Genomic DNA, 42,416 nt, shown 5'->3' with positions numbered 1-42,416 from the left:
GGCCCGGCTCGCCGGTGCGCCGGCGCATCCGGTGCCGGCGTGGGTGGCGCGGGAGGCGGCCTGGCTGGACGGCCAGCCGGACCGGGCGGTCCGCGTCCCGGACCGCTCGACCGGTTCCGGCCTGATCTCCGGCCTGCATGCGATCACCGCGTGGTGGGCGGCGCACGACCTGGGGGTGGCCGGTTCGGCGGCGATCCCGGTGGGGCTGCCGGGTGCGGCCCGGCGCACGTTGACCGCGTTCGCCGTGGGGTCGGGCTTCGCGGCGGCGGCCGACAGCTGGCGGCCGGTCGCGGTGCGTGAGCAGGTGCGCTGTCTGATCGCGGCCGGGTTGTCCGAGCCGGACCGGGACCGGGCGGTGGCCGCGTTGTTGCAGGCCGAGCAGCTGGCTGACCGGGCCGGGCTGGCGGTGCTGGCCGGGCGGGCCCGGCGGGGGCTGCGGCGGCACCAGATTCAGCGCGATACTCGCAGCCGTCGTTCCGGTGGGCGGCTGACCCAGCGCGAGACCGATGTGCTGCGGCTGGTCGCGGCCGGGGAGCCGACGCGCCGGATCGCCGGGCAGTTGGGCATTTCCGCGGAGACCGTGGATACGCACATCCGGTCGAGCATGCGCAAGCTCGGTGCCCGTACCCGTACCGAGGCGGCAGCCTTGGCCTTCGCCCCCGATCCGTTCGACAGCAGCGAGGAAGGTCGCCGGTGAACAGACAGCCCGACGCTCCACGCCACGTGGTCGCCACCTCGGCCGAGGCGGAGACGGTTCTGCGCCGGCTGGCGCGGGAGGGATGGACGGCGCGGTCCGGGTTCGCCCTGCCCGATCCGTCGTGGGACGTCGGCGCGGCCCGGCTGGTGCTGCACGGGCGGATCGCGGACGACGACACCGAGACGGTGCAGCTGGCGGTGCTGGCCGCGGCCCGCGGGGCCGGGGTGGTGGCGATCTGTGACAGCGAGTCGCCGGCCGGGCGGGCGCTGGTCGACGATCTGGGCCGGGTGGGTCCGGTGCACCGCGGCATCGACGGTTCGGACGTGATCGCGAACCTGATCCCGGAGCAGCGGGCCCTGCTGGACCGGCTGGCCGCCGGCGACACGATCGCCGCGGCGGCGGCCGCCGAGTTCCTGTCGTTGCGCACGGCGAACCGGCGCATCGCGGAGGCGCGGGCCATGTTCGGGGTGCGCACCACCCGCGAGGCGGTGCTCGCCTATCTGCGGCAACGGCAGCGGCAGCCGGAGTGAGCGAGTTCCTGATCGGGGGTGTGCGCCCGGTCACCCGGCTCGGTTTCGGGGCGATGCATCTGCCCGGCACGCCGGCCGCGGCCCGGCACGACGCGATCGCGGTGGCGCGCCGGGCGGTCGAGCTGGGGATCACTCTCATCGACACCGCCCATCTGTACGGGTGGGGCGCGAACGAGGAGCTGATCGCCGAGGCGCTGTACCCGTACCCGCCGCAGTTGCTGGTCGCCACGAAGGTCGGGGTGGCCCCTCCGGGCGAGCTGTGCGGGCGTCCCGACTTTCTGCGCGAGCAGGTCGACGAGGGCCTGCGCCGGCTGCGCCTCGACCGGATCGAGCTGCTGCAGCTGCACCGGGTGGATCCGCAGGTGCCGCTCGCCGACCAGGTCGGCACGCTGCGGGAGCTGCGCGACGCCGGGAAGATCGCCCACATCGGCCTGTCCGAGGTGAGTGTGGAGCAGCTCGCCGAGGCGCGCACGATCGTCGAGATCGCCAGTGTGCAGAACCGCTACAACCTGGCGTTCCGCGACTACGAGCCGGTGCTCGACGCGTGCGCCGCCGCCGGGATCGCGTTCCTGCCGTGGCGCCCGGTGCTGCCCGCCGTCACCGCGGACGGCCCGGTCGCCCGGGTGGCCGCCGAGACCGGCGCCACCGCCGCGCAGGTCGCCCTGGCCTGGCTGCTGGCCCGTTCCCCGGTGATGTTGCCGATCCCCGGCACCGCGTCGCTGCGGCATCTGGCCGAGAACGTCGCGGCGGCCGGCCTGGAGCTCACCGCCGAGCAAGCGCGAACTGCTCGACGAGCAGCACCCGGCGTAAGCGTCGTGGCCGGCCGCCGCGCGGCTCAGCCGGCGGCTCAGTCGGCGGCGAGGAAGCTGTCGATCGCCTCGACGACCAGGGCGTGGTCGTCGGCCTGGGGGAGTCCGGAGACGGTGACCACGCCGATCACGCCGGCGCCCGGCACGCGGACCGGGAACGCGCCGCCGTGTGCGGCGAACTGGGCGGGGTCGACGCCCATCTCCGGGCCGAGGCTCTGGCCCTTGGCCGCCAGGCGCCGCCCGACCAGGTAGGAGGAGGCGGCGTAGCGGTAGACCACGCGCACCTTGCGGGCGATCCAGGCGTCGTTGTCGGCGCTGGCGCCGGGCAGCGCGGCGTGGAACAGCTGCTGTTCGCCGCGGCGGATGTCGACGGCGACCGGCAGCGCCCGGTCGGTGGCGAGGTCGACGAGCAGGCAGCCCAGCGCCCACGCGTCGGTCTCGTCGAAGCGCGGGAACACCAGCCGGCGTTCCTGCTCCTCGATGGTGGCGATCAGCTTGTCCAGGTCGTCGCTCATGGCGTCATTGTGGCCGGTCACGATTCCTGCCAGTGCAGGTACCCGAGGCGCACGATCAGGGCGAGCACCACGACCAGCAGCACGATGCGGACGAATCCGGCGCCGCGGCGCAGTGCCATCCGGGCGCCGAGCACCGAGCCGGCGATGTTGGCGACGGCCATGCCGGCGCCGAGCAGCCAGGCCACGTTGCCGGTGGCGGCGAACACGATCAGCGCGCCCAGGTTGGTGGCGGTGTTGACGATCTTCGCCATCGCCGAGCCGTGCACGAAGTCGGCGCCGACGAGCGTGGTGAAGGCCAGCACCAGGAAGGTGCCGGTGCCGGGGCCGATCAGCCCGTCGTAGGCGGCGATCAGCCCGCCGGCCACGGCCACCGCGATGCCGCGCCGCCACGGGGTGCGTTTCTCCATGTGCTCGCGCAGGCCCATCTGCGGGCGCACGGTGACGAACACCGCCACGGCCACCAGCACGCCGATGATCACCGGCCGGTAGGCGCCGGCCGGGATCGCCCCGGCCAGCGCTGCTCCGCAGCCCGAGCACACCAGCGCCAGCGCGGCCGAGGGCCCGGCCACGCCCCAGTCGATTTTGGTACGGCGTGCGTACGTCACGGCTGCCGTGCTGGTGCCGCAGATGGCCGCGAGTTTGTTGGTGCCCAGCGCGGTGGCCAGGGGCATCTGTGGCGCGGCCAGCAGCAGCGCGGGCAGCAGCAGCAGTCCGCCGCCGCCGACCACCGCGTCCACCCAGCCGGCCGCGGCCGCCGCGATCAGCAGCGTGGCGATCACCGGCGGCCCCGTGCCTTCTGCAGCCAGGCACCGATCAACGCGCCGATGATCACGAGTGTCAGGACGCAACACAGCGCCTTGAAAAGCATGCCCACTCCCCGTTGGCTAAGGTCGGCCGTGTGCGCCTGGCCACCTTCAACCTGTTGCACGGCAGATCGTTGTCCGACGGCACCGTACACGCCGACCGGATCGCCGCCGCGATCGCCGACCTCGACGCCGACGTGCTGGGACTGCAGGAGGTGGACCGGGCGCAGCCGCGCAGCGGTCTGCTGGACCTGACCGCCCTGGCCGCCGAGGCGCTGGGGGCCGAGCATCACCGGTTCGCCGCGGCGGTGGTCGGCACCCCCGGCCACGCCTGGGAGCCGTGGCACTCCGGCGCCGACATCGCCCACCCGCAGTACGGGATCGCCCTGGTCAGCCGCTATCCGGTGCAGCGCTGGCAGATCACCGCGCTGCCGGCCGCCCCGGTGCGCTCACCGGTCTATGTGCCCGACGGCGGCCTGATGCTGCTGCGTGACGAGCCGCGGGTGCTGCTGGCGGCGGTGCTGGACACGCCGTCGGGGCCGGTGACGGTCGCCACCACCCACCTGTCGTTCGTGCCGGGCTGGAACGTACGTCAGCTGCGGCATGCGGTGCGCGCGCTGCGCGCCCTGCCGGCGCCGCGCGTGCTGCTGGGTGATCTGAACATGCCGGCCGGGCCGGTGCGGGCCTTCACCGGCTGGAAGCCCCTGGCCCGGGCGGCGACGTTCCCGAGCCCGTCGCCGAAGACTCAGCTGGATCATGTGCTGGCCGATCCGCGCGGGGCCGCCGCGCTGGGCCGGGTCGTGCAGGTGCGCACCCCGCACGCCCCGGTCTCCGATCACCGTCCGCTGGTCGTCGGTTTCGACCGCAGGTAGACGTCTTCCAGGCCGTCCTCCGGGTCCCACTGCTCGCCGATCTTCTTGAACCCGAACCCGGCGATGGTCGCCTTCGACCCGTGGTTGTCCGGGCGGATGCTGGCGCGCACCGCGGTGACCCGCGGGTCGGTGTCGGCGCGGTGCAGCAGGGCGGCGAGCATCGCCTTGGCGTAGCCGCGGCGGCGGTGGGCCGGGTCGACCGAGTAGGCGACCTCGACCACCCCGTCGGCGTCGGGCGGGCCGTGAAAGCCGCCGTGGCCCACGACGATCCCGTCGGGTTCGGCGACCGCGGCGGCCGCGATCCAGTCGGCGGCGGCCGGGTCGCGGCGGATGTCGTCCAGGCGGATCTGCCACAGCCACTGCTCGTCGAGCAGGTACTGGCTCAGCGGGTGCCCGGCGGTGGCGCCGGCCTTGGCGAGGTCACCGGCGATGAGCGCCTCCAGGGTGGCGGGGGAGAGCTTCACGAAGCGGATGGACGGCATGTCGGCATGGTCACACACCGCGCTGGATCACCGCACAGACCAGTTGTGCACAACTGAATTGGGCACTACTGTTTCGGTCATGCGCGAGAGCACCGCCCTGGACGACATGATCTGCTTCCAGCTCTACGCGGCCAGCCGCGGCATGACCGCCCTCTACCGGCCCCTGCTCGACCCGCACCACCTCACCTACCCGCAATACCTCGTGCTGCGGGTGCTCTGGCACGACGGCCCCACCACCGTGCGCGACCTCGGCCACACCCTGCGCCTCGACAGCGGCACCCTCTCACCCCTGCTCAAACGCCTCGAAACCCAGGGCCTGCTGCGCCGCGAACGCGGCGCCCACGACGAACGCGTCGTCTGGATCCACCTCACCGACAGCGGCACCGCCCTGCGCGAGCAGATCGGTGACCTCACCCAGCACCTCGTCTGCGCCACCGGGCTCACCCTCGACGAGCTCACCCAACTGCACCAGCTGCTCCACCGTGCCCGACGTTCTGTGAAAGGAACCGCATGACCGCCCTCTACACCGCGTCCGCCACCGCCACCGGCGACGGCCGCAACGGCCACGTCCGCTCCAGCGACGGCGTGCTCGACTTCGACCTCGCCATCCCCAAGGAGATGGGCGGCCCCGGCGGCGCCCTCACCAACCCCGAGCAGCTGTTCGCCGCCGGCTACGCCGCCTGCTTCCACAGCGCCCTCAAGCGCGTCGCCAGCACCCAGAAGATCACCCTCGTCGACACCGCCATCACCGTCGACGTCGGCATCGGCGCCCTGCCCAGCGGCGGCTTCGGCCTCTCGGTCACCATCGAAGCCGAACTGCCCGGCCTCGACGAGGCCACCGCCAAGGCCGTCCTCGACGCCGCCCACCAGATCTGCCCCTACTCCAACGCCACCCGCGGCAACGTCGAGGTCCAGCTCAACCTCGCCTGACCGGGTAAACCCGCGGGCCGGCACTGCCGGCCCGCGGCCCGCCCCGCTAGGCTCGAACGCGCGATGAGTCGAGGCAACCTGCCGGCAGAGCTCTCGAGTTTCGTCGACCGCGGCACCGAGCGGGCGGAACTCAAACGCCTGCTGAGCGCCGCCCGCCTGGTCACCGTCACCGGCATCGGCGGCGTCGGCAAAACCCGCACCGCCCTGCGCGCCGCCGCCGAGATGCGCCGCGCCTTCCCCGACGGCGCCTGGCTCGTCGACCTCGCCACCCTCTCCGGCCCCGGCCTGCTCACCGAAACCGTCGCGCAAACCCTCGGCGTCCAGGACCAGACCACCCGGCCACCGGCCGACAGCCTCGCCGACTACCTCGCCGGGCGCCGCCTGTTGCTCGTGCTGGACACCTGCGAACACCTCGCCGCCGCCTGCGCCACCCTGGTCCGCACCCTGCTGCGCACCGCCCCCGGCCTGCGCGTGCTCGCCACCAGCCGGCAACCCCTGGGCACCGACGGCGAACACCTGCTCGCCCTGCTCCCACTACCCGCCGACGCCGCCGTCACCCTGTTCACCGAACGCGCTGCCGCCGCCGGCACCACCCTCACCCCCACCGACCACCCCACCGTCGCCCAACTCTGCGAACGCCTCGACGGCATCCCCCTCGGCATCGAACTGGCCGCCGTACGCACCCGCGCCCTGCCCCTGCACCAGATCGCCGACCGGGCCCGCCGCCACGACGCCCTGCGCGCCGCCATCGACGGCAGCCACGACCTGTGCACCCCCGCCGAACAACTCCTGTGGGCCCGCGCCAGCGTCTTCGCCGGCACCTTCGACCTCGACGCCGCCCGCCACGTCTGCACCGACGACCAGCTACCCGCCGACGACCTCATCGACGTCATCACCGGCCTGGTCGACAAATCCGTCCTGCACCGCGACGCCGACCGCTACCGGCTGCTCGACACCCTGCGCGACTACGGCCTCGACCAGCTGCGCGCCGCCGGCGCCGAAACCACCCTGCGCTGCCGCCACCGCGACCACTACCTCACCCTGGCCCGCCACTTCGACGCCACCTGGTGCGGCCCCGACCAGGCCCGCTGGTGCACCCGGCTCACCCGCGAACACCCCAACCTGCGCGCCGCCCTCGACTTCAGCCTCACCGAACCCGGCCAACAGCAGGCCGGCCTCGAACTCGCCGCCGCCCTGCTCTACTTCTGGATGGCCTGCGGACACCCCCGCGAAGGACGCCACTACCTCGACCACGCCCTCACCCTCGACGACACCCCCACCCCGACCCGCACCCGCGCCCTCTGGATCTGCGCCTGGATCTGCGCCCTGCAGGGCGACATGGCCGCCGCCGAGCACCGCCTCGCCCAGGCCCGCCCGCACGCCGACACCACCGCCACCGGCTGGATCACCTACATCAGCAGCGCCATCGCCGCCTTCAGCGGCGACCCGCACCGCGCCCTGGCCCTCGCCGAGGAATCCGCCGCCCTGCACCGCAACGGCGGCGACCCCGGCACCGGACTGCTCGTCGCCTACGCCGCCCAATCCATCGCCCTGGCCTTCCTCGGCGAGCACGACCGGGCCGTCACCGTCACCGACCACTACCGCGCCCTGTGCCACCAGCACCACGAACACTGGGCCCGCAGCTACGCCCACTGGGCCCGCGCCATCGCCGACCTCGGCCGCGGCGACCCGGCCACCGCCGTCCAGCACGCCCGCGACGCCCTGCGCTTCAAACGCCAACTCGGCGACCACGGCGGCTGCGCCATGGCCGTCGACGTCCTCGCCACCGCCGCCGCCACCCTCGGCGACGCCACCCGCGCCGCCCGCCTCATCGGCGTCGCCCACCGCCTCTGGGAAACCGTCGGCCTGCCCCAACTCGGCTCACCCGACCTCAGCGCCACCCGCGTCTGGACCGAACAACAAGCCCGCGACACCCTCGGCCCCCGCCGCTTCGACACCGCACTCACCGCCGGGCTCACCGACGACCTCACCACCGGCATCGCCTACGCCCTGGACGAACCCGCCCCGCACCACCCGGCCGGCGACCACGACTGGGCACCCCTGACCACCCGCGAACGCGAAGTCGCCGCCCTCGTCGCCGACGGCCTCACCAACCAGCAGATCGCCGACCGCCTCCTGATCAGCAGACGAACCGCCAACACCCACCTCGAACACATCCTCACCAAACTCGACTTCAGCGCCCGCACCCAGATCGCCGCCTGGGTCGCCGCCCGCCGCCCCTCGGTCACGTGACCGATTCGCCGCCGCCGCTCACCCGTCACCATGACCAGATGACGGTCGACACCACACCGCTCCGGATGGCCATCACCACCCACCAGCCACCCGTCATCGGCGTCACCATCACCGGCGAACTCGACGCCTCCACCGCGGATGGCCTCTACACCTGGATCGCCGACACCATCAACCAGCACCGGCCCGCCCGCCTCACCCTCGACCTGAGCCGCCTGCACTTCATCGACGTCGCCGGCGTCCGCACCCTCTACCACCTGCACACCGCCGCCGCGGCCGGCGGCTGCACCCTCACCGTCACCGCCGCCCACACCACCTTCTGGTGGACCCTGTCCCGGCTCGGCCTCGAACCCACATTTGCCCCACGCCACTAACGTCAGCCGGGTGGATCACCAACACGCCTCGTCGTTCGGCACAGCCGCCACCGCGTACGCCCGGCACCGCCCCGACTATGCCCAGGCCGCAGCGCGCTGGGCGCTCGAGCCCGCACCCGGCCCGCGCGTGCTCGACCTCGGCGCCGGCACCGGCAAACTCACCGCCACCCTGCTCGCCGCCGGCGCCGACGTCACCGCCGTCGAACCCGACCCGGCCATGCTCACCGAACTGCGCCGCACCCACCCCGGCATCCCCGCCCACCCCGGCAGCGCCGAAACCATCCCCCTGCCCGACGCCAGCGTCGACGCCGTCCTCGCCGGCAACGCCCTGCACTGGTTCGACATGACCACCGCCGGACCCGAGATCACCCGCGTCCTTGCCCCCGGCGGCGTCCTCGCCGGCCTCTGGAACACCCTCGACGACAGCGTCGACTGGGTCGCCGCCCTCACCGAGATCAGCGGACCCGCCGTCATCGGCCCCCGCGACACCCCCGCCGCCTGGCGCACCGCCACCGCCCACCTGCTCGACACCATCGGCCCCGCCGAGCACGCCGCCTTCCCGCACAGCCAGCGCCGCACCGCCGACTCCCTCGTCGCCACCCTCGCCACCCGCGCCGGACTCCTGGTCATGCCACCGGGGGAGCGCGACACCACCCTGCACCGCATCCGCGCCTTCCTGGCCGGCCACCCGGAAACCGCCGACGGCGAATTCACCCTCCCCATGCTGACCTGCGTCCTGCGCGCCCGCCGCCACTAACCCAACTCGCGCAACACCCGATTCGTCCGGTTCGCCTGCACCGCCGCCCGCTGCTGCTCCGCCGTCACCTCGATATACGACTGCGACGTCGCCAACGACGCATGCCCCAACAACCGCATGATCTCCGACGCGTTCGCCCCGTCCTCCGCCAACCGCGTCGCAAACGTGTGCCGCAACGCATGCAACTGCGCACCCCGCGGCACCCGATCCCCGATACCCGCCCGCCGGTAACACGAGCGCACCAGATACTGCAGCCCACCCCGCTGCAACGGCTCACCCCGCCGATCCACCAGCAGGGGAGCAGCCGCCGGCACCCGCCCGAACCGCAACCGCCGCGAATCCAGATAACGCCCCACCGCCGCGTCCAAACCCCCCTCGATCGGCACCGTGCGCGGCCGCCCACCCTTACCGGCCACCTCCACCCGCCGCTCACCGGCCCGCCCCGACACCGAACCCACCCGCAACGCCAACATCTCCGACAACCGCAGACCCGCACACAACGCCAGCGCCAGCACGACCACATCCCGCTCCGGCCACGGATCCCGCTGCCGCTCATCCGCAATGCTCACTATGCGTAACAAATGCTCGGGTGTGTCCTCACCACGTAGCGGCTTGGGGGAGAGGGCCACCTGCCGGGGCTTGTCCACCGCCGGCATCGGGTTGCCCGCCACCACACCCTCGGTCACCAGGAAAGCGAAGAAGGCATTCCACGAAGACCAGGCCCGCGAGACCGACGCGGGGGCGCGGTCGGCTGCGAACCGCGCGAACGCGGCCCGCAGCACGCGAGGGGAGAGGTCACTCACGGTGAGCGGGGCGGGGTCCGCTGACTGCAACACCAGGTGCAGATCGCGACGGTACGCCGAGAGCGTGTGCGCGGAAGGTTTGCGCACCGCCCGGGCCGCCAGGAACTCGTCGATCAGCTCGGCCATCGAAACATGCTGCATAAGGAATATTATGCAGCAATTATCTGCATTCGTGCTGGTTAGCCGAGATCTAGAAACCGTAGAGATGAATCCCGCGCGTCGCATGTCACCGTGCTGGAAGCCGCCCAGCCGCCCAAGATCACAAACGGGAGCGCGTCAGGACGCTCGTGGGGACGCCGCGCTCGTGGGGACGCCGCGCTCGTGGGGCAGGGGCCGCCGCTTCCGCCGCTCAGGGGCCGGTGGAGAGGCCACCGCGGGAGGGCGCGCAAGCCTCGGCTCCCGCAACGCGCCGGACGCTCGCGTGGGAATTTTCAGGACAGCTCTCACCCACAGATGCGCCAGCAGCGTCCGATGCCGCTCGTCGCCGGCACCGGCCAGCGCTCGCCAGCGCTCGCCAGCCAGCATTCGCTTGTTGCTTTGCTCGGTGGCATTCGCACGCCTACATGGCTCGGCCAGGCGGCTTCCGCGGGCCTCGACGGACTATCACCGCCCGAACCTCTGTTCGACAGCCGGTTCAGCGTCCTTCCGCCAAGATTGCTCCGATGCCGATGCCGATGCCGATGCCAGACCTAGCGTCGCCCATTCCAGCGCGAGTCGGCTGCGAAGCCGTCGTTTCGTCCGTGCGTCGGCAGCTGGGCAGGCGAAATGCCGAGACAACGGCGCAGGCGCAAATTCGGGGGACAACGGACCCCTCTCGGGGAGCCCCTCTCAGAGCCAAGTTGACATAATGCTCATTATCGACCCGGGAAATTTATCGCGGATGGCGCTTCTGGCGCGCTTCAGATCGCCAGCGCAGATAGCAGCGCCGAAACGGCGCAGCACACGCCTTGGGGCGGACCTCCCGCGTTCCCTCGCATCTCTGAAGGCTCCACGCCCGCCTCGCCAACAGGTGGAGGGCGCGTCGAGCAAGTTACTCAGTGCACGCGTCGGATCCGCCCTCCCCGATCGCACCGCACGGGAGATCCGGACAGAACGGGCGGGCGCCGGATTCAGATGCAGCGACGGCAGGAAGGCACGTGCTGCGCTACGAGCGCACCTACATGCGGCCGGGATCCGGACAGAATGGGCGGCGCCACCACCGGCGGATCGGGGCACGGCGTCCTCCACCGCCGCGATGCCGCCGATCCTGGCCGCCGTGAGTTCGGCCGGGTTGCTGCCCGATCCCGGTAACTGGGGCACGCTCGGCGCATGGCGGCGCGGGAGGGTGCGCACCGCGGCCAGTCGGGGTTGTCGGCGAGGAGGCGGTCAGCTCGATCGCGTGTGAGGGAGGGTTCTCCCCCGGCGCGGAGGCACCGTCATCTACGAGGCGACCGCCGACGTGGCCCTTCGCCCTTCGGCCGCGTTCGCTCGCGCAGGCGCCGGCTGTCTTGCAGCTCGGACGGTCCCGAGAAGGACGCTCCCTTGCGGTTTCTGCCGCTCGCGCCGGATCCGACTGTGCCTTCATTCAGGATCCGACTGTACTTTCAGCAGTCCAGTCGGGCCCGCAGGAAGGACTCTCCCCTCGGTTTCGGGTGCTCCGGCTCGCGCGGGATGTCTCCGAGGCGGCTGCCACCAGCGCTCCTGCGCATGGCTCCCCCCTGTCTGCTTGGAGTCGACCGAACCAGGGCTGTCTGATGATCGCGACTGGCGCCGGTCAGCCATGCCTGTCAGCACGGACTTGCGCCCGCGCCGGCCGACCGGGCGGTCCTGCTCGGCCCGGCACGACGGGCCGCGTGTGGCTTGTTGGTCGGCCGGGCGTGCCCGGCTTGTGGCCGGTGTGAGGCGGGTGGGCTGGGAGTCGGTGCTTACTCCCCTGCCGCCCACCAGGCGCCCTCTCTGCGCAGGCGGACGGGGTCGTCGAGGTCGAGCCGTCCTTGGTGGGCGAGTTGCAGGACGAGGGCGGCGGTCCAGGTCTTGGTGACCGAGCTGATCGGGAACAGGCTGTCGGGGGTGGCCGCCACCCCGGTGTTCAGGTTGATCACTCCGGTGGCTGCTTCTGCCAGCTGGTCCCCCGTGCCGACGGCGACCGCTGCTCCCGGCACCCCGTGGCGGCGGGCGGCCTGATCGATCAGTCCTTGCAGGTCCGGGAGAAGCGCCATGTCGAGGAACGTATCGACGGCGCTGGCTATCGTCGGGCGCACGCGCGGAGGCCGGCCGTGGAGGGTGTTGTGGCGAGGGTTGTGATCGTCGGGGATGTGGGTGGGTGCGCTGGGGAGCTGGCGCGGGTGGTGGGGCCGTTGGCGGCGGAGCCGGGCACGGTGGTGGTGCAGGTCGGGGATCTGGTGGATCGGGGGCCGGATTCGCCGGGGGTGCTGGCTTTTGTGCGGGAGCGGCTGGAGCAGGATCCGCGGCGATGGATCCAGTTGGTGGGCAATCACGAGTTGCCCTATGTGGGTGGGGAGCCGTTCTGGCCGGTGCCGCTGGCGGAGGCGGACGGGTCGTTGCTGCGCGGGTGGTGGTTGAAGGAGTGGCTGCGGGTGGCGGTGGCGGTGCGTACCGCTGAGGGTGAGGAGTTGCTGGTCACGCATGCCGGGTTGGCGGTGCCGGCGTGGCAGGTGCTGGGTGCTCCGGTGACGGCGGGTACGGCGGCGGACCTGTTGAACACCCGGCCGGAGGAGTTGCTGTTCAGCTATGACGGGCCGGTGTGGGCGGAGGCCGGTCAGGTGTATTCGTCGTGGTTGCATGCCGGGCAGCCGATGCCGTTCTCGCAGGTGCACGGGCATTCGACGATCGTGAGTTTCCGGCATCGCAGTTGGCTGTGTGAGGAGCGGATCCGGTCGCGGGCGGTGGTGGACTGGCAGGCGCGGCAGACGGTGACGCGGGTCGGTGGGGGGCGGTTCGTGGGGGTGGATCCGAAGCACGGCACGGCGGGGGCGCCGCGGTGGGCGCCGTTGGTGCTGCCGGGCGCGGAGATCATCTGATGGTCAGGCGGGCAGGGTGCGTACGGCGACGGTTTGGCCGTCGCTGACCTCGCCGGTGGGGTGGAAGCCGAGTTTGGTGTAGAACGGGCCGGGTCCGCCGGGGCGTGGCTCGTAGGTGACGTAGATCTGGCGGGTGCCGCGGTCGCGGATCTCGGCGCAGACGGCTTCGACGGCGTAGGTGCCGTAGCCGCGGCCCTGTTCGGTGGCGGCGATGGTGAGGCGCCACAGGCCGCTGCGCAGGTCGCTGGTGGTGTTGTCGGGGCCCCAGGGGATGTCGAGGAAGGCCATGACGAAGCCGACGAGCCGGTCGTCGTCGTAGACGAGGCGGGGCCAGGCGTAGTTGGGGTAGACGTAGGCCTCGGCGAGGGATTTGACGACGGGGGCGACGAGGTCCTGCTGGTCCGGGTGGACGCTGAGGGCCAGGGCCGCTTCGTAGTTGTCGGGGGTGATCTCGGCCAGGCGCATGCGGGGCACGGTAGTCGTGGTGGGTGGGCCGGGGCGAGGCGTTTATGCGTACGCAAGGATGGCCGGATGCGAATCGCGGTGATCTCCGATGTGCATGGCAATCTGCCGGCGTTGGCGGCGGTGTTGGCGGCGATCGGGGCCGAAGGCGCCGATCTGACGGTGAATCTGGGTGATCTGCTGTCGGGGTATGTGCAGCCGGCGCAGACGGCGGACCGGTTGATCGCGGCGGGGTTGGTGACGGTGCGCGGCAATCATGAGCGGCAGGTGCTGACGTTCGCGCCGGAGCGGATGGGGATGGCGGACCGGCTCACCAGTGAGGTGATCACTGCGGAGCATCGGGAGTGGATGGCGTCGCTGCCGATGCTGGTGGAGCCGGCGCCGGGGGTGCTGGCGTTTCACGGTACGCCGACGGACGATCTGCAGTATCTGCTGCACACGGTGACCGCTGCGGGGGCGCGGGGGGGGGGGCGAGTGTGGACGAGGTGGTGCAGCGTCTGGGTGACGTGTCGGGCTATCGGCTGGTGTTGTGCGGGCACACCCATCTGGCCGGGTCGGTGCGGTTGCCGGACGGGACCCTGGTGGTGAATCCGGGCAGTGTGGGCTGGCCGGCGTATGCCGATGAGGTGCCGTTCGCGCATCGGATGGAGGCGGGGTCGCCGCACGCGCGGTATGCGGTGGTGGATGACGTGTCGGGGCGGTGGGAGGTGTCGATGCGGTCGGTGGCGTACCCGTGGGAGCGGGCGGCGCGGTTCGCGGAGGGTTTCGGGCGTGCGGATGTGGCGTTCGCGTTGCGGACCGGGCGGGTGGCGGCGTGATCCGGTGGGTGACCGGGTTCCTGGACACGCCGTCGCGGGTGGCCGAGCCGTTCTGGCTGGCGGTGACCGGGTCGTCGGTGTCGCCGCGGCGGGGTCCGGGTGGGGCGTTCGCGACGCTGGTGCCCGAGCGTGGGGATGCGTATCTGCGGTTTCAGGTGGTGGGTGACGGGCCGGCGCGGGCGCATCTGGATCTGCACGTCGATGACGTCGGTGCGGCGGCGCGGGAGGTGACCGGGCGGGGTGCGGTCGTCACCCATGCCGAGGACGGTCTGGTGGTGCTGCGCTCCCCCGCCGGGGTGGCGTTCTGCCTGGTGCGGTGGGACGGGGAGCGGGAGTTGCCGGCGCGGCGGGCGAGTCTGGTGGATCAGTTGTGCGTGGACATCCCGCAGGCCGGTTATGCGGCGGAGGCGAATTTCTGGGCGGCGGTGACGGGCTGGCAGCGGCGGGCGTCGGATCTGCCGCAGTTCGAGGTGCTGCAGTCGCCGCCGGCGTTGCCGTTGCGGTTGCTGTTGCAGCGTACGGGTGGTGAGCGCGCCGGTGTGCACGTCGACTTCGCCTGTCAGGACGTGGCTGTCGAGGTGGCCCGGCATGTGGAGCTGGGTGCGGTGGTGGTGCGCCGGGTGCCCGGGCAGTGGACGACGCTGCGGGATCCGGCGGGCCGCGAATATTGCGTCACGGCGCGTCCGGTGCCGGGTTTTGTCGGTGGGGGCTGATAGAAATGGGCTCTCATACAAACGTACGAAGGCGTGGTGGGGATGACGGTGGCAGTGGATGCTCGGGGGTTGAGCGCGGCGGAGCTGGAGCAGATCCGGGAGCAGGTGGCGGCGGGGCGTAAGCCGCGGGTGCAGTTCACCGAGGCGGCGGGGCAGATCGCCGGGCAGATCGGGCAGGTGGTGGCGCTGACCGATCCGGCCGAGTCCGATGAGTGGGTGGTGGTCAAGTTCGGTCGTGACGAGTTGCCGTTCTCCCCCAGTGATCTGCGGATCGCGCCGAAGGGGGCGGCCGCGCGCAAGCCGGTCGCGCCGCCGGCGCCGCCGGAGCCGGATCCGGTGTTGTCGGGGCCGGAGTTCTTGATCGACAAGCCGGTGCCGGCGCGGCCCGCTGCCGCTCCCCCGCAGCGCACCGGCGAGGATGGGCCGGCGAAACCGGCGGCTAAGGAAGGAAACGACGTGACGGCTGCGCGCAAGGCGGCGCGACCCGCGAAAAGCAAGCCAGGTCCGACGCTGACGGTCACCCTGGCCTATGGGGAGGGTGAGTGGACGGTCGCCGCCCAGCAGGGCGCCAAGGCGCTGGCCCGGCCCTATGTGATTCGCCCGGCCGAGGCGTTGCGGATGGTGCAGCTGGTCGACGTGCCGGGTGTGCAGGAGGCCGTGCAGCAGATCCTGGCCGCGGAGCGGGCCGAGGCGGAGCAGCAGGCGCAGCGGTTGCGGGCCGAGCTGGCGGAGATCGAGGCGCGGCTGGCCGAGCTGGGTGAGGCCAAGCCCTGAGCGGTGGTTGACCCTCGACCTCGTCGAGGGTCCAGGCTGGGGCGATGAGTGAGATCGACGACGTGTTGGCGCAGGCCGGCCGGGCGGTGGAGCAGGGCCGTGCCGGTGACCGGGCGGGGGCGCGGGCGGCGCTGAGCGCCCTGTGGGAGCGGGTCGGTGACGGCGGGGACGCGTTGCACCGGTGCAGCATCGCCCACTATCTGGCTGACCTGCAGGATGCGGTGGCCGACGAGCTGGTGTGGGATCGGCGGGCGCTGGCGGCGGTCAGTGATCTCAGCGACGAGCGGGCGCAGCGGTTCCACGCGTCGTTGCAGGTGCGTGGGTTCCTGCCGTCGCTGCATCTGAATCTGGCCGACGCCTACCGGCGCGCCGGGCAGCCCGGGCCAGCCCGGGAGCATCTGGCGCAGGCGGTGCGGCATGTGGACGCGCTGCCCGCTGATGAGTACGGGGTGCAGCTGCGCGCGGCGCTCGACCGGGTGCGGGCGGCGCTGGACGCCGGGTCGGTGGGGGCGCTGCAGCCGTCCTGAGCGGGAAGCTTGAGGCCCCGGTGCTGGGCTGGCTGACGGTGAACGGCTCGGACGCCGCCCAGCAGGCACGGGCCCACTGGGCGGACGGCTCCGAGCGGGTGGTGCTCGTTGGCACGGGCGCGTCAGCCCTGGGCAGCGTGGGAGACGTGCTCCCAGTCGGCCCAGGTCTGCAGGCGCTGGGCGTAGAGGTGCTTGACGATCTGGGTGGGCTGGGAGCCGAAGAGGACACGCAGCGGCGGGTTCGGGGCGTCGACGATCTGCAGCAGCGCGGGTCCGGCGGCGGTCGGGTCGCCGTACGAGGCGCCGCCCGCGCGGGCCGCCATGGCGTCGCGCAGGGGCTGATAGGCCGGCTGGGGTTCGGCGTGGACCGCCGAGGATCCGGCCCAGTCGGTGGCGAAGCCGCCCGGCTCGACCAGGGTGACCTTGATGCCGAATCCAGCGACCTCCTGGGCCAGGGACTCGGTGAGCCCTTCGAGGGCCCACTTGGAGGCGTGGTAGCCGCCGAGGCTGGGGAACGCGCCGACGCCGCCGATGGTGGAGATCTGGATGAGGTGGCCGCTGCCCTGCTCCCGCAGGATCGGCAGGACCGCTTGGGTGACGAAGAAAGCGCCGAACAGGTTGGTCTCGATCTGGTCGCGCAGTTGCTGCTCGCTGATCTCCTCAACCGCGCCGAACAGGCCGTAGCCGGCGTTGTTGACCACGACGTCGAGGCGTCCGAATCTCTCGTGGGCGGCGGTGACCGCGGCGGTGACAGCTGTCTTGTCGGTGACGTCGAGGGCCAGCGGCAGCACCTGGTCGCCGTACCTGCCGACCAGGTCGTCGAGGGAACCGGTGTCACGGGCGATCGCAGCGACGCGGTCACCGCGTTCGAGGGCGGATTCGGCGAAGTTGCGGCCGAAACCGCGTGAGGTGCCGGTGATGAACCAGACCTTGCTCATGGATCTTCCTTCCAGCGGCATGGCGGCGCGGTAGGGAATCCCCTGCTCCGGCTGAGGATCGGGGTCGCGCTGCCGGTCCACCATACACGCATCTTGGACGCCGTCTAATATTCGATGGAATCCAGAATCTGCTATGATCGCCCGCAGGAGGACGGGGTGAATCTGCGCGAACGCAAGAAGCTGGAGGCCTGGCGGGCCATCCGGGCGGCCGCATTGCGGCTGTTCGACGAACGCGGCTTCGAGTCCGTCAGCGTGGAGCAGATCGCCGCCGCCGCGAACGTGTCCCGGGCGACGTTCTTCAACTACTTCGCGAGCAAAGAAGCCGTCGTCTTCGACCAGGACCCGCAGGAACGGGAGAACTGGCAGGCCATGATGAACGCCCGGCCCGCGGACGAGCCGCTCTGGGACTCGCTGACAGCGATCATGATGGCGTTCAACGAGCGCCTCGCCGACCGGATGCCACTGCAACGGCGCCTCAAGGCCCGATCCCCTGCCCTTGCGCAGTCGACGCAGGACTTCGGCGAGCAGTTCAGCAGCGACCTGCGCGACTGGGTGATGACCCGCACCCGCGGCCAGGACGAGATGACGGCGCTGCTGCAGATGAACCTCGCCCGTACCGCCGCCGCCACCGCCTACCAGGCATGGCAGGCCGACGAACCCTTCGACGCCTACCTACGCCGGCTCCAGCGCTGCCTGCAGCAGGTCGGCGCCGGCGTCGCTACGATCTGACGTCAGATCAGGGCAGCAAGCGTGGTTACGGCCGGGCCGACATGCACCCGCCAGCCGCGGCTAGTGGAAGTACTTCAGGCCGACGATCCCGCAGATCACCAGCAGCAGGCACAGGATCCGCGGCAGGCTCGCCGACTCGCCGAGCGCCACCATCCCCACCACCGCGGTGCCGACCGCGCCGATCCCCACCCACACCGCGTATCCGGTGCCGACCGGCACGGTGCGCAGCGCATAGCCGAGACCGGCCATGCTCAGCACCAGCGCCACCGCGAACACCGCGGTCGGCAGCGGCCGGGAGAAGCCGGCGCTGCGGTCGAGGGCGATCGCCCACACGGTCTCGAGCATCCCGGAGACGATCAGAGCGAACCAGGCCACGACAACTCACCTCACGGCGGTCGTCTTGTCAGGCCGGGTACGACACGCAACTCGTCCGGGGCGGGCACGAGCGTGTGCCGCCGTCTGCCACGATAGCCCAGCGGTCAGGGCAGCAGCGGCCGCATGAAGGTGCGCTCGTAGCGCAGCACGCACCCGGACTCGTCGCGGATACGGTCGGCGGCGATGAACTCCGGGTCGACGCCGAAACGCTGCCGGTACTGCTCGTAGGCGGCCAGGCTGTCGAAGCTGAACAACGCTTCGGCCTTGTCGCTGGCCCCTTCGGCCGGCAGGAAGTAGCCGTGGTGCACACCGCCGTGCGCGGCGACCAGCCGCATCCAGGCGCGGGCGAAGCGTTCGAACGCCTCCAGCTGCGCCGGGTCGATCGTGTAGTGCACCACGCAGGTGATCACAGCAGCCCCGCGTCGTGGGCGAGCATCGCCACCTGGGTGCGGTTGTTCAGGTCGAGTTTGGTGAAGATGTGGGTGATGTGCGCCTTGACGGTGGCCACGCTCATCGCCAGGGTGTCGGCGATCTGCGCGTTGGTGTGGCCGCGGGCCACCGCGAGCGCCACCTGCCGTTCGCGGGGGCTGAGCGCGGCCAGGGCGGCGCGGGCCTGCTCGGACGTGTCGGCGCCGGAGGCGACCTTGGCCATCAGCCGGCGGGTGACCGCCGGGGACAGGATCGGCTCGCCGGCGGCGACGGTGCGCACGGCGGCGGCGATGCGTTCCGGTGGGGTGTCCTTGAGCAGGAACCCGCCGGCGCCGGCGCGCAGGGCCCGCACCACGTGCTCGTCGGTGTCGAACGTGGTCAGCATGATCACCTCAGGGGGTCGGGGGCGGGCGCGGGCCCGGCGGGTCGCCGCGATCCCGTTGACCCGCGGCATCCGGATGTCCATCAGCACCACGTCGACGTGGTGGGTGTCGAGGGCGGCGGGCACTTCGTCACCGTCGGCGACGGCGGTGACCACGGTGATGCCGGCGGCGCCGTCGAGCATCAGGGTCAGCCCGGCGCGCACCAGCGGGTCGTCGTCGACGATGAGGACCCGTACCTCGCTCAGCTGCGCCACGGCAGTTCCGCGTACAGGTGGAACTCGCCGTCGTCGGTGCTGTGCCGCAGCCGGCCGCCGGCGAGGGTGACGCGCTCGGCGAGGCCGAGCAGGCCGAGGCCGGCGCCGGGCAGGCCCGGCGTGGCCGCGGTCAGCGGGTTGCGCACCTCGACGCGCAGGGTGTCGCCGGCGCGTCCGGCGACGACGACGTTCACCGGCTGCCCGGCGGCGTGTTTGCGGGCGTTGGTCAGTGCTTCCTGCACGATCCGGTACGCGGTGCGCCCGGTGCTGGCCGGCACGTCGGCGGGCAGCCCGATCCGGTCGTCGAAGCCGATCCGCAGCCCGGCCGCCCGGGTCTCGCCGACCAGCCGGGGCAGCTCGTCGAGGCCGGGTGCGGGCGGGCCGTCGGTGGCGTCGGGGTCGTGGCGCAGCACGGTGATGACCTCGCGCAGTTCGTCGAGGGCCTGGTGCACCCCGGCGCGGATCACCCCGGCCGCCTCGGCGAGTTTCTGCGGCGGCGCGTCCGGCCGGTATTGCAGGGCGCCGGCGTAGACGGCCAGCAGCGACAGCCGGTGGGCCAGCACGTCGTGCATCTCGCGGGCCATCCGGGCGCGTTCGGCCAGGCGGGCCTCGGCGACGCGGTGCTGCTGTTCGGTCTCGGCGCGGTGGGCGCGTTCGCGCAGCGACGTGACGAGGGCTTCGCGGGCGCGCGCCCAGGTGCCCCAGCCGAGCAGCGCCGCATACGCCAGCAGGGTCAGCAGCAGCCACCACTGGTACGGCAGGCCGGGCAGCGGCCGCCACCAGCCGAGCACCGCGTGCCCGGCGATCCCGGCGGCGCCGACCAGGGCGGCCTGCCGGAACGGGCGCTGCCGGGCGGTGGTGAGCACGGCGAACGTGGCGGCCGGGGTGACCACGTGCGACAGCCCGGCCAGCGCGCCCAGCAGCAGGCCGCCGGTGACCGGCCGCAGCAGCGCCACCGGCACCAGCGCGCACGCCGCGACGGCCAGCAGCACGTCCAGGGTCAGCCGGCCGGACGGTTCCCGGCCGGCGCTGCTGATCACCGCGGAGGCGACCAGCAGCGCGATGGCCGCCGAGGACCCCCAGATCACCGGGCGGGCCGGCGCCGCCGGTTGCTCGCACGTCGCCGTCGCCATGCTGAGCAGCCTAGTTGCGGGTCCGGGGGTGGGCCACCGACCAAAGTCGTAGCCGCGGGCGCCGCCCGATCGATGCGGCGCGATGCTGCCGGCGCCGACGCTGATGGCATGACTACTCAGCAGAGCAACCCCGAAGTCTCACGGCGCGCCGTCACCCGCTACCGGCTGCGTACGGCCGTGCTGGCCGTCGTCGCCGCCGAGATGGCCTACCTGCTGCTGCGCTACGGCGCCGGTTTCGATCTGAGCCTGCGCGACGGGCCGAGCGTCGGCCCGGCCGCGGTCGCGGTGTCCGCCGGGGCCGCCGCGCTGGCCGGCTGGGCGCTGCTGGCCGTGCTGGAACGTGTCACCGCCCGCGCCCGGCGGATCTGGACGATCGTCGCGGCCGTGGTGTTCGTGGTGTCGCTGCTCGGCGCGGCCGGCGGTGCGAGCGCCGCCGCGATCCTGGGCCTGAGCATCCTGCACGCGGTCGTCGCCGCGGTGCTGATCACCGGGCTGCCCTGCGGCTGCCGCGGCTAGCGTGCGCGTGGCATCATGTCCGCCTCATGGGGACTTCTTCGTGGCGGGCGCCGCGGTTGTGGCGGATCCTGCTCGCGCTGTCGCGGATCGTGGTGTTTCCGCTGTGCCGGCTGCGGGTGCACGGCACGGTGCCGGCCGCGCTGCGCGGCGGGCCGGTGATCCTGGCGGCCAACCACGTCAGCCCGTGCGATCCGCTGGTCATGGTCGCGGCCTGCCAGAAGGCCGGGATCACCCCGCGGATCATGGCGACCGGTGGGGTGTTCGACGCCCCGGTGCTGGGCTGGATCATGCGGCGGTGCGGGCACATCCGGGTGGACCGCAACACCGTGCACGCCGCCAGCGCCCTGGACGCCGCCGGGAAGGCTTTGGCGGAGAACGCGATGGTGCTGGTCTACCCGGAGGGCCGCATCGGCCTGGACCCGTGGATGTGGCCGGAACGCGGCAAGACCGGGGTGGCGCGGATGGCCGACATCTGCGGCGCGCCGGTCGTGCCGGTCGCCCAGTGGGGTGCGCACGCGGTGCTGCCGTACGAGGCCCCGAAACGGATGGCCCGGCCGCTGCTGCGGGCGCTGCTGCGCCGGCCGGTGGTGCAGGTCAACTTCGGCACCCCGGTGGACCTGTCCGGGGTGTCCGGGTCGGCCGGGGCGCGGGCCGTGCAGGCCACCCGGCTGATCATGGAGGGGCTGGACGAGGCGCTCACCCCGCTGCGGCTCACCGAGCTGCAGACGCCGCATTTCGTCGACCACAGCCGGCCGGCGGACCTGTCCCGGGTGCGGCCGCGCCGGGTTCCGGTCCAGGATTAGGGATGCTGCACGGACGAATCATCGCCGAGAGCCTGCGCCCCGGCGCGGAGCTGGACGTACCCGGCCTGACGCTGACCCGGGTGAGCCGCCAGGACGTGTCCGGCTCGGTCGCCGCCGGCCAGCCGCCGGTGTGGACCCTGATCGACGTGGCGGCGCCGGCGGCCAGCGCCGGCCCCCTCGCCGCGGCCCTGAGCACCGCGCTGGCCGCCGAGGGCGGCTGGTACGCCGACTTCCGCGACGGCCCCGACCATGTGGTGGTCTTCGCCGGGCAGATCTTCCGGTACGCGGTCGGTGACACGGCCGGCCGGCAGGAGGCGGTCGACTACGGCCGCAGCGTCGGCGTGCCGGACCATCAGCTCGACTGGGACGGCTGAGCCAGCGTCTTCTCGAAGGCCAACTGGTTGTAGACCGAGTCACCGTAGGCCGGGATCGGCCGGTAGCCGCCCGCCCGGTACATGCCGATCGCCTCGGCGAGGGCGCCGTGGGTGCCCAGCCGCACCGTGCGGATCCCGTGGGCTGCCGCGTCGTCTTCCAGCGCGCCCAGCAGCCGCCGGCCCAGGCCGAGGCCGCGGGCGTCGGCGGCCACCCACAGGTGGCGGATCTCCGCGGTGCGCTCGCCCAGGTGCACCCACAGGCCGCAGCCGACCGGCCGGCCGTCCTCGCGGGCCAGCAGCAGCGTCCCGTCGATCTGATCGGCCGGGGTGAGGGTGGCCGGGTCGTAGCCTTCCGGGAACCGCCCGGCGAGCTCAGTGGCGTAGCGGCGCAGGCAGCCGCGGGCGTCCGGGTCGTCGGCCGGCACCGGCTGCACGGTGAGCGCGGCGCGGCGCAGCAGCCGCCGGATGCGCGCCTGCGCGTCGAGCAGCTCGTCGCGTTCGGTGTCGGTGAGCCGGCCCAGCAGCTCGGCGACACCGTCACGCGAGCGGCGGTCCAGCTCGGCGCGTTCGGCGCGGCCGGCGTCGGTGAGCTCGGCGACGCGCACCCGCCCGTCGGCCGGGTGCGCCCGCACGGTGATCAGCTGCTGGTCGGCCAGGGCCCGCAGCAGCCGGCTCAGATAGCCGGAGTCCAGGCCGAGACGCTCGCGCAGCTGCCGCACGTCGGCGCCGGCGCCGATCTCGAACAGCAGCCGGGCCTGCCCGAGCGGCCGGTCCTGGCCGAGATAGCGGTCGGTGAGCACCCCGAGGTGCCGGGTGTAGTAGCGGTGGAACTCGCGGACCCGATCGATGCGGCCCTCAATCTCTGACACAGGTCAGAGAATATCGGACTCTGCTGACGGCAGACGTCCCTTGGGCGCCGCCACCGGCGTGCGGCAGGCTCGGCGCATGCGGATTCTGGTACTCGGAGGCAGTGGTTTCGTCGGCCGTGCGGTCGCGAGCGAAGCGGTCGCCCGCGGCGACACGGTGACCGTGTTCAACCGCGGGCGCCGCGACCCGGTCCCCGGCACCCACCTGCTGCCCGGCGACCGCGAGTCCCCCGGCGGCCTGGCCGCCCTCGACGACGGCACCTGGGACGCCGTGGTCGACACCTGGTCCGCCGACGCCGCCGCGGTGGCCGCCACCGCCCGCCTGCTGTCCGGCCGCGCCGGCCACTACACCTACATCTCCAGCCGCTCGGTCTACCGCTACGGCGACCCGGCCCCGCTCGCCGAGGACTCCCCGCTGTGCGAGCTCGACGACCCCGGCTACGCCGGCGACAAACTGCGCGGCGAACACGCCGCCGCCGAGTTCACCGGCCCGCTGCTGCTGGCCCGCGCCGGGCTGATCCTCGGCCCGCACGAGGACGTCGGCCGCCTGCCGTGGTGGCTGCGCCGCCTGCACCGCGGCGGCCCCACCCTGGCGCCCGGCCCGCGCGAGCTGCCCCTGCAATACATCGACGTGCGCGACCTGGCACTGTTCGTCCTCGACGCCGCCGCGGCCGGGCGCACCGGCCCCTACAACCTGGTCAGCGAACCCGGCCACACCACCATGGGCGAGCTGCTCACCATCGCCGCCGAGGTCACCGGCGGGCACGCCGAGCTGCGCTGGACCGACCCGCAGACCATCCTCGACGCCGGCATCGAAGCCTGGACCCACCTGCCGATCTGGCTGCCACCGGGCCCCGACCACGACTTCATGCACCGCGGCGACGTCACCAAGGCCCTCCGCGCCGGCCTGCGCTGCCGCCCGGCACGCGACACCGTCACCGACACCTGGCGGTGGCTGAGCTCCCTGCCGGGCGATCCGCCGCTGCGCGCCGACCGCCCACCGGTCGGCCTCGCCCCCGACGTCGAGGCCAAGCTGTGGTGAAAACCCCTTCCCGGTACGGACGTGTACGGCCCCGTGGCATCACGCGATCCCGGCCCGCCCCCAGGCCGCAGCGCGACCGCCGGGCGTAAGCACGCCGTCGCGCCTACCCCACAGCCCCCGCCCCGCCACCGCGCCGCCCCGCACCCAGCCGGCGCCGAGACCACGCCGTCCCGGCGCGATCCGCCCCTGCCAGCCAGCCCGCCGTCTCCGGCTGCCCTCAACGCACCTGACAGCACCCGGATTCAGTGCGTAAACGGCCAGCCTGCCGTCTCGGGCTGGCGCCGGCGCACCTAATGGCGGGCTCATTCGGTGCGTGACGGCCAGCCGGGCGTCTCCGGCCGGCGCCGGCACACCTGACAGCGACCGGTTTCGGGTGTGGCGGCCAGCCAGGGCGTGGGTTGGCGCTGATGCCCCACATAGCCGCCGGTTTCGGTACCCGACAGCCAGCCGGGTTCTTCGGGCTGGTGCTGAGACACCGCTCAGCGGCCGGATCCGGTGCGTCAGCGCCAGCCGGGCTGCGGCGGCCGGCACTGAGGGACGCCTCGCGTACGCATCACTGTACCGTCCGGACGGTACAGTGATGCGTATGGGAACAGCACGCGAGCGCATCCTGGACGCCGCCGAGGAACTGATCATCGCGGGTCACGTGCCGCCCGCTCTGGAGGCGGTAGCGGCAGCGGCGGGCGTGAGCAAGGGCGGCCTGCTCTATCACTTCGACAAGCAGTCGCTGCTGCGGGCGCTGGTGACCCGGGCAGTGCATCGGTTCGACGAACGGCTGACCGTGGCCGCAGCGCAGGGAATGATGGCCGCGGCGTGGCTACGGTTGTCGGTGCCCGTGCCGGAGGAAAGCATGGTTTACCGGGCGATCATGTCGACGATGCGGCTGACCACCACCGGCGAGCTCGACCTGCCGCAGGAGGTGGGTGCAGCCGAACAGCGCTGGCAGCAGATGCTGACCGCCGAGCTGGGCGACCCCATCCGGGCGCGGCTGGTGCGGCTGGTCGGTGACGGCTTGTTCCTGGCCGCGCTGACCGGTCCGCCCCCGACCGGCGACGACGTGGACGAGCTGCTGCGCCATCTCGGTCTGCGCACGGCAGCTGAGCAGGCATGACCGCGGCGCTGCTGGCCGCAGTCGCCGGCCTGGCCCTGCTCGACGCGCTGAACCCCGCCACCATCGCCGGGGTGGCCTTGCTGCTGCTGGCCCCGATGGCGCACCCCGTCCGGGCGGCTGCCGGATTCGTCGCCGGCGCCTATCTGACGGTCTTCGCGCTCGGGGCGGTGGTGTACCTCGGTGCCGACGTCGCCGCCGACGCCGCTGGTAACGGCCTGGTCTGGGTGCGCAGGATCGCGTTCACGGTGGCGGCGGTGGCGCTGGCCGTCGCCGGGCTGCGCCGCCTGCGAGCCCGGATCCGCCCGGCGGTCACCGTGCCGCGCTGGGTCAACCCGGCGAGCGCCGCCGTGCTCGGGCTGGTCATGACCGGGGCGGACCTGCCCAACGCCTTCCCGTACTTCATCGCCATCGAGCGGATCGTCAACGCCGATATCGGCACCACCCGCTCCCTCATGATCATCGGCGGGTACGCACTGGTCTACTGCCTGCCGTGCCTGCTGCTGCTGCTCGCCGGCGCCGCCCGGGGCGACCGCGTGCGCCGCCGCCTCGGCGCCCTCTACGAACGGCTCGGCGCGGAGAGGAAACAGCCCCGCAGCGTGCCCATCGCCGCCGGGTACCTTGGTGCCGCCGTCGGCGTCTTCACCATCGCCGTGCTGGCCTGAGCCACCCGGCAGCGCCCACCCGGCCCGCTGCGACGCTGACCGCGCTCGCACGATCACCGGCCGGGCGGCACGCGGTTGCGCTCACCCCACCGATCAGAAACCCTGCGCCGCGTCGTCAGTTCTGTTGACACTCTCGCACCGGTGGAAGGATCGACGACATGACCGACGCCAGGCAGCTGGGCGCCGACGAGGCCACGTTCATCGCGGCGGCCCGCGCGCACGACACCGCGCGGTTCGCGCTGCTGACCGAGCGCCACCGGCGTGAGCTGCAGGTGCACTGCTACCGGATGCTCGCGAACTACGAGGACGCCCAGGACATGACGCAGGAGACGTTCCTGCGGGCGTGGCGCAAGCGGGAGTCGTTCCAGGGTCACGCGAGCCTGCGGACCTGGCTGTACCGGATCGCGACGAACGCCTGCCTGGACCTGCTGGACAAGCGCCCCGACCGCACCGTGGTGTCCGAGCTGCCGGACCCCGGGGCCGAGCTGGGGTACCTGCAGCCGTACCCCGACCGGATGCTGCCGCAGGACCCGCAGGACTCGGTGGTGGCGCGGGAGACGATCGAGCTGGCGTTCATCGTCGCCGTGCAGCACCTGCCGCCGCGGCAGCGGGCGGTGTTCATCCTGCGTGACGTCCTGGGCTGGCCGGCGCCGCAGGCCGCCGGCGCGCTCGCGCTGAGCGTCGCCTCGGTGACCAGCGCCCTGCAGCGGGCCCGGGTGACGATGCGCGCGCGGTTGCCCGGCCGCCGCCTCGACTGGCGCAGCCCCGCCACCGTCGAGCTGTCGCACGACGAGCGCGGCGCGGTGAAGGCCTACATCGACGCCCATGAGCGCAACGACCTGGCCGGGCTGGTGTCGCTGCTGCGCGACGACCTGCGCTTCGCGATGCTGCCCGACCCGGGCACGGTGACCGTGACCGCGGAGGACGCGGTGGACGGCTGGATTCGCGGGGGGCTGTTCCAGCGCGGCCACGACGACTGGCGCGGTCTCGCCACGACGGTCAACCGGATGCCTGCCGCCGCGTTGTACCTGCGCGCCGCCGACGACCCGCAGTACCGGCTGTTCGCCGTCGCGGTCCTGCACGTCGTCGACGGGAAGATCGCCGAGCTCACCGGGTTCGACGCCGCCGGCAAAGCCTGGCTGGGCCTGCCGGCGGCACGGTGATCGCAGCTCAGCGCCTGGTCTCGTACCTGGTCAGGAGCAGACCGCCGGGGAACGTCCGGGTCTGCACCAGGGCCAGGTTCACCCAGTTGTCCAGGGCGGTGAAGAACGGGGTGCCGCCGCCCAGCAAGACCGGTGCGGTGACCAGCAGGTACTCGTCGATCAGCCCGGCGCGCATGGCGGCTGCGGCGAGGGTGGCGCCGACGAGGTCGATGGGGCCGCCGTCCTCGGCCTTGAGCCGGGTGATCTCGGTGACCGCGTCGCCGGTGACCAGGCGGGTGTTCCAGTCGACCGGGCGCGGCGTGGAGGAGAACACCACCTTCGGCATGTCCCGCCAGCGGCGGGCGTACTCGGCGTGTGCCGGTGTGGCGCCGGGCTGCTGGTCAGCGGTCGGCCAGTGCGAGCTCATCGCCTCCCACACCTTGCGCCCGTACAGTGCCGTGCCGGTGGCCTGCACCCGGTCGGACCAGAACTGGAACAGCTCGTCGCTCGGCACGCTCCAGCCGAGGTCGCCGCCGGGCGCGGCGATGTAGCCGTCCAGGCTCAGGTTCATGCCGAAGGTCAGTTTGCGCATCGTGTCAGCCTCCTGTGAATCGATCTCCCAGGTACAGACGGGCGCGGCGCGCGAACCTCATCGGTGCAAGATCAACCTTTGGGCACCGAGCGCCACCGGAACAGCCGGTGGATCTTGGCCATCCGCCGCCGTGAGCAGCCCGAACGCCGGCCCCGCGACCCGCCACCCCGGCATACTGTTGATCATTCTGGGGTCGACCACGCCCGGAGCGCCCCGTACCCGATCGGAGTCTGATGTTCCACCGCAACGCCACCGATCCCTCCCTGCTGCGCGGCCTGACGCGGCGGCGGCTCGGCCGCCGCGACGCGTTGCGCCTCGGCGGGCTGACCGCGCTGGGCGGCGCTCTGGCCGCCTGCGGCGTGCAGGGCAAGGGCACTCCGGCGGCGAGCGTGGACACCGGCGCCCTGGCGAACTTCTGGGACGGCAAGGTCGGCAACGGCAAGGTCGACTTCGCGAGCTGGCCGATGTACATGGATCCGCAGCGACCGGAGCTGAAGAAGTTCACCGAGCAGACCGGCATCCAGGTCAACTACCAGGAGGTCATCCAGGAGATGGGCCCCTGGTTCGCCAAGGTGCAGCCGCAGCTGTCGGCCCGCCAGTCGATCGGCTTCGACCTGATGGTGATCACCAACGGGATCCAGTTCGGCCAGTTCCGCGCCGCCGGGTTCCTGGCGCCGCTGGATCACAACCGGCTGCCCCACTACACGGCGAACGCCGCGGAGAAGTACGCGCAGGAGTCGTTCGACCCGGGCAACGTGTTCAGCGTGCCGTGGGCGTCGGGCATCACCGGCATCGCCTACGACCCCGCGAAGGTGAAGCGGCCGATCACCAAGCTGGCCGACCTGTGGGACCCGGAGTTCACGGGCAAGGTCGGCATGATGTCCGACGTCACCGAGCTGGCGAACTTCGGCCTGCTGGCCGCCGGCATCGATCCCGCCGGCTCCGACGAGTCGGGCTGGAAGAAGGCCGCCGCGAAGCTGCAGCAGCAGAAGGACGCCGGCATCGTGCGCAACTACTACGAGCAGGACTACCTGGACGCGCTCGGCAAGGGCGAGGTGTGGATCACCCAGGCCTGGTCCGGTGACATCTTCCAGAAGAACCTCTCCGACGGCACGAACTTCAAGTTCGTGATCCCGCAGGAGGGCGGCACCATCTGGACGGACAACTTCGCCATCCCGGTCACCGCCGCCAACCCGGTCGACGCGATCACCCTGATCGACTTCTTCTACCGGGTGGAGAACGCGGCGTCGCTGGCCGAGTACATCAACTACGTGTGCCCGGTGCCGGCCGCCCAGCAGCAGATCCGCAAGGACGCCGCCGAGCTGTCCGGCGACGACCGTGCGGAGCTGCAGCAGGTGGCCGACAGCCCGCTGGTGTTCCCCAGCGAGGACGACTACGCCAAGCTGCACTACTACGTCGGGTTCGACACCGCCGAGGAGCAGCAGGACTTCACCCGGCTGTTCGAGCCGATCGTGCTGGGCTGACCGGCCGCTGGTAGCAGTGGTCGAGGCGGGCCGCCGCCCGGCGCAGGGCGGCGGCGGTGCCCCGGCGCAGCGGGCCGGGCTCCGGATCGGGCACCACCGGCGCGTCCGGCAGCGCGGAGTGACTGATCCGCGTGGCGGCGGGCCGGAGCAGCGGCAGGACGAGGTCGATCATCAGTGATCCCTCCCTATGTTTCCGGTTAAACTCATTTCACCGGAAGCTGCCCGGCTCCGCAACCCCCTAAACGCATTTTGGTGGAAGCAATGAGTTTTCCCCCGCTCTTCGGCGGCCTGCCCTGCCTCGACTTCGCCAACTCCGTCGACGGCAGGGCGATGCCCCGCCCCGAGGAACACCTGCACGACTACGGCCACCTGGTGCGCTGGGCCGCGTACGCCGAACTGATCGACGACGACACCGCCCGGCACCTGCAAACGCTCGCCGCAGCGCGGCCGCAGGCCGCGCAGGCATCCCACGCCGCCGCGCTGCGGCTGCGCGAGGCGATCTTCCGGGTCTGCGCCGATGACACCCCGGCCGCGGCCGACCTCGCGATCATTCAGCAGGGGTACGCCGGCGCGATGGCCGCCGCCACCCTCACCCCCACCGGCACCCGCTACAGCTGGACGTTCCCCGGCGACCACCTGGACCGCGCCTGGTGGCCGGCCGCCTGCTCAGCCGTCGACCTGCTCACCACCGGCCGACTCGACCGGGTCAAGGTGTGCGCGTCCACCGGCGGCTGCGACGGGCTGTTCCTGGACACCAGCAAGAACGGCAGCCGCCGCTGGTGCAGCATGAGCGACTGCGGCACCGAGGCGAAAGTCACCCGGCAGACAGCGCGGCGCCGCGCCGCCCGCACCTGATCACAGGCTGCGCGCGGCGTGCCGGCCCGCGGCCCGCCCGGAGAACAGGCACCCGCCGAGGAACGTGCCCTCCAGGGCGTTGTAGCCGTGCACCCCGCCGCCGCCGAACCCGGCCACCTCACCGGCCGCGTACAGCCCCGGCACCGGCTCCCCGCTCAGGCCCAGGACCCGCGAGTCCAGGTCGGTCTGGATGCCACCGAGGGTCTTGCGGGTCAGCACGTGCAGCTTCACCCCGATCAGCGGCCCGGCCGCCGGGTCCAGGATGCGGTGCGGCACCGACGTCCGGCCGATCCTGTCGCCCAGGTAGCGGCGCGAGTTGTGGATGCCCTGCACCTGCGCGTCCTTGCTGACCTTGTTGCCGATCTGCCGGTCCCGCGCCTGCACCTGCTCGCGGATGCGGGCGGCGTCCAGCAGCGGCTCGGCGGTCAGCTTGTTCATCGCCGCGACCAGATCATCGAGGCCGTCGGCGACCACGAAGTCGTCGCCGTGCTGCTTGAACGCCTCCACCGGCGCCGGCGCGCCCTTGCCGAACAGCCGCTCCTTGATGAACGCCCGCCGGTCCTTCGCGGTCAGGTCCGGGTTCTGCTCGGACCCGGACAGCGCGAACTCCTTCTCGATCATCCGCTGCGACAGCAGGAACCACGAGTGGTCGTACCCGGCGATCTCCGGCGTGGTGCGCAGGTAGCGCAACGTGCCCAGGGTGTCGTAGCTGGGGAAGAACGGCGCCGGCAGGCGCCGGCCGAGCGCGTCGAACCACATCGGCGACGGCGCGGACAGGATCCGGATGCCGTGGCCCGGCCACACCGGGTTCCAGTTGCGCACCCCCTCCACGTAGTGCCACATCCGGTCCCGGTTGACCAGCCGCGCCCCGGCGGCCTCAGCGATGCCGAGCATCCGCCCGTCCACGTACGCCGGCACCCCGGTCACCATGCTGGTCGGGGCGGTGCCCAGCCGTGCCGGCCAGTACTGGCGCACCAGGTCGTGGTTGGCGCCGATCCCGCCGGTGGTGACGATGACCGCCGGCGCCCGCAGCTCGAAGTCCCCGGCCACGGTGCGGTTCGACGGCACCCCGCGCGCCGCGTCGTCCGCCGCCAGCAGGGTGCCGCGCACCCCGGCCACCGCACCGCCCTCGACGATCAGCTCGTCGACCCGGTGCCGGTGATGAAACGCCAGCCGCCCCGCGGCCGCCGCGGCCAGCGCCGCGTTGGCGAACGGCTCGACCACCCCGGTGCCCGTACCCCAGGTGATGTGGAACCGCGGCACCGAGTTGCCGTGCCCGCCGGCGCGCAGGTCACCGCGCTCGGCCCAGCCGGCGAACGGCAACCACTTCATCCCCAGCGACGCCAGCCAGGCACGCTTCTCCCCGGCGGCGAACTCCACGTACGCCCGCGCCCAGCGCACCGCCCAGCTGTCCTCGTCGCCGAGGCGGTCGAACCCGGCGCTGGCCTGCCAGTCCGACCAGGCCAGCTCGACGTCGTCGCGGATGCGGGCCCGCCGCTGCTCGGGGCTGCCGACGAAGAACAACCCGCCGAACGACCACCACGCCTGCCCGCCGAGGTTGGCCGCGTTCTCCTGATCCAGCAGCGCCACCCTCTTCCCGGCGGCCGTGAGCTCGTGCGCGGCGGCCAACCCGGCCAGCCCGGCACCCACGACGATGACGTCCGCGTCCACGGCCCACACCCCTCTGCGCTGATGAGATACGAGAATTTATCGGATTAGCGGTCCGGTGGGAACGGCTACCATGCGCCGATGCAGCTGACCGCCGCCGCCTTCCTCGACGCCCTGCACGCCGAAGCCGACGACGCCGAACGCGACAAGAAAAAGCGCTACCTGCACACCGGCCCCGACACCCAGGTCATCGGCGTGCGCATGGGCACCCTGTTCGCCACCGCCAAGGCCTACCACCGCATGCCCCTGGACCAGGTCGAACAACTGCTGGCCAGCCCCTACTACGAGGCCCGCATGGGCGCCGTCAGCATCCTCGACTTCCAAGCCCGCCACCCCAGGATCACCGACGCCGAACGGCGCGCCCTCTACGACACCTACCTGAACAACCACGACCGCATCGACAACTGGGACCTCGTCGACCGCGCCGCACCCCGCGTCATCGGCTGGTACCTGCTCGACAAACCCCGCGACATCCTCTACGACCTCGCCGCCTCCCCCGACCAGTGGCGCCGCCGCACCGCCATCACCGCCACCCTCTTCCTCATCCGCAACCACCAGTACGACGACGCCCGCAAACTCGCCGACCTGCTCGCCGACGACCCCGCCCCCCTGGTCCGCAAATCCGTCGCCATCGCCCGCCGCGAACTCGGCAAGGCCGACACGCCGTAACCCGGCTGTGGCGTCGCTCGCCCCGTAACGCCCCGCACAGACACCCCGGGGTCACGCCACCACAATGAGAACGTGCCGCAGCCGACCGCCGACCCCGTGCAGACCCGCGCCGAACTCGCCACGCTGCGCCCCGACCTGCTCGACCGCTACGACGCCGCCCTACCCGGCGCGCGCAGCGCCATCCTCACCCGCCTGTACGGCGCCCTGGAACGCGAACCGCTACCCGGCCTGGCCCGCCGCGAACACCGCGACGGCCACACCCACGTCACCTTCACCAACGGCGAGACGGTCAGCTACCCGACCACCGCCGCCGCACCGTTCACCCGCGCCGAACCCGACGGCGACCCGGTCGCCCTCGTGCACCGCCTCTGGCCCGGCAGCCGCCTCACCGCCGAGATCGCCAACAGCGTCGCCAACCTGGCCCTGGCCCGCGCCAACACCACCCCCACCCGGCTCCCCGCACCCGGCGACCCCGACGCCCTCGGCAAAATCGAACAACTCCTCGTCGACGGCCACCCCCTGCACCCGTGCTGCCGCACCCGCACCGGCCTGACCGTCGCCGACGTGCTCGCCTACGCCCCCGAACACCGGCCGGTCATCCGCCTGCGCCGGCTGCGCGTGCCCGCCGACCGCTGGTACGGCACCGCCCAGCCGGTCCTCTACGCCCACCCCTGGCAGGCGCCCCGGCTGCTCGCCCGCTACCCCTGGCTCACCAACGCCGGCGTCACCCGCCCGGTCCGGCCGCTCATGTCCCTGCGCACCGTCGCCCCGGTCAGCGGCGGACCCCACATCAAAACCGCCGTCGACATCCAGATGACCTCCGCCGTCCGCACCGTCTCCCCGGCCGCCGTGCACAACGGGCCACGCCTGTCCGCACTGCTCACCCGCCTCACCGCCGACCTGCCACTGGACGTGCTCGCCGAAACCGCCGCCGGGGCGGTCATCACCGACGACGGACCCGACCGCCACCTCGCCCACCTCACCCGGCAGGCGCCCCGACTCGGCGCCGGCGAGACCGCCGTACCCCTCGGGGTGCTCGCCACCACCCCGGCGCTGCTGGCCAGCCTGCGCGACCCGTACGCATTCCTGAAAGACCTTGATCTGGTGCTGTTCGCGCCGATGGCGCGCGTGCTCGAACGCGGCGTCGCGCTCGAAGCCCACGGCCAGAACACCCTGATCGTCCTCGCCGACGGCCGGCCGGTACGCACCCTCTACCGCGACCTCGGCGGCGTGCGCGTCCACACCACCCAGCACCCCGACCTCGACCTGCACGGCGACCTGCCCACCGACGACCCCGCCGACCTGCGCACCAAACTCACCGCCGCCCTCGGCACCGCCACCCTGCAACTGGTCACCGCCCTCGCCCACCACTACGGCACCGAACCCGACCGGCTGTGGAACACCATCCCCGACCTGCTCGACGGCCCCCTGCCGATCAAAGCCACCACCGCCATGCGGCTCGCCACCGACCCGCTCGCCGACCAGTGGACCCATCTGCCCAAGGACCCCACATGATGATCCGCAGCGTCAGCACCGGACGCCTCGCCGCAGCCGCCGCCCACACCGAGGCCGCCCTCGCCGTCCACGCCCCCCACCTGACCGCCGGCTTCGTCGCCAACCTGCCCCACGCCGCCGACACCGTCGGCCGCCGCCTGCGCGCCGCCCTCGTCCGCGAAGAACTCACCCCCGCCTACACCCGCGGGCGGGTCCACGCGTTCAACCGGGTCGAATACCCCACCGCCGGCGTCAACGACCCGGTCGACCTGCTCGCCGGCCTCGACAACGGCACCTTCGCCGCGGAGATCCGCAACGCGGTGCTGAATCTGGCGATCGCGCTCTCCCGCTTCTCTGCGGGTGAGGAGTCCGATAACCCGGACATCGAGGCAGTGCGGCTCGAACGGCTCGCCGTCGCCGGACACAACCTGCACCCCTGCGGCCGCACCCGCCTCGGCTGGGACACCGTCGACGTGCTCGCCCACGACCTCGAAGCCGGCCACACCACCATCGGCTTGCTCGCCGTCCGCGACGACCACCACCTCGGCGACGACCTCACCGCACCGCTGAACCTGCCCGCCGCCCCACCCGGCTACCGCACCCAGCCCGTCCACGCCTGGCAACGCGACCTGGTCACCACCCGCTACGCCGACCTGTTCACCGCCGGCATCCTGCAACCCATGGACGGGCACCTCGACGCCATCCCCACCGCCGCCCTGCGCACCCTGCTCATCCCCGGCACCGGCACCTACCTCAAGGTGTCCCTCGACATCCAGGTCACCTCCACCCGCCGCAGCATCAGCGTCGCCAGCACCCGCAACGGACCCGCCCTCTCCGACCTGCTGCACCGCATCGTCGCCGACGACCCCGACGGGCACCGCCTGCTGCTGCTGGCCGAAACCGGCGGCGCCGCCGTACCCGCCGCCGGCACCGGACGCGACCTGTCGGCCATCACCCGCACCGGCCTCACCGGCCGCCTGCAACCCGGCGAACACGCCGTACCCGGCAGCGCCCTGCCCGCCCACGACCCCGCCACCGGCACCACCGTCCTCGCCGGCCTCGTCAACGAATCCGGACTCGGCGCCGCCGGCTGGCTCACCGCCTACACCCGCCTGCTCCTACCACCCCTGCTGCGCCTGGCCACCCGCGGCGTCGCCCTCGAAGCCCACCTGCAGAACTGCCTGCCCACCTTCCTCGACGGCCGCCCCCACCGCCTCGCCCTGCGCGACTTCGCCGGCCTGCGCCTGCACCCCGGCCGCCTCACCGCCGCCGGACACACCCTCGACCTGTGGCCCGGCTCCGTCGTCGGCACCGACGACCTCGACCTGCTACGCGCCAAACTCGGCTACACCGCCCTGCAAGCCCACCTCGGCGAACTCGTCATCCGCCTGGAGGAAACCCACGGCCTGCCCGAAGACCACGCCTGGCGCATCGTCCGCGACATCGTCGACGACACCTACGACCAGCTCGACGGCCACCCCGACCACGCCTACTTCACCGCACCCACCATCGGCCACAAAGCCCTCGTCCGGATGCGCCTCGCCGGCGAAGGCGACATCTACCTCCCGGTCAGCAACCCCCTCCATGGCTGAGCTGCCCACCCACGTCGCCCACGCGCTGCGGCGCCTGCCGGCGCCCGCCTGCGCCTACCTCTACGACACCCAGGCACTACGCCGGCGCGCAGAAACCTTCCGGGCGGCACTGCCGGCCAACACCCTATTCCTGTACGCGGTGAAAGCCAACGGCCACCCCCGAGTGGTCGACACCCTCGCCACCGTGTGCGACGGCCTGGAAGTGGCCTCCGGCGGAGAACTCCACCTCGCCGTCAACGCCGGCGCCCGCCGCATCGCCTTCGGCGGACCGGCCAAAACCGACACCGAACTCGCCGCCGCCGTCGCCGCCGGCGCCCAACTCAACGTCGAAAGCGCCCACGAACTGCGCCGCCTCGCCGGCCTCGGCCTGCACGCCGACATCTGCATCCGGGTCAACCGCGCCGGCAGCGGACTCACCGGCAGCCACACCATGACCGGCACCCCCACCCCGTTCGGCGTCGACGAAACCCAACTACCGGCCCTGCTCGCCGACATCCCCGCCGGACTGCGCGTCACCGGATTCCACCTGCACGCCGTCTCCAACAACCTCGACGGCACCGCACACGCGGCCTTCCTCACCGACGCCATCACCTGGTCCCTCGGCACCGCCCACAAACACGGCGTACACCTGCGCACCGTCAACGCGGGCGGCGGATTCGGCGTCGACTACCTGAGCACGGCCGCCATCGACCTGACACCGCTGTCGAAAGTCACCGTTCCCGACGGCATCGAACTGCTCCTCGAACCCGGCCGCTACCTCACCGCCGACGCCGGCTGGTACACCGCGGAAGTCCTCGACCTCAAAACCACCCACGGGCGCACCTTCGCCGTCCTACGCGGCGGCACCCACCACTTCCGGCTCCCCGCCGCCTGGGGCTACAGCCACCCGTTCACCGTCCTGCCCGTCGACGACTGGGACCGGCCCTACCCGCGCCCCACCGTCCACGACACCGACATCGACGCCGTCGGCGAACTGTGCACCCCCCGCGACGTCCTCACCCGCGGCCAGCACGTCCCCCAACTACGCGCCGGCGACCGGCTCGTCTTCGCCCGCGCCGGCGCCTACGGCTGGGACATCTCCCACCACGAATTCCTGCGCCACGACCCACCCGACTTCGTCATCCTCTGACCAGGCCCAACTTGCGGACCTGCCACTCCAGGTCGGCGCCGCCCGGCGAAAGCTCCGTCAAGCCGTAGAACAGCCACGCCTGGAACACCGGGACCACCAGCGCCCGCTCCAGATCGGAAAGCGGGCGCACCTCGGCGTAACCACGGATCACGTCATCCTGATAACCGCGCCACCACAACGCGAAATCCGCCACCAGCAGCGTCCGGTGCGCAGCCTCGAAATCCAGCAACCCGGACAGCCGGTCACCGTCGAACAGCAGATTCCACGTGGCGAAATCCCCGTGGATCAGACCGCGCGGCACGGCGCTGAGATCCTGCGCGGCGAACCACTGCGCTGTCGCGTCACGGCACTGCCGCAGCAGGCGGCCCTGATCGGGCCGGAACCGTTCGAACTCCCGCAACCACCGCTCCAGCGCCGGGTCGGCGACGACCACATCAGGCCCCGGGAAACCGGCGCGGCAGCCGGTGATCCCGGCAGCGGCCAGGTGCAACTCGGCGAGCAGCCGGCCGCGGGCGCGCTGTTCGCCGGCGTCGCCGCGTGCCCGGGGCACGCCCGGCAGGCGGTGCAGCAGCAGCCAGATGTCACCGTGCCGGTCGGTGAACGGCTCGTCGAGCAACTGCGGCGTCGGCCAGCCCCGTTCCCGCAGCTCAGCCGAGACCCGCAGCGTGTACGCCACGTCGCGGTATCTCGCCCGCTTGACGATGAGGTCCTGCCCGGCGCGGGTGGCGGCCCAGGTGCCACCGCCGTGTTCGCCCAGCAACGGTCCCGGTTCGAGCCGCCACCGGCGGCAAACGTCCGCGTCGATTCTCATGGGTTGTCGGCGAAGCCGTCCTTTGGGTGTTGAGTGCGGCTTGCCGCACTGCCTCTAGGGCATCCTAGGATACTGATTCGACGGCCTTTTGCGATGAGTTCCCTTCCTAGCGCAGCAAGCCCCGCCGGGTTGTCCCCGTTCGGCTCCTACGCCGCAAGTTGACTCCCTGGGGCTTGGCTGCCCGCACGACGTCCTCAGGCAGACGCCTGCCCACCGCGTCCGGTGACCGCCGTGCCGCATGTCGTCCGTCGGCCTGGAACACCCGTCTTCTCCCCTGCGCGAACCGATGGCGGGCACCGCTCGCGATCACCGTCCTGCTCGGGGAACCCGTTCTCGGAGCCGAGGCCCTCCTGCGACAGTGCTCCCGGCTTCCGGCACCACCTTGATCAACCGGCGAACAGACCCGGCAAGATCAAGCCATGAGCCAGATCGTCGAGATCCATGTCCCCCTGCTGCCCGGCAAAGACGTGCCGCAGGACAGCTTTCAGTTCCCGTGGATCGAACAGGTCGAGGACCACCTGATCGACCTGGAGGACGAACTCGACATCGAGGTCTACGACGAGGCCGAGGAAATCGACGACAGCTACGTCTTCTTCATCGCCGGCGGCGACGAACAAACCCTGCTGACCGCAGCCTCCCGCGTAGCAGCTCTCGACGGCGTCCCACCCGGCTCCTTCGCCATGGTCACCGACGAAGCCGCCGAGTCCATCGGCATGGGCCGCCGAGTCACCCTCCCTATCCCCTGACCCGAACACCCGAGCCAATCGACTCTCCTGAACTCACGGCGAGGCCACCACGCCAGTCCCAGCTCGTGGCACTGTCGGCTGGCTGCCACACCCCTAACCGCGACCTCATTCCGTGCCTGGCCGCCAGCCGGCGGCTTCAGCCGGCGGTCAGGCACGGCAGCCGCAACGCCGTGACGTGCCCGAGCGTCAGCCGGGCGGCCTCGGCTGTCCGGCATGAACCCATCCCGGCCGCCATAAGGCGCGTCAGCACCAGCCGGGCGACCCCGGCTGGCGGCCAGGAACCGAACAGCCGCCTCAGTCCGTGCCTGAGCACCAGCCGGCGGCCTCGGCTGGCGGTCAAGAACCCCAACGCGGGCTCTTTCCATGCCTGACCGCCAGCCGAGTGACGTCAGCTGGCATGCACGGAGCCGCGACGCCACGACAGGCCTGAGCGTCGGCCGAGCAGAGTCGGCTGTCCGCCAGGAACCTAACCCGGCCGCCATAAGCTGCGTCAGCGCCAGCCGAGGCCGCCAGGCTGGCGGCCAGGAACCGAACCGGGGGCTCAATCCGTGCCTGAACGCCAGCCGCGCGGCTTCAGCTGGCGGCCAGGAACCGAACCGCGGGCTCAATCCGTGCCTGAACGCCAGCCGCGCGGCTTCAGCTGACGGCAAGGGACGGTGGCTGGGACGCGGTGGCGGGATCGGCCGGCCGTTGCAGGCTGCGGCTGGCTCGGCTCAGGAGCTGGCGAGGCGTTCGAGCTCTCTCGTCAGCTCAGTTCGCAGCGGGTCGTGCTGGGGGCCGAGGAGATGCTCCGGAGCGGAGCGCAACTCCGCCGGATAACCGAACACCGGCCCTTTCGCCCGGTCTTCCGGCTCCCACGTGTATCGCGCGTGGACGTGGGCGTGCAGGTAGGGATCGAGGTTGCCCAGGATCGAGTAGTTCACCCGCCGGAATCCGCTGTCGCGACGGTGGCAGACGGTGGCGATCGCCTCCCCGAGTAGGTCCATGTCGGCGAGGAAGGCGAGCCGGCGCGGGCGCGGCAGGTCGGTGAGGCGGTTGGCGGTCGGGTCGTCGGTGAGCAGGACGCAGTAGCCCGGCAGCAGCTGCGAGTCGCCGATGACCGCGAAGCTCGTCGCCAGCCGGGCGAGAACGGTGGGGTTCTCCCCTCGCAGGGCGGATCCGATCCTGTCCAGGCGCCAGCCGACCACGTCGGCATGGTACCGAGCCCGGATCGCAGCGCGGCCGCGTACGAAATCGGGGTGGTCGGCGAAGCCGTCCTTGATCGGGGGGTGCGGCTTGCCGCACCTCCCCTAAGGCGTCCTAGGATGAAGGCATGGATGGGGCTGCCTATGGAACCTTCATCGCGCTGGCCGTCGTGGTCGTGCTGATCCCGGGGCCGGACTTCGCCGTCGTCACCGGCAACACCGTCTCCGGCGGGCGGGCGCGCGGCCTGTGGTGCGCCGCCGGGGTCGCCACCTCGAACGCGGTGCAGGGCACGGCAGCGGTGATCGGGCTGGGTGCGCTGATCGTGAGCGCCCAGCCGGTCTTCCAGACGATCAAGTGGGCGGGCGCGGCGTATCTGGTGTATCTCGGCGTGCGGGCGCTCCGCTCGGCCTGGCGCGGGCAGTATCCGATGGAGGCCACCGAAGGTGGCAAGGGCGCGGCGATCCGCGGCTGGCGGCAGGGGTTCCTCTCCAACATCACGAACCCGAAGGTGCTGGTCTTCTACCTGGCGGTGCTGCCGCAGTTCCTCGCGCCGCAGGCCGGCGCGGTGTCGATGCTGGGGTACGCGCTGAGCCACGCCCTGCTCTCGCTGACCTATCTGATGCTGCTGACCGCCGGGCTGCACCGGGCCCGGCGGGTGCTGTCGCGCCGCCGGGTGCGCCGGACCCTGGACGGGCTGACCGGGACGGCGATGGTCGCATTCGGGGCGCGGATCGCGGTCGAGCGCGGCTGAGCAGACGACGACCGCAGCGGCCCGGAACGCGGCCCGGCCGCGAAGCGATGATCAGGCAGCCGGTTCGCGGCGGCTGAGCCGCACGCACCCCACCACGAGCAACGCCACCCCCACCAGCGTCCCCGCGATGATGAACCCCGACTCGTAGTACGGCCCGTCATCCACCGATACCGCGATGGACACCCGCTCCCCCTGCGACGGCGACGCCAGCGGCGGCGCCGTCGTGATCGTCCGGTACGCGGTCTGCACCTCCATCCACGTGCGCGCCCCCAGCACCGCCGTCCCGATCACCAGCGGCGCCACCGCGTCCGGCAGCACACCCGGGTCGGCCAGGCGGATCACCGCCACCGCGAGCAGCACACACCCCAGCACCAGCGCACCCGCGACGACCACCGACCGGATCGTCTGTTCCCGCTGAAGGACCGGGTCGGTGATCATCGCGATCAGGTCGGCGGTGGCGACCGGCACCTGCCGCCACGCGCTGACCTCGGCCACCAGCGCACCGGCCACCGCCAGCAGGCCACCCCACGTCAGCAGCCGGGCCGGGCGGCCGGCGACCGGCCGCAGCGCGAGCACCAGCAGCACCGCGAGCCCGGCGAGCATGGTCGGCCAGCGCATCCCCGCGACGGCGCCGGCAGCGGCCACGGCGGTGAGGACCACGACGACCGGGATCCATCGGCTGATCACGAGCGGCGACGCTACCAAAGATCGACGTCCGTCACAGGGTCAGGGTCATGTGCACACTGTTCGGGTCCGGCCGGTAGCCGGCGAACGGCTCGCAGTAGGTGAAGCCGAACTTCTCGTACAGCGCGCGGGCCGGCGCGAAGAACCCGTCCGCACCGGTCTCCAGGTAGAGCCGGGCGTATCCGCGCCGCCGCGCCTCCCCCACCAGGTGCCCGAGCACCGCCGACGCCACCCCGCGCCGCTGGGCGGCCGCCGCGGTGCGCATCGATTTCACCTCCGCGCTGGCCGCGTCCAGCTCCTTCAGGGCGCCGCAGCCGACGAGCTGCTCGCCGTCGTACACCGACCAGAACGTCACCTCGGGCCGGCGCAGCGCGTCGAGGTCGAGCGCGTGGGTGCTCTCCGGCGGCGTGATCGACCGCAGCTCGTCCAGGTGTTCGCGCAGCAGCGCGGCGATACCCGGCCCGGACAGGTCATCCACCACGATCTTGCGCATCGTCCCCCGATCCCACCCCGGCGCCCATCGCCGCGGCCGGAATTCTGCCAGCCGGGCGGCGCACCGCCCGATCAAATTCCCACTGCGGTGATGCCGACAAGGTGGTAGACAACCCCGGTGGAGTCGACTTTGACGTATTCCGATCTGCTGCGACTGATCGACGAGCGGGCGACCGCCTTCCGGGCCGCCGTCGCCGCGGCGCCCGACCTCGGCGCGCAGGTGCCGACCTGCCCGGAGTGGACGCTGTTCGACCTGGCCGAGCACATCGGTGAGGGGCGCCGCAGGTGGGCGGCCACCGTCGCCGCCGGGCCGGCCGACGCGCCACCGGACCGGGCTGCCTGGCCGGGCCCGCTGGAAGCACCCCGCGAGCGCGACGCGCTGCTGGACTGGCTGACCGCATCCACCCAGCTGCTGGTCGGCGCGCTGCGCGAGGCCGGCCCCGACCGCGGGTGCTGGACCTGGTGGGGGCGCTCGCAGTCCCCGCGGAACAGCGCGGCCGTGGCCCGGCATCAGCTGCAGCAGCTGGCCGTGCACACCTACGACGCCCAGCTCGTCGTGGGCGCTGCGGAGCCGCTGCCCACCGAGATCGCCCTGGACGGGGTGGACGAGTTCCTGTCCACCTGCTGCGCGACGACCTCGCCCTGGCCGCACGAGCCCGCCACCGTCGACTACCACGCCACCGAGGGCCGTTCCTGGCGTCTCTCGCTCTCCGCCGACGGCGCACGCTCCGCCCGCACCAACGGGGAAGGCACCGCCGACGCCTCCGCTGAGGGCTCGGCCAGCGAGCTGGTCCTGTTCCTCTACGGCCGGATCCTCATGGACGCGCTGAAGCTCGAGGGTGACCGGCGCCAGTTCGACCGGCTCATCGCCTGGGACCCCGGCGTGTGATCATCGCGGTGTGACCAGCTTCCCCGCGACGGCCCGGCGCGTACGCGACCCGGACCTCGTCGCCTGGCAGCGCCGGGCGCGGTTGCGGAACTGCCTCTATCACTTCGCGCCGTACGGGTTCCGGGCCACCTGGAACCACCTGGTGGCCGCTCACCGCATCCCCCGCCGGATCGAGGCCGATCCGGCGGCGCTGGTCCGGGCCCTCGACGACCTCGAGGCCGCCCGCGCACTGGTCATGCCGCGGGCGGCCGCCTTCGCCGCCCGCCGGCGCGAGGAGAAGCGGGCCGGTCGCCGCGTCCCGGCGGAACAGCATCCGTGGGACTCCTGGGGCTGCCACGCCATCGCCTACTGCCCGGACCCGCGCAAATATCCGGACGGCCCGCTCGCGCTGGTGGTGGTCGCGTCCGTCACGGTCTCGCGCAGGCCGACCTCGATGTCGGTGGCGGTCAGGCCGAAGGTGCGCTCGGTGAGCGAGGAATCGA

The 42,416-nt window shown here is 72.4% G+C and carries 51 protein-coding genes, 1 pseudogene and 1 riboswitch; of the genes and pseudogenes, 33 read left to right on the top strand and 19 right to left on the bottom strand.

Going from position 1 to position 42,416, the window contains the following annotated elements; all coding sequences use genetic code 11:
* From AB0F81_RS30120 to AB0F81_RS30110, 3 genes and pseudogenes are all read left to right on the top strand, one after another.
* A partial coding sequence (locus AB0F81_RS30120) for a helix-turn-helix transcriptional regulator (protein ID WP_360202648.1) occupies positions 1 to 697 on the top strand: 697 nt, incomplete at its 5' end.
* Positions 694 to 1,227: a LuxR family transcriptional regulator gene (locus AB0F81_RS30115; RefSeq protein WP_360202646.1), complete on the top strand. Its 534-nt coding sequence runs from the start codon at positions 694 to 696 to the stop codon at positions 1,225 to 1,227. The genes AB0F81_RS30120 and AB0F81_RS30115, both read left to right, overlap by 4 nt.
* Positions 1,224 to 2,003, top strand: a pseudogene (locus AB0F81_RS30110) (aldo/keto reductase); the annotation flags it as partial. The gene AB0F81_RS30115 and the pseudogene AB0F81_RS30110, both read left to right, overlap by 4 nt.
* Before the next feature lie 71 nt (positions 2,004 to 2,074).
* Here the strand turns inward: AB0F81_RS30110 and AB0F81_RS30105 are convergent.
* Both AB0F81_RS30105 and AB0F81_RS30100 read right to left on the bottom strand, forming a co-directional pair.
* A complete protein-coding gene (locus AB0F81_RS30105; RefSeq protein ID WP_360202644.1) occupies positions 2,075 to 2,551 on the bottom strand; it encodes a heme-degrading domain-containing protein in 477 nt (158 codons plus the stop codon).
* A gap of 17 nt (positions 2,552 to 2,568) precedes the next feature.
* Positions 2,569 to 3,330 (bottom strand): TSUP family transporter, encoded by a 762-nt coding sequence (locus tag AB0F81_RS30100; RefSeq protein ID WP_360202643.1) that lies wholly within the window; start codon positions 3,328 to 3,330, stop codon positions 2,569 to 2,571.
* 119 nt (positions 3,331 to 3,449) lie between these two features.
* Between AB0F81_RS30100 and AB0F81_RS30095 the strand changes: the two genes are divergently transcribed.
* Entirely contained in the window at positions 3,450 to 4,226 is a 777-nt protein-coding gene (locus AB0F81_RS30095; protein ID WP_360202642.1) for an endonuclease/exonuclease/phosphatase family protein, read from the top strand.
* Here AB0F81_RS30095 and AB0F81_RS30090 read toward each other — a convergent pair.
* Positions 4,190 to 4,708 (bottom strand): GNAT family N-acetyltransferase, encoded by a 519-nt coding sequence (locus tag AB0F81_RS30090; RefSeq protein WP_360202640.1) that lies wholly within the window; start codon positions 4,706 to 4,708, stop codon positions 4,190 to 4,192. The two genes, AB0F81_RS30095 and AB0F81_RS30090, sit on opposite strands and share 37 nt — an antisense overlap.
* Before the next feature lie 79 nt (positions 4,709 to 4,787).
* Here AB0F81_RS30090 and AB0F81_RS30085 point away from each other — a divergent pair, with 79 nt between their 5' ends.
* The 5 genes from AB0F81_RS30085 (at position 4,788) to AB0F81_RS30065 (ending at position 9,019) form a co-directional block, all read left to right on the top strand.
* Positions 4,788 to 5,222, top strand: a complete 435-nt coding sequence (locus tag AB0F81_RS30085) for a MarR family transcriptional regulator (RefSeq protein WP_360202638.1) — start codon at positions 4,788 to 4,790, stop codon at positions 5,220 to 5,222.
* Positions 5,219 to 5,638, top strand: a complete 420-nt coding sequence (locus tag AB0F81_RS30080) for an organic hydroperoxide resistance protein (protein ID WP_360202636.1) — start codon at positions 5,219 to 5,221, stop codon at positions 5,636 to 5,638. The genes AB0F81_RS30085 and AB0F81_RS30080 overlap by 4 nt, the downstream gene beginning before the upstream one ends.
* Before the next feature lie 63 nt (positions 5,639 to 5,701).
* Positions 5,702 to 7,891: a LuxR C-terminal-related transcriptional regulator gene (locus AB0F81_RS30075; protein ID WP_360202634.1), complete on the top strand. Its 2,190-nt coding sequence runs from the start codon at positions 5,702 to 5,704 to the stop codon at positions 7,889 to 7,891.
* 38 nt (positions 7,892 to 7,929) lie between these two features.
* Positions 7,930 to 8,262, top strand: coding sequence for an STAS domain-containing protein (locus tag AB0F81_RS30070; protein ID WP_360202632.1), 333 nt, complete (start codon positions 7,930 to 7,932; stop codon positions 8,260 to 8,262).
* 10 nt (positions 8,263 to 8,272) lie between these two features.
* Positions 8,273 to 9,019, top strand: coding sequence for a methyltransferase domain-containing protein (locus AB0F81_RS30065; protein WP_360202630.1), 747 nt, complete (start codon positions 8,273 to 8,275; stop codon positions 9,017 to 9,019).
* Here the strand turns inward: AB0F81_RS30065 and AB0F81_RS30060 are convergent.
* Entirely contained in the window at positions 9,016 to 9,963 is a 948-nt protein-coding gene (locus AB0F81_RS30060) for a tyrosine-type recombinase/integrase (RefSeq protein ID WP_360202652.1), read from the bottom strand. The genes AB0F81_RS30065 and AB0F81_RS30060 overlap by 4 nt on opposite strands.
* 1,763 nt (positions 9,964 to 11,726) lie before the next feature.
* Complete coding sequence (locus AB0F81_RS30055) at positions 11,727 to 12,020, bottom strand: serine hydrolase domain-containing protein (protein ID WP_360202628.1); 294 nt, start codon at positions 12,018 to 12,020, stop codon at positions 11,727 to 11,729.
* Between AB0F81_RS30055 and AB0F81_RS30050 the strand changes: the two genes are divergently transcribed.
* Entirely contained in the window at positions 11,997 to 12,842 is an 846-nt protein-coding gene (locus AB0F81_RS30050; protein ID WP_360202627.1) for a metallophosphoesterase, read from the top strand. The two genes, AB0F81_RS30055 and AB0F81_RS30050, sit on opposite strands and share 24 nt — an antisense overlap.
* Before the next feature lie 3 nt (positions 12,843 to 12,845).
* Here the strand turns inward: AB0F81_RS30050 and AB0F81_RS30045 are convergent, their stop codons facing one another.
* A complete protein-coding gene (locus AB0F81_RS30045; protein ID WP_360202625.1) occupies positions 12,846 to 13,307 on the bottom strand; it encodes a GNAT family N-acetyltransferase in 462 nt (153 codons plus the stop codon).
* A 66-nt stretch (positions 13,308 to 13,373) separates the two neighbouring features.
* Here AB0F81_RS30045 and AB0F81_RS30040 point away from each other — a divergent pair, with 66 nt between their 5' ends.
* The 5 genes from AB0F81_RS30040 to AB0F81_RS30020 are packed head-to-tail and all read left to right on the top strand — an operon-like array spanning position 13,374 to position 16,136.
* Complete coding sequence (locus tag AB0F81_RS30040; RefSeq protein ID WP_360202624.1) at positions 13,374 to 13,892, top strand: metallophosphoesterase; 519 nt, start codon at positions 13,374 to 13,376, stop codon at positions 13,890 to 13,892.
* Entirely contained in the window at positions 13,781 to 14,122 is a 342-nt protein-coding gene (locus AB0F81_RS30035) for a metallophosphoesterase family protein (RefSeq protein WP_360202622.1), read from the top strand. Before AB0F81_RS30040 ends, AB0F81_RS30035 begins: the two co-directional genes overlap by 112 nt.
* Complete coding sequence (locus AB0F81_RS30030) at positions 14,119 to 14,835, top strand: VOC family protein (RefSeq protein WP_360202621.1); 717 nt, start codon at positions 14,119 to 14,121, stop codon at positions 14,833 to 14,835. Before AB0F81_RS30035 ends, AB0F81_RS30030 begins: the two co-directional genes overlap by 4 nt.
* 54 nt (positions 14,836 to 14,889) lie before the next feature.
* Complete coding sequence (locus AB0F81_RS30025; protein ID WP_360202650.1) at positions 14,890 to 15,609, top strand: hypothetical protein; 720 nt, start codon at positions 14,890 to 14,892, stop codon at positions 15,607 to 15,609.
* Between the two features lie 44 nt (positions 15,610 to 15,653).
* Entirely contained in the window at positions 15,654 to 16,136 is a 483-nt protein-coding gene (locus tag AB0F81_RS30020) for a hypothetical protein (RefSeq protein ID WP_360202619.1), read from the top strand.
* A gap of 122 nt (positions 16,137 to 16,258) precedes the next feature.
* Here the strand turns inward: AB0F81_RS30020 and AB0F81_RS30015 are convergent, their stop codons facing one another.
* Positions 16,259 to 17,074, bottom strand: a complete 816-nt coding sequence (locus tag AB0F81_RS30015) for an SDR family oxidoreductase (protein WP_360202618.1) — start codon at positions 17,072 to 17,074, stop codon at positions 16,259 to 16,261.
* Between the two features lie 156 nt (positions 17,075 to 17,230).
* Here AB0F81_RS30015 and AB0F81_RS30010 point away from each other — a divergent pair, with 156 nt between their 5' ends.
* Positions 17,231 to 17,803 (top strand): TetR family transcriptional regulator, encoded by a 573-nt coding sequence (locus AB0F81_RS30010; protein ID WP_360202617.1) that lies wholly within the window; start codon positions 17,231 to 17,233, stop codon positions 17,801 to 17,803.
* A 60-nt stretch (positions 17,804 to 17,863) separates the two neighbouring features.
* Here AB0F81_RS30010 and AB0F81_RS30005 read toward each other — a convergent pair whose 3' ends face one another.
* The 4 genes from AB0F81_RS30005 to AB0F81_RS29990 form a co-directional block, all read right to left on the bottom strand.
* Positions 17,864 to 18,178, bottom strand: a complete 315-nt coding sequence (locus tag AB0F81_RS30005; protein ID WP_360202615.1) for an SMR family transporter — start codon at positions 18,176 to 18,178, stop codon at positions 17,864 to 17,866.
* Positions 18,179 to 18,191: 13 nt separating this feature from the next.
* Positions 18,192 to 18,262: riboswitch (guanidine-III (ykkC-III) riboswitch) on the bottom strand.
* Between the two features lie 20 nt (positions 18,263 to 18,282).
* Entirely contained in the window at positions 18,283 to 18,576 is a 294-nt protein-coding gene (locus AB0F81_RS30000; RefSeq protein WP_360202614.1) for an NIPSNAP family protein, read from the bottom strand.
* 8 nt (positions 18,577 to 18,584) lie between these two features.
* Positions 18,585 to 19,244 carry a response regulator transcription factor gene (locus tag AB0F81_RS29995; RefSeq protein ID WP_360202612.1) on the bottom strand — a complete coding sequence of 220 codons (660 nt, stop codon included), beginning with the start codon at positions 19,242 to 19,244 and terminating at the stop codon, positions 18,585 to 18,587.
* Positions 19,232 to 20,377: a histidine kinase gene (locus tag AB0F81_RS29990; RefSeq protein ID WP_360202610.1), complete on the bottom strand. Its 1,146-nt coding sequence runs from the start codon at positions 20,375 to 20,377 to the stop codon at positions 19,232 to 19,234. Before AB0F81_RS29990 ends, AB0F81_RS29995 begins: the two co-directional genes overlap by 13 nt.
* A gap of 108 nt (positions 20,378 to 20,485) precedes the next feature.
* On the opposite strand from AB0F81_RS29990, the gene AB0F81_RS29985 reads away from it, so the two are divergent.
* From AB0F81_RS29985 to AB0F81_RS29975, 3 genes are read left to right on the top strand one after another with little or no spacing between them, the layout of a single operon-like run.
* A complete protein-coding gene (locus AB0F81_RS29985) occupies positions 20,486 to 20,893 on the top strand; it encodes a DUF6069 family protein (protein WP_360202608.1) in 408 nt (135 codons plus the stop codon).
* Between the two features lie 26 nt (positions 20,894 to 20,919).
* Complete coding sequence (locus AB0F81_RS29980) at positions 20,920 to 21,696, top strand: lysophospholipid acyltransferase family protein (protein WP_360202606.1); 777 nt, start codon at positions 20,920 to 20,922, stop codon at positions 21,694 to 21,696.
* A gap of 2 nt (positions 21,697 to 21,698) precedes the next feature.
* Positions 21,699 to 22,070, top strand: a complete 372-nt coding sequence (locus AB0F81_RS29975) for a hypothetical protein (RefSeq protein ID WP_360202604.1) — start codon at positions 21,699 to 21,701, stop codon at positions 22,068 to 22,070.
* Here AB0F81_RS29975 and AB0F81_RS29970 read toward each other — a convergent pair.
* Complete coding sequence (locus AB0F81_RS29970) at positions 22,049 to 22,939, bottom strand: MarR family winged helix-turn-helix transcriptional regulator (RefSeq protein ID WP_360202603.1); 891 nt, start codon at positions 22,937 to 22,939, stop codon at positions 22,049 to 22,051. The genes AB0F81_RS29975 and AB0F81_RS29970 overlap by 22 nt on opposite strands.
* A 76-nt stretch (positions 22,940 to 23,015) precedes the next feature.
* On the opposite strand from AB0F81_RS29970, the gene AB0F81_RS29965 reads away from it, so the two are divergent.
* The 4 genes from AB0F81_RS29965 to AB0F81_RS29950 all read left to right on the top strand — a co-directional run bounded on the left by AB0F81_RS29965 (position 23,016) and on the right by AB0F81_RS29950 (position 26,914).
* A complete protein-coding gene (locus AB0F81_RS29965) occupies positions 23,016 to 23,978 on the top strand; it encodes an NAD-dependent epimerase/dehydratase family protein (RefSeq protein WP_360202601.1) in 963 nt (320 codons plus the stop codon).
* Positions 23,979 to 24,564: 586 nt separating this feature from the next.
* On the top strand, positions 24,565 to 25,089 hold the full coding sequence (locus AB0F81_RS29960) for a TetR family transcriptional regulator (protein WP_360202599.1): 525 nt from the start codon (positions 24,565 to 24,567) through the stop codon (positions 25,087 to 25,089).
* Positions 25,086 to 25,751, top strand: a complete 666-nt coding sequence (locus AB0F81_RS29955; RefSeq protein ID WP_360202597.1) for a GAP family protein — start codon at positions 25,086 to 25,088, stop codon at positions 25,749 to 25,751. Before AB0F81_RS29960 ends, AB0F81_RS29955 begins: the two co-directional genes overlap by 4 nt.
* Positions 25,752 to 25,909: 158 nt before the next feature.
* Complete coding sequence (locus AB0F81_RS29950; RefSeq protein WP_360202595.1) at positions 25,910 to 26,914, top strand: RNA polymerase subunit sigma-70; 1,005 nt, start codon at positions 25,910 to 25,912, stop codon at positions 26,912 to 26,914.
* Between the two features lie 7 nt (positions 26,915 to 26,921).
* Here the strand turns inward: AB0F81_RS29950 and AB0F81_RS29945 are convergent, their stop codons facing one another.
* On the bottom strand, positions 26,922 to 27,485 hold the full coding sequence (locus AB0F81_RS29945; protein ID WP_360202594.1) for a dihydrofolate reductase family protein: 564 nt from the start codon (positions 27,483 to 27,485) through the stop codon (positions 26,922 to 26,924).
* 233 nt (positions 27,486 to 27,718) lie between these two features.
* On the opposite strand from AB0F81_RS29945, the gene AB0F81_RS29940 reads away from it, so the two are divergent.
* Positions 27,719 to 28,969: a spermidine/putrescine ABC transporter substrate-binding protein gene (locus AB0F81_RS29940; protein ID WP_360202592.1), complete on the top strand. Its 1,251-nt coding sequence runs from the start codon at positions 27,719 to 27,721 to the stop codon at positions 28,967 to 28,969.
* Here the strand turns inward: AB0F81_RS29940 and AB0F81_RS29935 are convergent.
* A complete protein-coding gene (locus tag AB0F81_RS29935) occupies positions 28,935 to 29,141 on the bottom strand; it encodes a hypothetical protein (RefSeq protein WP_360202589.1) in 207 nt (68 codons plus the stop codon). The genes AB0F81_RS29940 and AB0F81_RS29935 overlap by 35 nt on opposite strands.
* Before the next feature lie 89 nt (positions 29,142 to 29,230).
* Here AB0F81_RS29935 and AB0F81_RS29930 point away from each other — a divergent pair, with 89 nt between their 5' ends.
* Positions 29,231 to 29,824 (top strand): ABATE domain-containing protein, encoded by a 594-nt coding sequence (locus tag AB0F81_RS29930; RefSeq protein ID WP_360202587.1) that lies wholly within the window; start codon positions 29,231 to 29,233, stop codon positions 29,822 to 29,824.
* On the opposite strand, the gene AB0F81_RS29925 is transcribed toward AB0F81_RS29930, so the two are convergent.
* The gene (locus AB0F81_RS29925; RefSeq protein ID WP_360202585.1) at positions 29,825 to 31,495 is read right to left on the bottom strand and encodes an FAD-binding dehydrogenase; all 1,671 of its coding nucleotides are present in this window, start codon (positions 31,493 to 31,495) and stop codon (positions 29,825 to 29,827) included.
* 78 nt (positions 31,496 to 31,573) lie between these two features.
* Here AB0F81_RS29925 and AB0F81_RS29920 point away from each other — a divergent pair, with 78 nt between their 5' ends.
* The 4 genes from AB0F81_RS29920 (at position 31,574) to AB0F81_RS29905 (ending at position 36,376) form a co-directional block, all read left to right on the top strand.
* On the top strand, positions 31,574 to 32,161 hold the full coding sequence (locus tag AB0F81_RS29920; RefSeq protein WP_360202583.1) for a DNA alkylation repair protein: 588 nt from the start codon (positions 31,574 to 31,576) through the stop codon (positions 32,159 to 32,161).
* Positions 32,162 to 32,233: 72 nt separating this feature from the next.
* Positions 32,234 to 33,676, top strand: a complete 1,443-nt coding sequence (locus tag AB0F81_RS29915; RefSeq protein ID WP_360202581.1) for an IucA/IucC family siderophore biosynthesis protein — start codon at positions 32,234 to 32,236, stop codon at positions 33,674 to 33,676.
* Positions 33,673 to 35,247, top strand: coding sequence for an IucA/IucC family protein (locus AB0F81_RS29910; RefSeq protein WP_360202580.1), 1,575 nt, complete (start codon positions 33,673 to 33,675; stop codon positions 35,245 to 35,247). The genes AB0F81_RS29915 and AB0F81_RS29910 overlap by 4 nt, the downstream gene beginning before the upstream one ends.
* On the top strand, positions 35,240 to 36,376 hold the full coding sequence (locus tag AB0F81_RS29905) for a type III PLP-dependent enzyme (RefSeq protein WP_360202578.1): 1,137 nt from the start codon (positions 35,240 to 35,242) through the stop codon (positions 36,374 to 36,376). Before AB0F81_RS29910 ends, AB0F81_RS29905 begins: the two co-directional genes overlap by 8 nt.
* Here the strand turns inward: AB0F81_RS29905 and AB0F81_RS29900 are convergent.
* Entirely contained in the window at positions 36,366 to 37,187 is an 822-nt protein-coding gene (locus AB0F81_RS29900) for a phosphotransferase (RefSeq protein ID WP_360202576.1), read from the bottom strand. The genes AB0F81_RS29905 and AB0F81_RS29900 overlap by 11 nt on opposite strands.
* A 419-nt stretch (positions 37,188 to 37,606) precedes the next feature.
* Here AB0F81_RS29900 and AB0F81_RS29895 point away from each other — a divergent pair, with 419 nt between their 5' ends.
* Positions 37,607 to 37,933: a hypothetical protein gene (locus AB0F81_RS29895; protein ID WP_360202574.1), complete on the top strand. Its 327-nt coding sequence runs from the start codon at positions 37,607 to 37,609 to the stop codon at positions 37,931 to 37,933.
* Between the two features lie 713 nt (positions 37,934 to 38,646).
* On the opposite strand, the gene AB0F81_RS29890 is transcribed toward AB0F81_RS29895, so the two are convergent.
* Complete coding sequence (locus tag AB0F81_RS29890; RefSeq protein WP_360202572.1) at positions 38,647 to 39,120, bottom strand: diadenosine tetraphosphate hydrolase; 474 nt, start codon at positions 39,118 to 39,120, stop codon at positions 38,647 to 38,649.
* Between the two features lie 125 nt (positions 39,121 to 39,245).
* Here AB0F81_RS29890 and AB0F81_RS29885 point away from each other — a divergent pair, with 125 nt between their 5' ends.
* On the top strand, positions 39,246 to 39,869 hold the full coding sequence (locus AB0F81_RS29885; protein WP_360202570.1) for a LysE family translocator: 624 nt from the start codon (positions 39,246 to 39,248) through the stop codon (positions 39,867 to 39,869).
* Between the two features lie 51 nt (positions 39,870 to 39,920).
* On the opposite strand, the gene AB0F81_RS29880 is transcribed toward AB0F81_RS29885, so the two are convergent.
* Together AB0F81_RS29880 and AB0F81_RS29875 are read right to left on the bottom strand one after the other, a co-directional pair.
* Positions 39,921 to 40,556, bottom strand: coding sequence for a hypothetical protein (locus tag AB0F81_RS29880; RefSeq protein WP_360202569.1), 636 nt, complete (start codon positions 40,554 to 40,556; stop codon positions 39,921 to 39,923).
* Positions 40,557 to 40,587: 31 nt separating this feature from the next.
* Positions 40,588 to 41,046: a GNAT family N-acetyltransferase gene (locus AB0F81_RS29875; protein WP_360202567.1), complete on the bottom strand. Its 459-nt coding sequence runs from the start codon at positions 41,044 to 41,046 to the stop codon at positions 40,588 to 40,590.
* Between the two features lie 129 nt (positions 41,047 to 41,175).
* Between AB0F81_RS29875 and AB0F81_RS29870 the strand changes: the two genes are divergently transcribed.
* Positions 41,176 to 41,934: a maleylpyruvate isomerase family mycothiol-dependent enzyme gene (locus AB0F81_RS29870; protein ID WP_360202566.1), complete on the top strand. Its 759-nt coding sequence runs from the start codon at positions 41,176 to 41,178 to the stop codon at positions 41,932 to 41,934.
* Between the two features lie 10 nt (positions 41,935 to 41,944).
* Positions 41,945 to 42,416 (top strand): hypothetical protein (locus AB0F81_RS29865; protein ID WP_360202564.1); only part of this gene is annotated, 472 nt, incomplete at its 3' end.

The sequence above is a fragment of the Actinoplanes sp. NPDC024001 genome (assembly GCF_040638955.1).
Classification (GTDB): domain Bacteria; phylum Actinomycetota; class Actinomycetes; order Mycobacteriales; family Micromonosporaceae; genus Actinoplanes.
The sequence above is the reverse complement of the archived record's forward strand: the minus strand, read 5'-3'. Positions and strand labels throughout refer to the sequence as shown.

Bases quoted from the DNA above. Each gene is read 5' to 3' on its own strand.
- AB0F81_RS29965 (WP_360202601.1), top strand. From the start codon at position 23,016: ATGCGGATTCTGGTACTCGGAGGCAGTGGTTTCGTCGGCCGTGCGGTC.
- AB0F81_RS29940 (WP_360202592.1), top strand. From the start codon at position 27,719: ATGTTCCACCGCAACGCCACCGATCCCTCCCTGCTGCGCGGCCTGACG.
- AB0F81_RS29895 (WP_360202574.1), top strand. From the start codon at position 37,607: ATGAGCCAGATCGTCGAGATCCATGTCCCCCTGCTGCCCGGCAAAGAC.
- AB0F81_RS30085 (WP_360202638.1), top strand. From the start codon at position 4,788: ATGCGCGAGAGCACCGCCCTGGACGACATGATCTGCTTCCAGCTCTAC.
- AB0F81_RS29905 (WP_360202578.1), top strand. From the start codon at position 35,240: ATGGCTGAGCTGCCCACCCACGTCGCCCACGCGCTGCGGCGCCTGCCG.
- AB0F81_RS29930 (WP_360202587.1), top strand. From the start codon at position 29,231: ATGAGTTTTCCCCCGCTCTTCGGCGGCCTGCCCTGCCTCGACTTCGCC.
- AB0F81_RS29885 (WP_360202570.1), top strand. From the start codon at position 39,246: ATGGATGGGGCTGCCTATGGAACCTTCATCGCGCTGGCCGTCGTGGTC.
- AB0F81_RS29990 (WP_360202610.1), bottom strand. From the start codon at position 20,377: ATGGCGACGGCGACGTGCGAGCAACCGGCGGCGCCGGCCCGCCCGGTG.
- AB0F81_RS30055 (WP_360202628.1), bottom strand. From the start codon at position 12,020: ATGGCGCTTCTCCCGGACCTGCAAGGACTGATCGATCAGGCCGCCCGC.
- AB0F81_RS29950 (WP_360202595.1), top strand. From the start codon at position 25,910: ATGACCGACGCCAGGCAGCTGGGCGCCGACGAGGCCACGTTCATCGCG.
- AB0F81_RS29985 (WP_360202608.1), top strand. From the start codon at position 20,486: ATGACTACTCAGCAGAGCAACCCCGAAGTCTCACGGCGCGCCGTCACC.
- AB0F81_RS30020 (WP_360202619.1), top strand. From the start codon at position 15,654: ATGAGTGAGATCGACGACGTGTTGGCGCAGGCCGGCCGGGCGGTGGAG.
- AB0F81_RS30015 (WP_360202618.1), bottom strand. From the start codon at position 17,074: ATGAGCAAGGTCTGGTTCATCACCGGCACCTCACGCGGTTTCGGCCGC.
- AB0F81_RS29910 (WP_360202580.1), top strand. From the start codon at position 33,673: ATGATGATCCGCAGCGTCAGCACCGGACGCCTCGCCGCAGCCGCCGCC.
- AB0F81_RS30080 (WP_360202636.1), top strand. From the start codon at position 5,219: ATGACCGCCCTCTACACCGCGTCCGCCACCGCCACCGGCGACGGCCGC.
- AB0F81_RS29955 (WP_360202597.1), top strand. From the start codon at position 25,086: ATGACCGCGGCGCTGCTGGCCGCAGTCGCCGGCCTGGCCCTGCTCGAC.
- AB0F81_RS30105 (WP_360202644.1), bottom strand. From the start codon at position 2,551: ATGAGCGACGACCTGGACAAGCTGATCGCCACCATCGAGGAGCAGGAA.
- AB0F81_RS29900 (WP_360202576.1), bottom strand. From the start codon at position 37,187: ATGAGAATCGACGCGGACGTTTGCCGCCGGTGGCGGCTCGAACCGGGA.
- AB0F81_RS30090 (WP_360202640.1), bottom strand. From the start codon at position 4,708: ATGCCGTCCATCCGCTTCGTGAAGCTCTCCCCCGCCACCCTGGAGGCG.
- AB0F81_RS30075 (WP_360202634.1), top strand. From the start codon at position 5,702: ATGAGTCGAGGCAACCTGCCGGCAGAGCTCTCGAGTTTCGTCGACCGC.
- AB0F81_RS29960 (WP_360202599.1), top strand. From the start codon at position 24,565: ATGGGAACAGCACGCGAGCGCATCCTGGACGCCGCCGAGGAACTGATC.
- AB0F81_RS29935 (WP_360202589.1), bottom strand. From the start codon at position 29,141: ATGATCGACCTCGTCCTGCCGCTGCTCCGGCCCGCCGCCACGCGGATC.
- AB0F81_RS29980 (WP_360202606.1), top strand. From the start codon at position 20,920: ATGGGGACTTCTTCGTGGCGGGCGCCGCGGTTGTGGCGGATCCTGCTC.
- AB0F81_RS29975 (WP_360202604.1), top strand. From the start codon at position 21,699: ATGCTGCACGGACGAATCATCGCCGAGAGCCTGCGCCCCGGCGCGGAG.
- AB0F81_RS30040 (WP_360202624.1), top strand. From the start codon at position 13,374: ATGCGAATCGCGGTGATCTCCGATGTGCATGGCAATCTGCCGGCGTTG.
- AB0F81_RS30060 (WP_360202652.1), bottom strand. From the start codon at position 9,963: ATGCAGCATGTTTCGATGGCCGAGCTGATCGACGAGTTCCTGGCGGCC.
- AB0F81_RS30045 (WP_360202625.1), bottom strand. From the start codon at position 13,307: ATGCGCCTGGCCGAGATCACCCCCGACAACTACGAAGCGGCCCTGGCC.
- AB0F81_RS30070 (WP_360202632.1), top strand. From the start codon at position 7,930: ATGACGGTCGACACCACACCGCTCCGGATGGCCATCACCACCCACCAG.
- AB0F81_RS29920 (WP_360202583.1), top strand. From the start codon at position 31,574: ATGCAGCTGACCGCCGCCGCCTTCCTCGACGCCCTGCACGCCGAAGCC.
- AB0F81_RS29875 (WP_360202567.1), bottom strand. From the start codon at position 41,046: ATGCGCAAGATCGTGGTGGATGACCTGTCCGGGCCGGGTATCGCCGCG.
- AB0F81_RS29945 (WP_360202594.1), bottom strand. From the start codon at position 27,485: ATGCGCAAACTGACCTTCGGCATGAACCTGAGCCTGGACGGCTACATC.